Below are 56,533 nucleotides of genomic sequence, written 5' to 3'. Positions count from 1 at the left end.
CATAGCGCAAGCTCATGGCCAGGCCGTCGAATTTCAGTTCGGCCACGTATTCAACCGGCGGTTCGGACTCGGCCAGGCCGAGCTCCTTGCGCACACGGGTGTCAAAATTTTGCGCGCCGGTGGCTTCGGTGTCGGTTTCGGTGCGAATGCTGAGCATGGGCACCTTGTGACGCACGCTCGCGAACTGGTCGAGCGGCTTGCCGCCCACGCGCTGGGTTGGTGAATCCGCTGTCTGCAGTTCGGGATGAGCGACCTCAAGCGCCTGCAACTCTTTGAACAGCTTGTCGTATTCACTGTCGGGAATCGTCGGCTCATCAAGCACGTAGTAGCGGTGCGCGTGCAGATGCAGCTCGGCGCGTAACGCCGCGACACGCGCTGCAACGGAGGTCGGTTGCAGCGAGGGGTCGGACTGCGCAAACAGGTCTTTGGTGGCCATGGAAAAAATCAGAAGCGGGCGGCAGGCCCCGGGGAATTCAGGAAAAAAGGCGCCGGCCCAGCACAGACCCCGCCGACAAATCACGGCTGTCCAGCGTGTCGTAAAGCTGTTCCAGATCGGCGTGGATGACTTCCATCGCCTCGGGTCGGATCAGGTTGCCGTTGTCGTCGATGATCACGCCGTCCATGTTGGCGGCCAGGGACAGCGCGGCTTCGCACATGCGTGCGAACGGCTTTTCGGTACGCGAAACCTGCGGCACGTCGAGTGACAGGGTCAGTTCGCGTAGCGCCGTTTGCTCCGGGTCTTCCGCCATGGCGGCCTGCGTGTCGAAGGCCAGGCCAAGAATGGGCGCCTGACCCGATTGGCTGGCTGGCAACACCATGCGCCCGGGGATGGAGCCGGCGACAAACCCCAGCCGCGCCGCACTTTGCTGCACGTAGCCAGGGCTCCACGCGGTATTGACGGCGCGCAGGGTAAAGCTGAGCTGCGCATCGTGGCCGCTGGCAAACTGGTCGAGTTCACGGGCTCGCGCCACTTCATCCAGCATTTCCGGAAACTCCGGCTCGCCACCCACCGCGTCGGCAAACGCCTGCGCTTTCATCACGAATTCAGAGTATTCGATCTGGTTGAGCGCACCGGTGCGGTTGGCCAGCTGCACGCCGCACTGAAAAGCGCTGTAGCGATGCCCGGCTGTAGGAAATTCCCATTCACCGGTAATGCCGCTCAAGCCTTCCACGCCAAACGGCTTGCTGCCAGCCCGGCGTGTGCTGGGCATGGCCGCCAGCGCAGCCTCGCCGGACACCATCGAGTCGACCGCTACGGGCGCCATAGCGTCAATCAAAATGTCAAGGCCCGGCTTCCTGTCGGGTGTGGTCATGGAGGTCAGCGACGCGAGCGACGCCAGGCCTGAATCGACATCGAAGCTGGGTTCCTGCCGCTCACCCGCGTTGTCACCGGCACCGAGGGGCGCGGGGACTTCCGCGACCGGAACGGCTTCTGGCGTGGCTTGCTTGGGCAGGCTTCTGCGTGAGGACCAGGTGCTGTGAGCTACAACGCCGGCCAATACCAGGCCGCCCACCACCGCCAAACTGATTTGCAAGGTACTCATCGGATAGTTTTGAATCACGCTGCTTCGGCGAAACCGATGGCGGCTTCCATGTCCACCGCCACGATGCGCGAAACGCCCTGCTCCTGCATGGTCACGCCGATCAGTTGTTCGGCCATCTCCATGGCGATCTTGTTGTGGCTGATGAACAGGAACTGCGTTTCCTTGCTCATGGAGCGCACCAGCTTGGCGTAGCGCTCGGTATTGGCGTCGTCCAGCGGCGCGTCGACCTCATCGAGCAGGCAGAACGGCGCGGGGTTGAGCTGGAAGATGGCAAACACCAGCGCGATGGCCGTAAGCGCTTTTTCCCCGCCGGACAGAAGGTGAATGGTCTGGTTCTTCTTGCCAGGCGGCTGGGCGATCACCTGCACGCCGGCGTCGAGGATTTCCTCGCCCGTCATCATCAGCTTGGCGTTACCGCCGCCGAAGAGCTCTGGGAACATGCGGCCGAAATGGCCGTTGACGGTTTCAAACGTGCTGGAGAGCAGGTCGCGCGTTTCGATGTCGATCTTCTTGATCGCATCTTCCAGCGTGGTCATGGCTTCGTTCAGGTCGGCCGATTGCGCATCCAGGAACTGCTTGCGTTCGCGCGCCGTGCTCAGCTCGTCCAGCGCGGCCAGATTGACAGCGCCCAGCGACTGGATTTCGCGGTTGATGCGGTCGATCTCGCCTTGCAGGCCGGTCAGGCGCACATTGCCGGACTGGATGGATTGCTCCACCGCGGCGAGATCGGCCTGCGCGTCGGCCAGCAATTGCGCATATTGCTCAAAGCCCAGGCGGGCTGCCTGCTCTTTCAGCTGGAACTCGGTGATGCGCTGGCGCAGTGGGTCAAGCTCGCGCTCAAGCTGCAGGCGCCGCTCGTCGCTGGCGCGCAGCTTGTTGGTCAGGTCATCGTACTGGCTGCGCTTGGCGCCCAGGTCGGCCTCGCGCTCCAGCTTCACGCTCAGCGCGCTTTGCAGGCCGGCCTGCGCGGCGGCGTCCGTCAGGCGCGTGAGTTCTTCGCGGGCTTGCGCTTCTTCGCTGGCGATGGAGCTGGCTTGCTGGGCGGCAATGTCGATGGAGCGGGTCAGCTCTTCGCGGCGGGACGCCAGGCTGCGCAATGCAAACGTGGCTTCCTGCGCTTGCCGTTCGAGTGTGCGTTGCTGCTCACGTGATTCGCCCAGCTTGCGTTCGGTTTCAATCACGCGGTCATCCAGCTGGGCATGGCGCTCCTGGCTGTCAGCCAGCTGCATGTCGAGCTCTTCAAATCGGCCTTCGGCCGTGATCTTGCGCTCCTGCAGCTCGCCGAGCTGGGCTTCAATTTCGCCCATGTCGGCCTGAATCTGCTCGCTACGCGCGCGCGTCTGCTCGGCCAGCTGCGTGAGCCGCAGCACTTCGACCTGCAACTCATGGGTGCGACTCTGGCCTTCGGCGGTCTCGCGGCGCGCTGTGGCCAGGCGCTGGGCGGCATCGGCGTAAGCGGCTTCGGCGCGTATCAGCGCGGAGCGGGCCTCTTCACTGATCAGGGCCTGGGCCTTGAGCTGCTTGTCGAGGTTTTCGATCTCCTGGGCGCGGGCCAGCAAGCCGGCCTGCTCGGAATCCTGGGCGTAAAAACTCACGCTGTGGTGCGTGACGGCATGGCCGCTTTGCACGTAAATCACTTCGCCGGCCTGCAGCTTGTCGCGTGCGGCCAGGGCGTCGTCCAGGTCCTGGGCCGTGTAGCAGCCCTGCAGCCAGTCGCCCAGCAACGCGGATTGGCCGGCGTCGTTCAGGCGCAGCAGCTCAGTCAAGGGCTTGAGGCTGATCGCGACATTGGTGCGCGCGGGGGCAGCCGCGCTCGGCGGTGAATAGAACGAGAGCTTGGCCGGCGGCGTATCGCGCCCGTCGGTGCCTGCAAAGCCGCGCACCATGTCCAGCCGGCTGACTTCGAGCGCCCCCAGGCGCTCGCGCAGCGCGGCTTCGAGCGCGTTTTCCCAGCCCTGCTCGATGTGGATACGGCTCCACAGGCCTTGCAGGCCGTCCAGGCCGTGCTTGGCCAGCCAGGGCTTGAGCTTGCCGTCGGTCTTGACCTTTTCCTGCAGGGCCTTGAGCGCTTCCATGCGCGCCGACAAATCGGCCCGTTTGGCGGATTCGGTGTTGACGGTGTGCTGCAGCGTGCGGCGCTCTTCATCGAGCTGCGGCACGCTGTCGGTTAATTCGTGCAGGCGGGCTTCAGCGAGTTCCTGCGCTTCCTGCGCGCTGGTGAATTGCGTTGTGAGGTTGGCAAGGCGTGCTTCGTCGGGCGCATTCAGTGCGTTACGGTCTGCCGTGAGTTTTTCAAGGCGCAGATTCAGCGTGCGCGACTGCTCTTCGATGTTGCGCTGGTCGGCGGCCAGCACCTGGATTTGCTGCTGCACCTGGCCCACGCTGGCGCGTTGCTCGTTGGCCTTGGCCTGGGCCTGGCGCAGTGCGTCTTCCAGCGCCGGCAACTGCGTCTGGTGCTCTTCCGTCTGCGCAGCCAGCAGCTCGGCTTTTTCTTCGGCTTCGATGGCTTGTGCGGCCAGGTTTTCCGTCTCAACAGCGGCGTCTTCCTTGCGGTTGGCCCATTGAGCGGTTTGTTCCTTGAGCTGGGCCAGGCGTTGCTCGACACGCTGACGGCCGTCGACCACAAAGCGGATCTCGGCTTCGAGGCGGCCAACTTCGGCGCTGGCCTCATAAAGCTTGCCCTGCGCTTGGTTGACCTGGTCGCCGGCTGAGTAATGCGCCTGGCGAATGGTTTCAAGGTCGGCCTCGATATGGCGTAAGTCGGCTACGCGGCTTTCCAGGTCGTTCACGGCTTTTTCAGCGTCGGCCTTGACCTTGGACTGGTCGGCTTCGCTTTCGGCACGCTTCAAGAACCACAGCTGGTGCTGCTTCAGGCTGGCGTCGGCATGCAGCGCGTTGTAGCGCGTGGCCACCTCGGCCTGCTTTTCAAGCCGGTCCAGGTTGGCATTGAGTTCGCGAAGGATGTCTTCGACACGGGTCAGGTTTTCGCGCGTGTCCGACAGGCGGTTGGCCGTCTCGCGGCGGCGCTCTTTGTACTTGGAAACACCGGCGGCTTCTTCGAGAAAGAGACGCAGCTCTTCGGGCTTGGATTCGATGATGCGGCTGATGGTGCCCTGGCCGATGATGGCGTAGGCGCGCGGGCCCAGGCCCGTGCCCAGGAACACGTCCTGCACGTCGCGGCGGCGCACCGGCTGGTTATTGATGTAGTAGCTGGAGGTGCCGTCACGCGTCAGCACGCGCTTGACGGCGATTTCAACAAACTGGCCCCATTGGCCGCCCGCGCGGTGGTCGGCGTTGTCAAACACCAGCTCGACGCTGGAGCGGCTGGCGGGCTTGCGCGTGGTGGTGCCGTTGAAGATGACGTCCTGCATGGACTCGCCGCGCAGTTCGGAGGCCTTGCTTTCGCCCAGTACCCAGCGCACTGCGTCCATGATGTTGGACTTGCCGCAACCGTTGGGGCCCACCACCCCCACCAGTTGGCCGGGCAAGACGAAATTGGTGGGTTCCGCGAAAGACTTGAAACCTGATAGCTTGATCGAATTGAGACGCACGGCTGTCCCTGTTTTTTTGAGCCTAACTCGTTGATTTTTATAGCGTTACGGCAAAACGCTGGCACACACCGCGTACCACTTTCGTTAGCGCACGGCCCGTCATGTTACCCGAGCAGGACATCGTTTTTGCAGGGAAAAAGCCCCTTTAGCGCTTGGCGGTGAAACACTTTGCTTCGCGCCGCAGCGGCCTGACCGGAGATTTCTGCCCCGCGCTGCTCAAAAATGGCTCTGGGACAAGCGAAATTCAGATGAAATCAGCGCCCAGCCCAATAAGGACGTGCGCGACCAGCTATAAATTTCATAGCATTCGGGGTCAGCCTCCGCAAGTGCCGACCCAAGCCAGCGGAGGGGCCGCAGGGCAAGGCTGGATAATCCCCGCTATGAATCCCCTGCTTTCACGCCTTCAGCCCTACCCTTTTGAGCGGCTGCGCCAACTGCACGCCGATGTCAGACCCAACCCCGCCTGCAAACCCATCAGCCTGGGCATTGGCGAACCTCGCCACGCCACGCCGCAACTGGTCAAAGACGCCCTGACGGCCAGCCTGGGAGGTTTGGCCAGTTATCCCGGTACCCTGGGTGAGCCCACATTGCGCCAGGCCATGGCCGACTGGCTGGCCCGGCGTTATGGCCTGAAGCTCGACCCGGCCACGCAGATCCTGCCGGTGAACGGCTCGCGCGAGGCCTTGTTTTCATTGGCGCAAACCGTCCTGAATGCCAGCAAGCCGGGTGCCACTGTGGTCTGCCCGAACCCGTTTTATCAAATCTACGAGGGTGCGGCCCTGCTGGCCGGCGCCCAGACCTGGTTTGCCCCGAGCGACCCGGCGCGCAACTTTGGCGTCGACTGGGCCGGTGTGCCCGAGGCCGTCTGGGCCAAAACCCAGCTGGTGTTTGTCTGCTCGCCCGGCAACCCGACCGGAGCCGTGATGTCCTTGCCCGAATGGAAACTGTTGTTCGAGCTCAGCGACCGTTACGGCTTTGTGATTGCTTCGGACGAGTGCTATAGCGAGATTTACTTCCGCGACGAAGCGCCTCTGGGCGGCTTGCAGGCGGCCGCACAGCTGGGCCGGCATGATTTCAAGAACCTGATTTCACTCACCAGCCTCTCAAAACGCAGCAATGTACCTGGCCTGCGCAGCGGCTTCGTGGCCGGTGATGCGGCGCTGATCAAGCCCTTTTTGCTCTACCGCACCTACCATGGCAGCGCCATGAGCCCCATCGTGCAGGCAGCCAGCGTGGCCGCCTGGAATGATGAGCAGCACGTGATGGACAACCGCGCCATGTACCGCGAGAAATTCGCCAAAGTCACCCCCATGCTGTCGGCTGTGATGGACGTTGCTTTGCCTGACGCCGGCTTCTATCTATGGGCCGCAATTCCCGAAGTCTTCAAGGGCTCGGACACCGCGTTTTCACGCGAGCTGCTCGCTCTTTACAATGTCGTGGTGTTGCCGGGCAGTTACCTGGCACGCGATGCGCAGGGGCACAACCCCGGCGCCGGCAGAATCCGCATGGCGCTGGTGGCAGAAACTGCCGAATGCGTAGAGGCCGCAGAGCGCATCGTCCAGTTCATCCAATCCAAAGTTCACTGAAAAACCATTCTCATGACTCAAGACAACCTGCAAGCACTTCAGCAAACCATTGACGCCGCCTGGGAAGACCGCGCCAAGCTGTCGCCCAAGGCGGCGCCCAAGGACATCCTGGAGGCGGTGGAGCAAACGATTTCGCAGCTGAACAATGGCTCCCTGCGCGTGGCCACCCGTGAAAGCGTGGGCGTGTGGACGACGCACCAGTGGATCAAAAAAGCTGTGCTGCTGAGCTTTCGCCTGAAGGACAACGAACTCATGCGCGCTGGCGACCTGGGCTTTTTCGACAAGGTTAAAACCAAGTTTGCACACCTGAGCGAAGCCGAAATGCGTGAAACCGGCGTGCGCGTGGTACCGCCGGCCGTGGCGCGCCGCGGCAGCTTCATTGCCAAGGGCGCGATCCTGATGCCCAGCTACGTCAACATCGGCGCCTGGGTTGGCGAAGGCACCATGGTCGACACCTGGGCTACCGTGGGCAGCTGTGCGCAGGTCGGCAACAACGTGCACCTTTCAGGTGGCGTGGGCCTGGGCGGCGTGCTGGAGCCTTTGCAGGCCAACCCCACCATCATTGAAGACAACTGCTTTATCGGCGCACGCTCCGAAGTAGTCGAAGGCGTGATCGTCGAGGAAAACTCGGTGATCTCGATGGGCGTCTACATCGGCCAGAGCACGCCGATTTACGACCGTGAAGCCGACACCGTGTCCTATGGCCGCATCCCTGCGGGTTCCGTTGTGGTGTCGGGCAACTTGCCTAAAGCCGGCGGCAAGTACAGCATGTACTGCGCGGTGATCGTCAAGCGGGTGGATGCGAAAACACGCTCCACCACCAGCCTGAACGACCTGCTCCGCGATTGAATATATGGCCCCCACGCTCCTCGCTTCGCGTAGTACGCTGCCCCCCGAGGGGGCTGGCCTTGCTTGGGGCGGCCCGGCGCTGCGGCCGTGGTCACCAGTGGTGAGGGTTTTGTGCAATTTCTATAAAGAGGGTGGTGGACTATGAGCACGATGGAAAGAATCCTGCGTTTGATGGTGGAAAAAAAAGCGTCGGACGTTTACCTGTCGGCCCACTCCCCTGCCCTGATCAAAATCAATGGCCAGGCCATTCCCATCAATGCGCAGATCCTGCCGCCTGATGCACCGCGCAACCTGCTGGCTGAGGTGCTGCCGCCCGAGCGTATCGAAGAGATGGAGGAAATTGGCGAGCTCAACATGGCGCTTCCCATTGCCGGGCTCGGCAACTTTCGTATCAGCGGCTTCAAGCAGCGCAGCACCTATGCCGCGGTGATCCGCTACATCCCCAGTGAAATCCCTCCACTGGCCAGCCTGAATGTGCCGCCCATCCTGGCCGACCTGATCATGGAAAAACGCGGCTTGCTGCTGATGGTGGGCTCCACCGGCGCCGGCAAAAGCACCACGCTGGCCTCCATGATCGACCACCGCAATGAGTCGACGCTGGGCCACATCCTCACGATTGAAGACCCGGTCGAATTTTTGTTTACCAACAAGAAATCGGTGGTCAACCAGCGCGAAGTCGGTAGCGACACGCAGTCGCTGCAAGTGGCACTGAAGAATGCACTGCGCCAGGCGCCCGACGTCATCCTGATCGGTGAAATCCGCGACCGTGAAACCATGTCAGCCGCCATTGCCTATGCGCAGTCGGGCCATTTGTGCCTGGCCACCATGCACGCCAACAACAGCTACCAGGCGCTGAACCGGATTTTGAGCTTCTACCCGGTCGAAGTACGCAGCACCATGCTGGGCGACCTCGGTGCCGCGCTCAGGGCCATCGTGTCGCAGCGCCTGCTGCGCACGCAAGATGGCGGCCGGACCCCTGCGGTCGAGGTCATGCTCAACACCAAGCTGATTTCCGAGCTGATTGAAAAAGGCGACTTCTCGGGCGTCAAGGAAGCGATGGAAAAATCCATGGCCGAAGGCTCGCAGACGTTTGAGCAGGACATCGCCAAACTGATCGTGGACGGCACCGTCACGCGCAAGGAAGGCGTTCTGTACGCCGACTCGCCCACCAACCTGATGTGGCGGCTGGAAAACGACTTTGCCGTCAAGGCCAAGGCGTTGGAACCGGAAGAGGATCCGGATGACGAACCGTCCTTCACCGAAATCACGCTGGACGTGAAACACTAAACACGGCCGCGCTCGTTTTCGGGCCGACTTGAACCCGATTGAACGACATGTCCCGAACCCTGCTTCTCGCCGAACAGCTCATTTCCCGCCCTTCCGTCACGCCTGACGACGCCGACTGCCAGGCCATGCTGATCGCGCGGCTGGCGCCTTTGGGATTTCAGTGCGAGACCATCGTCAGCGGCCCTGAAGACTTCCGGGTCACCAATCTATGGGCCAAGCGAGAGGGGAAATTCAAGGGTTTTAGGCCTGCAGCCCAGGCAGAACAAGCGCAAGCAGCTCCTGAATTAATAGCAGATGGCGGTGACGCCTCAGCGGCTCCAGTACAGGCCAAGACGCTGGTCTTCGCCGGCCATACCGATGTGGTGCCCACCGGCCCGCTCGACCAGTGGCACAGCCACCCCTTCACCCCCAGCCACCGCGACGGAAAAATGTACGGGCGCGGCACCGCCGACATGAAAACGTCGATCGCGGCCATGGTGGTGGCGGTAGAAGAATTCCTGGCAGTCCACCCCGATCCGGCCTTGTCGATTGCCTTTCTGGTCACCAGCGACGAGGAGGGACCGGCTGTGGACGGTACGGTCCTTGTCTGCGAGCAACTCAAGGCGCGCGGCGAGGTTCTGGACTACTGCATCGTGGGCGAACCGACCTCGGTCGACAAGCTCGGCGACATGATCAAGAACGGCCGCCGCGGCACCATGAGCGGCAAGCTCACCGTCAAGGGCGTGCAGGGTCATATCGCCTATCCGCACCTGGCCAAAAACCCGATTCACCTGTTTGCACCGGCACTGGCTGAACTGGTGGCCACCCAATGGGACAAAGGCAATGACTTCTTCCCGGCCACCAGCTGGCAGGTCTCCAACATCCACGGCGGTACCGGCGCTTCCAATGTCATTCCCGGTGAGCTGATGGTGGACTTCAATTTCCGCTTCTGTACCGAATCGACCCCCGAAAGTCTGCAGCAGCGGCTACAGGCGGTGCTTAGCCGGCACCAGCTCGAATACGACCTGAAGTGGACCTTGGGCGGCCTTCCCTTTCTGACCACCCCGGGCACACTGGTCGATGCGGTGCGCGGTGCCATCCAGGCCGAAACCGGTCTCAAAACCGAGCTGTCCACCACCGGCGGCACCAGTGACGGCCGTTTCATCGCCAAGATCTGCCCGCAAGTCATTGAGTTCGGCCCCATCAACGCCACCATTCACAAGATCAACGAGCACGTCCTGGTGAACTCGCTCGATCCGCTCAAAAACATCTACAAAGGTGTTCTGGAACGGCTGGCGGCCGCATGACGAACCCGGCCCCTCCCGAAATCCCTGCCGCACCCCTGACGGTGCTAGCGCTGGTCGAGCAGATGGCGGCCCGGCTGGAAGCTGCGGGCCTGAGTTTTTCCGACGGCTTCGGGCAAGGCACCACCAATGCGTTTGATGAGGCCGCCTGGCTTGTGCTCTGGAAGCTCGGTTTGCGGCTGGACGACCTCGATTCAGTAGAGAATCGGCCTGTAACCCAAGAGGAACGGGCGCAAGCAGCTATGCTTTTGGAAGCACGCATCAGCACCCGAAAGCCGGCTGCCTACCTCACCAATGAAGCCTGGCTGATGGGTGTGCCCTTTTATGTGGACGAGCGCGTGATTATCCCCCGCTCCCTGATTGCCGAGCTGCTGGCCGACGCGAGCATAGACCCGTGGCTGGGCGAGCACACCCACCGCGTGCTCGACCTCTGCACCGGCAATGGCAGCCTGGCCGTGCTGGCAGCCATGACCTACCCGGACGTGACCGTCGAGGCCGTCGACATCAGTCTGGATGCACTGGAAGTGGCCCGGATCAATGTGGACCGCCACCAGCTGGACGGCCGGATCACGCTGGTGGAGTCTGACGGTCTGGCTGCTTGTGCCGGCCTTTATGACCTGATTTTGTGCAATCCGCCCTATGTCAATGCCGCCAGCATGGCGGCCCTTCCCGCCGAGTTCAGGGCGGAGCCGGCAATGGCACTGGACGGTAATCACCTGGGCGGCACAGATGGCATGGACTTCATTCGAGTCCTTTTTAAGCGAGTGGCCAGCCATATGAGCGAAAATGCTGTGCTGGTGCTGGAAATCGGCAATGAACGCGAGAATTTTGAGCGTGCCTTCCCGACGCTTAAACCCTTGTGGTTCGAAACCAGCTCCGGCGCTGACCAGGTCTTGCTGCTGACGCGCGAACAACTGGCCTGAGCCGACGCGTTGTCCGCGTCCTGAATGGCCGGCGCGATGCTTGCATGGCAAGCGGTGCGTCGCCCTCGCCGCCTCCCGAATATCTTTCTTAAGTTTGATTCAATGATTACCCTCAAAAACGTCGTGCTGCGCCGCGGCGCCAAAGTGATTCTGGACAGTGCGTCCGTCACCCTCAACCCCGGTGAGAACGTCGGCCTGGTGGGGCGCAACGGCGCGGGCAAGTCCTCGCTGTTCGCGATGCTCAATGGCACGCTGCATGAAGACGGGGGCGAGTTTTACATCCCCGCGCAGTGGCGCATGGCGCAAGTGGCGCAGGACATGCCCGAAACCGAGCAAAGCGCCACCGACTACGTCATCGAAGGCGATGTGGTGCTGATGGCCGCGCAGGCCGAGGTGGCCGCTGCTGAAGCCAGTGGCGACGGCGACCGCATGGCGCACGCCTACATGGAGCTGTATGACTCCGGCGCGCATGACTCGCAGGCGCGCGCACAGGCTTTGATCCTGGGCTTGGGCTTCAAGGTCAGCGAACTCGACAACCCGGTCAACAGCTTTTCCGGCGGCTGGCGCATGCGGCTGCAGCTGGCGCGCGCGCTGATGTGCCCTTCTGATCTGCTGCTGCTTGACGAACCCACCAATCACCTGGACCTGGACGCGCTGGTCTGGCTGGAAGCCTGGCTCAAGCGCTACCAGGGCACCATGCTGGTCATCAGCCATGACCGCGAATTTTTGGATGCGGTGACCGACGTGACGGTGCACATCGAAAGCGCCAAGCTGACCCGCTACGGCGGCAACTACAGCAAGTTCGAGGACTTGCGCTCCGAGCAGATGGCGCTGCAGCAAACCGCTTTCAGCAAGCAGCAAGACAAGATTGCCCACCTGCAGAAGTTCATTGCCCGCTTCAAGGCAAAGGCCAGCAAGGCCAAACAGGCGCAAAGCCGTGTCAAGGCCCTGGACCGCATGGAGAAGATCGCGCCGTTGCTGGCCGAAGCCGATTTCACCTTCGAGTTCAAGGAACCGGCCAACCTGCCCAATCCCATGCTGTCGATGCAGAACGCCTACTTTGGCTACCCGCCACTAGAAGGCTCTCCCGACGGCACGCCGCCCACAGTGATCGTGCGAAACGTCAGTAAATCAGTACTGGCCGGTCAGCGCATCGGCATCCTGGGAGCCAATGGCCAGGGCAAATCCACGCTGGTGAAAACCGTGGCACGCGCGCTCACACCTATCGAAGGAGAAATGATTGAGGGTAAAGGGCTGAACATCGGTTACTTCGCCCAACAGGAGCTCGACGTGCTGCGCCCGGCCGACAACCCGCTGGAGCACATGATCCGCCTGGTCAAGGAAGTGACCGCCGCCGGCAAGATGGGCAGCCAGCCCACGCGCGAGCAGGACCTGCGCAGCTTTCTGGGCAACTTCAACTTCGGCGGCGACATGGTCAAGCAGGCCGTGGGCAGCATGAGCGGCGGCGAAAAAGCCCGCCTGGTGCTGTGCATGATCGTCTGGCAGCGTCCCAATCTGCTGCTTCTTGACGAGCCAACCAATCACCTGGACCTGGCCACGCGTGAAGCCTTGTCGATGGCGCTCAATGAGTTTGAAGGCACCGTCATGCTGGTGAGCCATGACCGTGCGCTGCTGCGCGCTGTCTGCGACGAATTCTGGATGGTGTCGCAAGGCGGCGTCGCGCCCTTTGACGGCGATCTGGACGATTACCAGAAATACCTGCTGGACCACGCCAAGCGCCAGCGAGAAGAAGCCAAAAAAGCCGGCGGCGCGGCGCCAGCCCCTGCCGTCAAGACCGCTGCGGTTGAAGAGAAAAAAACCGTACCGCGCGACACTCCCGAGCAACGCAAGCTTGACGCGCAGCGCCGCCAGCAACAGTCCGAAGCCACCAAACCGTTGCGCAAGGAAATCGAGAAAATCGACCTGCGCATGAAGGCGCTCACCGCCGAGCGCGACAGCCTTCAGGCCCTGCTGACCACCACCACCACAGCATCGACGGAAATTGCACAGACCGGCAAGCGCCTCAAGGCCATTGAAGGCGAAATAGACATGCTGGAAGAACGGTGGCTTGAGCTGACCGAGCAAATCGACACCGCCGCGGTGTAGAGTGACGTGAAACCCTGCCTGCACCTGCCCGCGGGGCTACCATCTTGAAAGGGCTTGACCGATGCCTACCGCTTTGCACATGGCCGCAGACAACGCGGCACTTGAAGCCGCCGTCAAACGCAGCCGAAAACTGCTGAACAAGCGTGCCATGGTGGCGGCCGCAGCCAGCGCCGTGCCGGTGCCCGGCCTGGACTGGATGGTGGACGCAGCCATGCTGTCAAAACTGATTCCCGAGATCAACAAGGAATTCGGCCTCACGCCTCAGCAGCTGGACCGGCTTGAACCCAAGAAGCGCGACCAGGTTCAGAAGGCCGTCACGATGGTGGGCTCAGTGCTCATCGGCAAGTTCATCAGCCGCGATCTGGTCATCAAGGCGGCAACCAAGATCGGCGTGCGCCTTACCACCAAGCAGGTGGCCAAGTATGTGCCTTTGGCAGGCCAAATCGTCTCGGCCGCTGTCGGCTATGCGGCCATCCGCTACTTCGGCGAGGAGCACATGAAGGATTGCATCCGGGTGGCGAAGCAGGCAGAACTCGATGTCCCGAGGCTGGATTACGCGGCCTGATTCAGAACAGCCACAACGCCTGCGTCGGAAATGCGGGGCTCTGCATTTTGGCGTCCACAAAAACAAAAGGACTTGACCTTTCGGCCAAGTCCTTTTGAAGCTTGGTGGGTTCTGACAGATTCGAACTGTCGACCTACGGATTAAGAGTCCGCTGCTCTACCAACTGAGCTAAGAACCCGGAAATTCTGGTGGGACCAGCGGGGGTCGAACCCACGACAAACGGATTAAAAGTCCGCTGCTCTACCAACTGAGCTATGGTCCCAGGTTGTATTTCTCAATACATCCCTGTTTTACTGCTTTGAGGGCAGCAAAGCCTTGAATTATAGCGTGGTTTTTTACCTCGCCACAAACCTCAAGCAGCAATTTTGTCGAGGGCCCAGCCAGCTGCACACAAACCGAATGTCGAGGTTACGCTCACAACCGATCCATAACCGTGGCAGTTCAGGCTGCCGTCACCCTGTGCATCCCCACCGGGCTGCAACACAGGTTCTCGGCTGAAAACGCAGGCGACGCCAATCCTGCCCTTGCGTGCCGCACCGTGCTCTTTACGCAACCGGTAACGCAGCTGTGCCAGCAAGGGATCATGCGTGACCAGCGCAAGGTCGTCGATGTCAACCCGATGCGCGAGTCGCTTGCCGCCGGCAGCGCCCACGCTAACCAGATTCACTTTATTGGCGACGGCCCACGCGGCCATGGTTGTTTTGGCTTTTACCTGGTCACACGCATCGATTACCGTGACCTGCCTGAAGTTGAAATCGTTCTCGAAGCCAAGAACGCCAGGCCAGTTGGTTGCATCGACAAATTCCTCGATACAGTCCACGCGGCACTCCGGATGTATTTGTGCGATGCGTTCCTTCATGGCTTGCACCTTGGCTTGTCCCACGGTGCTGTCGAGCGCATGAACTTGCCGGTTGATGTTGGACTCGGCAATGTGGTCAAGATCCACCAGCGTCAATCGGGCCACACCACTGCGCGCGGCGGCCTCGGCGGCCCACGAACCCACGCCGCCCAAACCGACCACCACAATGTGCGCCCGGCGAATCCGCTGTGCACCCGCAGCACCATACAGCCGCACAAGGCCGCCAAAACGGCGATCCAGATCAGCCGGAAGGTCTTTTGCAATGAAGGTCATGATCAACGAAAGCCGTCTGCTTCAGGCCGCACGCTCAAGTCGCCAGATCTGGTACTTCAGCCCGGCCACGCAGCCCGCCAGAATGGCTGCCACGGCAACAAAGCTGGTGGCACTCAAAGTCGAGATGCCGGAAAGTCCCTGCCCAATGGTGCAGCCCATCGCACATACGCCGCCTATGCCCATCAGCGTGGCCCCCACCAGGTGATTGGCAGTGTCCTCAGCGTCACGAAAACCTTCCCAGCGGAAGTTGCGTGAGAGCACCGCATAGACGGCCGAGCCGGCCACCACACCAAACACTGACACGATGCCGAGCGTGAGGACCTTGCTCTTGTCACTGAAAAACATGAGCCAGTCCACGGTATAGGCCACGGGTGAGACAAAACTCAATGCCTCGGCCCTGCCTGAGTTGGTGGCGAGAAAAGCTTCCTGCAAGGTTTCAGGGTGCTCGGCCACATAGCCCAGCCTTCCACTGACCCACCACATGGCCGCTACAACAGCGCCTATGCCCAGGCCGGCAAGCAGGTTGTCAAAGCGCCGAAAATCCTCTCCAAACAATGCCCAGACAATAAGGCCCAGACCGATCAATACAGCCAGGCCAATTCCGGCGGCTGCAGGTGAAATACCGACAGCACCGGCAACCCAGTTCGGCAAAGTAGCGTTGACTGCGAAGTCCACAGCCACCTTGTCCACTGTCGCCACGCGAACCACGGCGGTGATGCCTTTGAGCGTTGCAAATGCAGCGATACCCATCACGGCGAACACCACCACCGATTTGAGGCTGCCCCCCCCGATGCGGACCAGTGTTTTGCTGCCGCAGCCAGAAGCCAGCACCATTCCAAAGCCGAACATTGCCCCTCCGACCAGCGCGGAGAGCCAGATAAACCGGTTGGAGGCGTACAAGGTTTTGCCGGGATCAATGACTCCGGCTGCGGCCATGGTGAAAAAACCGATCATGGCGACGCCGATCGCCATGCCCCACATGCGCATGCGGGTCCAGTCGCCCATGTTCACGATGTCGCTGACGGCGCCCATGGTGCAGAAATGCGTACGCTGGGCAATTGCCCCAAAAATCATGGCAAGAATAAAACCGGCCCAGAGAACCTGGGCCGTGAGACTGTTGAGTGCGGAGATGTCCATTGCCCAATTTTAGTTGGGAATAGAGGCTTGGCTTCGACGGGTATGGGTCGCAGACCCATACCCGTCGAAACCTTTACTTCAGCTTGGCAAGCCGTTCCTTGGCCACCGAGGCCGCCTCAGCCTGGGGATAGGCTTTGACAAGATCCTCCAGCGTCTTGCGGGCTGATTTGGGGTCCTTGAGTTCAACCTGGCAATTGGCCAATGACAAAAGCGCTTCCGGTGCGCGTAAATGGTCGGGCTCGGCTGCCACCAGCGAGCGGAAATTCGTCACTGCGTCCCGGTAATTGCGAAGCGCGTACTGCGCGTTGCCCAACCAGAAGAGGGCCGAGGTCCTGTAGCCGGTTTGCGGGTAGCGCTTCAGGAACGTGACAAAGCTGGTCTGCGCGGCCGCGAAGTCACCTTTGCGCAGCGTCGCCAGCGCGGATTCGAACTCCTGCTTTTCAGCGGGGTCGGCCACAAACTCCTTGCCGTCTACCGATACCTTGCCGGGTTCGAATTTGCGCAGGCGTTCATCGACGCCCTGGGTCAGATCTTTCTGGGTGCGCTGCATTTCGGTGACGCTGCGCGTAAGGTTTTCGTTTTGCCCCCGCAGATTGGCGAGTTCGTTGCGCAATGCCTCGATCTGGTTGGACAGATCAAGCACACTGCGGCGCAACTGCGCATTGTCTTCAGTGCTTTTTCGCACGTCGTCGCCCATCTTCAGCTGCGACGCATCCACCTTCTGTCGCAAATCGAGTATGGCCCTGCGCGCCTCATCGTCTTCAAACAGGCCCGCGTTTGCCTGAAGCGCCACCATGCAGACCGCGGCCACTGCGGCATACCGAAACATATTCACGGTTCGAGCCTGCTCAGCGGTAGTTGAGTTCAGCGCGGCGATTCTTCGCCATGGACTCTTCGTCAGAGCCCGCAGCCGCCGGTTTTTCCTTGCCGAAACTCACAGCTTCCACCTGCGCGTCGGCAACACCCAGCAACCCCAACGCGCGGCGAACGGCTTCAGCGCGTTTTTGGCCCAATGCCAGGTTGTATTCACGGCCGCCGCGCTCGTCGGTATGCCCTTCAATGGCCATTTTGCGGCTTTTGTTGGCGGTCAGGTATTTGGCGTGGGACTCGATGGCGCCCTGGAACTCCGGCTTGACCACATAGCTGTCAAAGTCGAAATAAATAACCTTGGTTGTGTTGGCTGGACCCGCAAGGGATGCATCATTTCCCTGAATTTCCACTGGAGCCACGCCCCTGCCGGTCGCCCCCGTCGTGTCATTTTTTGAGGTCGATGCGGTGCGGTCTTCGACCGGCACATCGTTAAGCTTGACATTGGAGCCACACGCAGCCAACGTGGCGGCGAGTATCACGGACGAAAGAAGGGATGAAAGAACACGCTTCATGAGGTACCTCTACAAAGAAAAAATATGATCTGAATTAAAAAAATCGCTATCGTTGGAACGGGCCCCAGTCCGGTTCACGGATATCGCCACTCGCACCGGAGAGCCTGGCTTTGATCTTGCCGTCCAGCGTCGTTGTCATCAGGGCTTCCCTGCCCTGCTGCTGCGTCGCGTACACAATCAATCGGCTGTTGGGCGCAAAACTCGGACTCTCGTCGGCCGAAGTATCGGTGATCGAGGTGACCGTTCCGCTGGCGAGTTCCATGAGGTGCAGCTTGAACGCACCACCCACGCGGGAAATGTAGGCGAGCCAGCGCCCATCCGGACTGACCGCCGGGGATATGTTGTAGCTACCAGTGAATGTCACCCGGTCGGGGTTGCCACCGCCAGGACTCATCCGGTAAATCTGCGGCGCACCTCCGCGGTCACTGACGAAGTAGATGAATCGACCATCTGGCGAATATGCCGGCTCGGTATCAATACTGGAAGACTGGGTCAGTCTTCGGGGCTCCCCTCCATTCAAGCCCACGGCATACAACTGCGAACCGCCGTCACGGCTGAGTGTTGCGACTAGCTGCTTGCCATCCGGAGACCACGCGGGTGCACTGTTCGAGCCCCGGAAATTGGCGAGCAGGCGCCGCTTGCCGGTTGCTACATCATGCGAATAAATGACGGGCTTGCGTGACTCAAACGACACATAAGCCAGTTGAGAGCCATTCGGCGACCAGGACGGCGAAATAATGGGCTCGGGACTGGTCAGCGCGGATTGGGCGCCTTCGCCATCCGAATCCGCGACCCAGAGGTTGTACTTTTGCGCGGCCTTGGTGACGTAGGCAATCCGCGTAGAAAAAACGCCTTTTTCGCCGGTGAGCTTTTCATACACAAAATCTGAAATGCGATGCGCGGACAGCCGCAGGTCGGCTGCCCCTACCGTGTAGCTCTGGCCACCGAGATCCTGGCCCCGCACGATGTCCCACAGGCGAAGACGAACGTCGAAACGGCCGTCCGCCAGCGGAGAAACGCTGCCAGTGACCATCGAATCAGCGCCTTTTTGCCGCCAGGCCACCAGATCCGGGCGCGTATTTTCATCCGCAATGATCCCGGTGGTATCGACTGAACGAAACATTCCGCTGCGCTCAAGATCAGCCCGAACTATGGCGCCAATTTTTTGGGGTGCCTGGGCCTCTCCGCGAAACGCCGCGATGGCGATGGGTAGCTGGGTCAAGCCAACGCCTGAAACCTCAACGCGAAATTGCGCCAGCACTGGCAATGTGGATGCGGCCAGCAGCGCAGCAACGGCCGTACGACGGCGAATAAAAGGTGTGATGCTCATTTTTTTAGGGTCAGTACAAATGCGTTATTTTGAGGGACGTTTCGGCTGTCATTTGATTCAGGCCTATTTCCGCCTGAGTGACCGCCGTTTTCATGCGTTCGAACACGCGCTTCTTGTTGATGGACTCCTGGTCGCGCTTGTTCTCCCGGTGCCAAAGATGAAAAACCTCCGTGCCCATAAAACCATTTTTGCGCCGGATCCCTTTATGACTAAGCCGCAACACCAGGTCAGCGTCTTCATGACCCCATCCTTGAAAAGTCTCGTCAAAGCCGTTGACGCTGGCAAAGTCGCTTCGCCAGACCCCGAGGTTGCAACTGCGGATACCGTGCCACTGAAACCCTTGTTTTACCCTTAATAGACGCCGCGGCCAGCGAAGGAGGTGCAATAATTTGTTGCTGTCTCCAACCAACCGGGCACGAATCCAGAACCATACCGGACGGCTGGGTAAATCAATAGCGCCGTTGACTACACGTTCTGTAAGACGTTGGCTGATAAGTACCCTGCTTCCATTGACAAAACAACCCGGCTCAGCCAGTCGGGCGTGCTGTACCACGAAATGCGGGCCGGGAACGCAGTCACCATCCAGAAACACAAGATAGTCAGCCGTGGCGAGGCTGGCACCGAGGTTGCGCGCCCGTGCGGCGGTGAAACCCACATCCGGATGCCACACATGACGCACGGAGCATTTGAACGCAGGACAGGCATTGAGCAGCATGGCCACCTGCTCCGGCTGGGAGCCATCGTCGGCAATCACCACCTCGTCATCCTCCCCGCATTGGCTTGAGAGCGAACGCAACACGGGCAACAGTGCATCCGTCCGGTTATAGGTCAGGACAATGAAGCTGATTTTCATGGCGTGCCACCCGCGTTGCGCCCCTCGGGACTTTGGCGCTGCAACAACCACAATTTCAGGTAGCGGTAGTACGTGCCTTCCGCATTCGAAACGGCCAGCACAAAACCCATTCGACCATCGAGAAAACCAAGCCGCAGGAAATAGGTGCGAAGAAAGGCCCATACCCCATGCCCCACCGCCTTGCTGATGGAGGCAGACTTGCCTTTGTCACGCAGGACCTGCGCGCCGGCTGAAGAGTAGCGATTGACTTTTTCGAGCACAGCTTCGAAATTGCGGAAGCTTTCATGCATCAGCGGCGACTGCAGTTGCCCTACCGGCAGGGACGTTACCAATCTTTCGTGCACCAGGTCTTCGCTAAAGCGGGCCGCGCTACGCCGAAACAGGCGCGTCACCCGGTCCGGATACCAGCCCGAATGGCGCATGTACTGACCGCAATAGCCCGAAAGCCTCGGAAACGAGTACACATCAAAAGCCGGAGCGGCGAGGCATTGCAGAATCTCGGCCTGCAACTGGGGAGTAATACGTTCGTCGGCATCCAGCGAAAGCACCCACTCGGAGGTCGCCATGGCAAGCGCCCGATTTTTCTGGATGCCGAACCCACGCCACTCCGAAGCAATGGTGACCTCGGCACCCAGCGAGACAGCGATTTTCAGCGTCTCGTCCGTACTGCCAGAATCCAGTACCGCGAGTTGATCTGCAAAACTCACCGAGCGAAGGCAGGCTTCAATATTGCGGGCTTCGTTGTGGGTGATGACGATGACGGACAAGCTGGCCAAAGAATGCCTTTTTTGCGAATGCGAAGAGGATTTCGCCAGTGAAACGAGCGCTGCGCGTTGCGCGGACAGCATAGCAGACAACCCATGCCGCCTTCGTACTTGAAGGGGCGGGAATCGCCGATAATGCAGGCTTTCCACAAGTGAGCGCACCAACATTTTGCCCCACAAGAACATCAATTTCCGGCTGGTTGTGGTCTGCACGATGGCGGCGTCGGTCGGGCTGTCCATGGCAATTATCAGCCTGTCCAAGCTGTTGATTTTTCTCTTTGCTTTGACGGTCGGCCTGATTGCCTTGGCAAGAACCCAAGAAGCCGTTGAACTTAAAGGCCGCTACACCGTCATCGCGATATTCTCAGCGCTAGCGGCATTCACCCTGAGTCTGGCCTGGACGGTCGCACCTGCGGCCGATGCGTTCGGATCCCTTGCCAAATACGGCAAATTGCTCTTGCCTATCCTGATCATGATGCTCATTCGTGACCGTCGTGAAGCCCTCTATGCCCTAGGCGCATTTGCCGCCGCGCAGCTATTTCTTCTGGTCAGTTCCTGGGCGCTTTTTTTCGGCGTGCCCGTCCCTTGGGCAACCTCCAACATGGCGTTAACGGAGCGCGCGGTCTTCTCCAGCTACCTCGATCAGGGCATCATGACTGGCGTGTTTGCGGCCCTTTGCTGGCATCTGCGAGAACTGGTGCCTGGCAGGTTCGGCAAACAGGTCGCAATCGCTGCCGCAGTGGTCGCGTTAGGCAATGTCTTTTTTGTGCTCAGTGGACGTAGCGGGCATGTGGTCGCGATTGCACTTCTTTCGCTGGCGATCATGTGGGAGCTGCCCAAGAAATACCGCGCCTCCGTGGTGGTATTGCCCTTCCTTATTGCCCTGGGCTTGTTTGCCAGCTCGACAAAGGTCCGTGACCGACTGACGCAGGTCGGCCACGAAGTCCAATCTTATTCGGCAAAGGGCGTGTCGACAACTTCGTCTGGGGTACGCCTTGCTTTTTGGCACCGCGCGCTTGAAATGATGAAGGAAAAGCCAGTATTGGGTGCTGGCGTCGGCAGCTGGAGCACCGAATACAACCGCCTGGAAAGATCGCAAAATCCGGCTCACCTCGATATTGGCGGCAATGGGAATCCGCACCAGGAATATCTCCTGTGGGGCCTCCAGCTCGGGGTTCCTGGTGTGGCCTTTCTGTTCGCCTTGATGGGGGCAGTGCTATGGGATGCCCGGCGAATGGAAAAAATCTATGCACGTGCCACGCTGTCCGTGCTAGCCGGGTTGGCCGTCGCGTGTCTTTTCAACTCGTCGCTGTATGACGCACTCATCGGCGACTTCTTCTGTGTCTGCCTGGGCTTGCTGCTTGCTGCCGGCCTGAGCAAGCCCGCCGATGCGGCCGTACCAAATACCTCGCGAGGGAGCCCGGCTTGAGCGCGCCCTCTGTCGCGGCTGCAACAACGGCTCCCAGGCTTTCGCTGACGCGCAGAATCGCGCGCGTATGGCCTTATTTCAAGGATTCAAAGGCGGGCTGGGCTCTGGCTGTCGGGGCGACCATCGTCGCATCGGCGACCGAGCCGCTGGTACCTGCATTGCTCAAACCACTGTTGGACCGGGGCTTTCAGCGTGAGGGCTTCAACCTGTGGTTGGTACCGCTTGCCCTCATTATTCTGTTTACGCTGCGCGGGCTTTCAGGCTTTCTGGCTCAGTTTGCGCTCGCAAAAGTCACCAATGATGGCTTAACGCGATTGCGCGGAGCCATGTTCGGCAAACTGCTGAGCGCAAGGCTCAACCTGTTCGCGGACCAGAGTTCGAGTGCGATAGCAAACACCGTGGTGTACGAGGTCTTTAACGGTTCATCCATGCTGATCAACGCCGTGATGAAGCTCGCGCGGGACGTTCTGACGCTCGTTGCGTTGATCGGCTACCTGGTTTTCCTGAACTGGAAGCTGATGCTAATCGTTGCCCTGCTTTTTCCAGCGGTCGCTTTCGTGATCCAGATTCTTTCGAAACGGCTCTACAGGTTGACGAAGGAAAGCCAGGCCGCAACCGACGATCTGGCTTATGTTGTTGAAGAAAATGTGCTGGCGCATCGCGACGTCCGCCTGCATGGCGCCCAGAAAAGCCAGGCGGGCCGATTTGAAATCCTCAGCCACACCCTTCGGCGACTGTCCATGAAGTCGACGGCAGCGTATGCTGGAATGAGTGCCATCACGCAGGTACTGGCGGCCATGGCGCTCTCGGCCGTCATTTCCGTGGCCTTGCTTCAAAGTGCAGAAAACACTACGAGCGTCGGTGGCTTTGTAGCCTTTGTGACCGCCATGCTGTTGCTGATTGCGCCAGTCAAAAGTCTCTCCGATGCAGCCACGCCGGTCACGCGGGGACTCGCCGCACTGGAGCGGGGACTGGACCTGATGAATTTGACCGAGGATGAAAGCGGTGGCGATTTTGTCCTGGCGCGTGTACGAGGTGATATCGAATTTGTCGGGGTGAGCGTAACCTATAAGACCGATGGGCCACCGGCCATCAACATGCTGAACCTTTCGGTGAAAGCCGGCGAAACGCTGGCAGTCGTAGGCGCATCCGGCTCCGGGAAAACCACGCTCGTTAATTTGCTGCCGCGATTTGTCGATGCAACGGCAGGAGACATCTACCTGGACGGGCAGGAAATCCGGAACTGGAACCTGCAATCGCTCAGAACCCAGTTTTCCCTTGTCAGCCAGCATGTGGTCATGCTCAACAGCAGCATTGCAGAAAACGTCGCACTGGGCCAAGCCGTTGATCGTGACAAGGCCATGGCATGCCTTGTGGCCGCCAACTTGTCGACACTGCTGGCGGAGCTGCCTGATGGGCTGGACACCGTGCTGGGTCACAATGCCATGCAATTGTCAGGCGGGCAGCGTCAGCGGCTGGCCATTGCGCGAGCCCTGTATAAAGACGCCCCTATTTTGATACTGGACGAGGCCACTTCCGCGCTGGATACCGAGTCAGAGCTGGCAGTTCAGGAAGCCGTCCGCCGCCTGACGTCGAACCGCACCTCACTGGTCATCGCACACCGTCTGTCCACCATTCAGCATGCGGACCGCATCATCATGATGGAGGCTGGCCAAATCATTGAGTCAGGTACCCATGTTGAATTGCTGGCGAAAAATGGGGCCTACGCGCACCTCTACCGCCTCGGTTTTCAACCCGCTGCATGAAATGAGGTTGGCCCAGGTTTTGAATTTCCTGACCTTCCATTGCGGTGCCAAGCCGCCCCGTTATTTACCCGAAAGTTCGTTGCGATGAGTGTTTCAATCAGCGGTTTTACGTTTATACGCAATGGCGTCAGCCTCGGCTTTCCGTTCGAAGCGTCTATCCGTTCCCTCCTGCCGCTTGTGGATGAATTCGTTGTCGCGGTCGGACGAGGCGAAGACGAGACGTTGGCGCGTGTTGCCGCAATTGACGACCCCAAAATCCGGATTGTCGAAACGCTATGGAATGAGCGTATGGCAGACCGCGGCTTTGTGTACGCGCAGCAAAAGATGATTGCCCAGTACTCCTGCACCGGCGACTGGGCCTTTTATCTTGAGGGCGATGAGGTAGTGCATGAAGGTGAGCTTGCAGCGATACGCGCGAGCGTTGAACGCCACCATGCCAATCCCGCCGTTGAGGCATTGGTGTTTGACTATCACCACTTCTACGGATCGCCCGACTGGATATCCATCAGCCCGGGCTGGTACCGCCGGGAATGCCGTTTGATCCGCAACACCATTCGCAGTTACGCACCCGATGGCCAATACTGGCTGGTCACCACCCAACACAAAAGGGGACGTAACCCCCAGGCCGCCCTCGCCAAAGCGCACATTTACCATTACGGCTGGATACGGCGCAACGAGGAAATGCAGAAAAAACTGGACCAGGTCAGCAAATACTGGGGCGAAGCAGCAGCAGCGCAAATCACCTACAGCCAGTTTGACCGCCGCGCTCTGGCACCGTTCACGGGTACCCATCCGGAAGCGGTGCGGGGATGGCTTGCCACTGAAGCGGAGCCGGTGTTGAACATCGACCCCAACTACAAGCCAACCCCCAAAGAAAACAAATACCACTTTATGCGGCAGGTGGAAACGCTGACCGGACTGGACTTCAGCCGCAAGCATTTCAAGCTGGTGGCTTGAGTCACTCCTCTAGCATGGGTTACGTCGGCTATGCCGCCTTTTCCTTGGCTGTAATCGCCGAGAAATACACTGCCTCCTGCTGCAGCGCGATTTCACGCCATTGGTAGTTCATCGCAAAAGATGCGGCACCCTGCGACAGGGTATTTTGAAGCGATTTTTGTTCAAGCAGAACCTGCAGCACCTCTGCCAGACGATTTGCGTCCCGGGGGGCATCCAGAATCAACGCGTCGATGCCGTCTTGCAGCATTCCGGAAATTCCGCAATATCGCGGCCCGCTCACGACTACCGGCAGACCATGGGCCATGGCCTCCAGAACGACCATGGCAAAAGTATCCTCAAGTGTCGGGTGAATCAGGCAATTCGCCGCTTCGTAAGCAGGCCTCACGTCCTTGAGGGCCCCCAAAAAGAAGACCCGTCCATCCACCCCCAAAGTTACGGCCATCGCCCGAAATTCGGCGACATGGGCCGCATTGCCTACCACCGCCAGCACAACATCATCGGGTAGCTTCACCAGCGCATGCAGCAAAGCCTCCAGGCCCTTCTTGCGATAGTCATTGCCAACGAAAAGCAGGCAGGTGCCCTCCATCGGAAGACCCAGCCCGATCCTCGCAGCGCGTTTTTGCGCAACGCTCACCGGCAGATCGGGCATTGTGATTCCCGGCGTGATGACGGACACGGCCGCAGCACACCCAGGATAACTCTGGGCCATGATGGGTCGCAGGCTCTCAGAGGTCACCACCACTTGCCGTCCCGGTCGGGTCGCATAACGCGCGCGCTCCAGCCCCAGGTAGGCCAGGAGCCGCGGACTGGTCACGACCTTGATCCAGCGCAGAACGAGGCGCACGCCGCTGCGCGCATGGAACAGGTTGTATTTGACCGGCAGCACATGCACCGTCTGTACCTCGCCATGCCAGGTGTTTTCATGGGAATGCACTACATCAAATCCGCGGCGCGTTGCCCACCAGGTTACCGTGGCAAACCACAGTTGGTTGACCCAACGGGGTTTGCGCATGGGGGTTGAAACCCTGTGATAGGTCACTCCAGGCCAGTGGTGGTCTGCCTCCTGCGCGAACACGTGCATTTCGTGCCTGGCGGACAGTTGCTCTACCAAGGCGATGGAATAGCGCTCTGCGCCGCCGCCTGTCGGTGAGAAGGTACGGTTGAAGACGGCGATGCGGAGTTTTCTGGGCGGCGCCGCTGAGTGCCCTGCTAACGACTGCACGTTCATTTTTTTCGCCGATCTTCGTAAGCAGTGGCGACTTTGAGCCAAAAGACCGGCAGACTGGTGGAGCGCAGCACGGGCACCCGCGGCAACTGCAGCAGATCCATTTGGGCATGGCATCGGCTGCGCTCAGTGGTCGTAGCCGTAGCAAAGCCCAATTCGGCCGCCAATGCCACGTGCATGGCCTCATAGCGGCCATAAGGGTAGCAAAAATGGCTCACTGACTGTCCGATTACGGATTCCAGTTCGACCTTGCCCTGCAAAATTTCAGCGCGGCAACCGGCTTCATCGGTCTCCGGCAAATTAACATGCCCGCGCGTGTGCGAACCAATCTCCTGCCCGGCGGCAACCCATTGGCGAATCTCTGACTCGTCCATCAAAGGTGTCTGCGCAATGCCCAGGCTCTCGTCCCATACATTGGTTTTTCCGAGAAGCCCGCTCACGGCATAGCACGTAGATGAAAAGCCCTGCTTCACCAACGCCGGCAAGGCATGGGTGAGATTGTTCTGGTAGCCGTCATCAAAGGTGATGCCTACGACCTTGCCAGTACGCTCACCAGCCAGATAGGGCTGCAGGCCGCTCATCGACAGGCCCTTGTAACCCAGGCGTTTGAGCCACGCCATTTGCCTCGAGAAAGCCTCTGGCGCAACATGCAGGCTGCGAAACGGGCTGCCTTTGAGCGGCGCGGTGGCGATCTGGTGATACACCAGAATGGGAATGGGATGGCGGTTAAGCGTCAGTGTCGTCATGGGAATGCGCTAGCCTGCAGTCGTCGGCCCTGAAGATCACAACAAGACAATGTCATATTGCTCCTGCGCCATCGCGGCCTCCGCCTGCAGGGAAATAGGCTTCCCAATAAAGTCGCTCAGGCTGGCCAGATGCTGGCTTTCTTCGTCCAGGAAAAGCTCGATCACTTTGGGCGATGCCACCACCCTGAATTCACGCGGGTTGAACTGCCGGGCTTCGCGCAGGATTTCGCGCAGGATGTCGTAGGTCACGCTGCGCGCGGTTTTAACCACACCCTTGCCCATGCAGGCACTGCAAGGTTCACACAACTGATGGGCCAGTGACTCGCGCGTGCGCTTGCGTGTCATCTCCAGCAGGCCCAGCGCGGAAAATCCATTGACCGTGGTTTTGATGCGGTCGCGCGACAACTGTTTCTGGAATTCCGTCAGCACCGCGTCACGGTGGTTTTCCTTGATCATGTCGATGAAGTCGACAATCACGATGCCCCCAAGGTTGCGCAGGCGCAGCTGGCGTGCAATCGCCTGGGAGGCCTCCAGGTTGGTCTTGAAAATGGTGTCGTCGAAGTTACGGGCCCCGACAAATCCGCCCGTATTGACGTCGACGGTTGTGAGAGCTTCCGTTTGATCAATGATCAGGTAGCCACCCGATTTGAGGTCAACTCGCCGGCCCAGCGCTTTTGCAATTTCCTCGTCAATGTTGAACAGGTCAAAGATGGGCCGTTCGCCGCTGTAGTGCTGGAGCTTGGGCTCGGTTGCCGGCATAAACTCCACGGCGAAGGCTTTCAGGCTTTGAAACTGCTCCCGTGAATCGATGCGGATCGTTTGCGTGTCTTCAACCACCAGGTCACGCAGCACACGTTGAAGCAGATTGAGATCCTGGTGCAGCACTGAAGCGGGCGGCAAGCGCAAAGAAGCATCTTTGATTCGCGCCCAGGTCTTGCGCAGGTAGGTGATGTCCTCCGCCAGCTCTGCATCACTTGCGTCTTCACCATTGGTCCGCAGAATGAACCCGCCGCCCATGTCACTGGTGAGCGCCTGTACCCTTTGGCGAAGTTCTTCGCGCTGTTTGGGGGGTATTTTTTGCGACACGCCGATGTGGTTGTCCTGCGGCAGAAAGACCAGCAACCGGCCGGCAATACTGATTTGCGCCGTCAGCCGGGCTCCTTTGCTGCCTATGGGGTCTTTAAGGACCTGCACCATCACCGCTTGCCCTTCAAACAGCTGCTTTTCAATCGGCTGCGGTGAGGGCGCGGTCGTCGATCCACCTGCATTCGGCCCCTCCGCTTCCGCGTGGCGGCTATTGATGCTGCTCATCAAATCGGCCACATGCAGAAAGGCCGCACGGTCCAGGCCGATGTCGATAAAAGCCGACTGCATACCGGGCAGCACGCGGGCAACCTTGCCCAGGTACACATTGCCGACCAGACCGCGTTCCAGGGTGCGTTCGACGTGAAGCTCCTGCACCGCGCCGTGTTCGACCACCGCTACCCGGGTTTCCTGGGGCGACCAGTTGATCAGGATGTCTTGTTGCATGTTTTTTTCTGAAGATTCAATGGCTAGAAGCGAAGACCCGCGGCCCGCAGCAGCTGGGCGGCCTCCCTTAGCGGAAGCCCCATGATGCCACTGTAGGACCCGTCAATGCGGCTGATGTGCATCGCCACCCTGCCCTGCACGGCATAAGCGCCGGCCTTGCCCATGGGTTCGCCGCTGGCAATATAGGCCCGGATTTCGGCGCGTGTCAGCTCGTCAAAGCTCACACGCGAGGTGCTCAGCGCCTCGAAACGGCGGCGTCCGGCCTGCACGGCCACAGCGGTCAGCACCCGGTGCGTGGCACCCGACAACTCGCGCAGCATGCGAGCCGCGTCTTTCGCGTCGTCCGGCTTGCCGTAGATGAGACTACCCATCGCCACGGTAGTGTCCGAGCAAAGGATGGGGGCCGGAGGCAGTTTTCGCCGCTTCATGCGCGCGACTGCTGCGTCGAGCTTCAGGCCGGTGACACGTTGAACGTAGGCTGTTGGCGCTTCGTTCTTGAACACGGCCTCCAGCGACTCGGCGTCTTCATCCATGTCCGGCAACAACAGTTCGTGCCGCACACCAAGCTGCTCAAGCAGTTGCCGCCGCCGGGGGCTTTGGGACGCAAGATAAATAAATTCATGCATAAAAACGAGGCTTAACAGGCAGCCCTGCGAGTTCTAAACCAGCAGGGGCGCGGGACTGGCTTTGCCAGACTGCAGGCGCAGCGCCCCCTCGGGGGGCAGCGAACCACACGAAGTGGGGAGCGTGGGGGCTCATCACTCTCTGTGGTACGGGTGATTGATCGTGATGCTCCATGCACGGTACAGCTGCTCAATCAGCAGCACACGCACCATGGCGTGAGGCAAAGTCAGGTCGGAGAGACGCAATCGCTCGTGCGCGGCCTGCTTGAAACCGGGGTCCAGCCCGTCAGGTCCGCCGATCACGATGGCAACATCATCACCCGACAGTTGCCAGGCTTTGAGCCTTTCAGCCAGCGCCACAGTGGTGACGGCGGTGCCGCGTTCATCGAGCGCCACCACGCGGGTTCCGCGGGTAATGCTGCTTTCAATACGGCCGCGTTCAGCAGAAAGCAGGTTTTCAAGGGTTTTTGACGCGCGGGGCTCGGTCTTGACGGCCTTAAGCTCCACCTTCAGCTCAGGCGGAAAGCGCTTGGCGTAGTCGTCATAAGCGGTCTGCGCCCAGTCGGGCACTTTTTGGCCGACCGCCACGATCGTGAGCTTCATTTGCTCCGGGAGGGCGTCTTTTTCGCAGCAGGTTTGCGGCCCGCGGTCTTGGCGGCAGTCTTGGCGGCCGTCTTCTTGGCTGCGACTTTCTTGGCCACAGGCACTTTAATAATTGGCGTTTTGACAGCTGGCTTCGCCGCTGATCTGGCAGGAGCGCCCTTGGCAGCCGTCTTTGCCGATCGCGTGGCGGGCTCCGCAGCCGGCTCTGCCGCATTGCGCTTGGCAGTCCAGTCGTTGGTCTTGCCGACGCGGCCCACGTAGCTTGAGTCGGGAGCCGTCGGTGCCTTTGCCGGCGTTTTTGACGGCGTCTTGGCGGTCGGCTTCGTCGCAGACTTTGCGCCGGACCGAGGTGCCTTGGGCTTGGCCGCCGGTTTGGCTTCAATCTGCGCTTCAGGTTTGGCCGCTTTCACCAGCGGCGCAGGAGCTCCCAGCTTGAGCTTGATGGGTTTGTCACCCCAGAGCTCCTCGAGGTGGTAGTACTGGCGAATGGTCGGCTGCATGATGTGCGCCACTGCCGCGCCGCAGTCCACGATGATCCATTCGCCGTTCTCTTCGCCTTCAATACGCGGCTTGGCAAAGCCAGCATCCCGCACGGCGTCCCGCACGCTGGCGGCGAGTGCTTTGGTCTGGCGATTGGAGCTTCCGGAAGCGATGATCACGCGCTCGAACAAGGACGTGATGTGCTCCGTGTCAAACACCTGGATGTCCTGCGCCTTGACGTCTTCCAGACCGTCAATGATGGCACGCTGCAGCTTCTGCACGTCCTTTTTGTCGGCGGCGGCGGAGGGTTTGACGGTGGTGGATGTCATGCAGTGTCTTGCTTCGATAAGTGAGAAATTAATGGGAACCGTACAGCTGATGAAGCGAAATATAACGCGCAACGGCTTCAGGGACCAATTCGGCCATTCTGCCTGCCGTTGCAGCGCCAGAGGCCATTAACTGGCGGATTTCGGTGGCGCTGACGGGCATCAGGGGGAGCTTGAGCACAGCAAATCGGTTACCGCGGCTTCCGTAAGAGTCAAATTGGGCTCCAGCCAGCGTGGATTGTGCGCGATCAGCTATACAAATTATAGCAAGGTCAAGAATCTCCCGCCACCGGTGCCATTGCCTGAACACAGCAAACTGGTCCGCACCAATGAACAGGTACAACTGTGCGCCCGGATTCTCCTCCTGAAGCGCCAAAAGCGTGTCAATCGTGAAAGTCGGCCCGGCGCGCTGCACTTCGCGCTCATCGACCTGAACACCGGGAATATCGCCAAACGCCAACCTGGCCATTGCCAGCCGATGCGCGGGGGCGCTTAAAGCACGCGACTTATGCCAGGCGTGACCCGTCGGGACCACGCACAAGGTATCCAGCTCAAATTGCCGAATGGCTTCGTGCACCAGCGCGACGTGCGCGCTGTGGGGTGGGTCAAACGCACCGCCAAACATGCCGATGCGTTTTTTTACCGGCGGCAGCGTTTCCATCAAACCCAGTCCCGTCTTGGCAAAAAATCTGTGTACAGGCGCTCTTCGGGGCTGCCCACGTCGACGCCGCGCTGATATGACCAGCTTGCCAGTGGCGGCATGGACATCAAAATCGACTCGGTGCGCCCGCCCGACTGCAAGCCAAAGTGCGTGCCGCGGTCCCACACCAGGTTGAACTCCACATAGCGGCCGCGCCGGTAAAGCTGAAACTCGCGCTCGCGTTCACCATACGGTGTGTCTTTACGGCGTGCCACGATCGGCAGGTAAGCCGATACAAACGAATCCGCTACGCTTTTCATCATGGCAAAGCTCCGGTCGGGGCCGAGCTCCTGGAAGTCGTCAAAAAAGATACCCCCGATTCCACGTTGCTCCTGCCGGTGTTTTAGGTGAAAGTACTCGTCACACCATTTCTTGAAGCGCGGATATTTGTCGTCGCCAAACGGGTCCAGTGCTTCTTTGCAGGTCTGATGAAAATGCACCGCGTCTTCTTCAAAGCCGTAATAAGGCGTCAGGTCCATGCCGCCGCCAAACCAGCAGATCGGCTCGCCCGTACCCTGCACTGGCGTCGCAGCGAGCATGCGCACATTCAGGTGGACCGTCGGCACATAGGGGTTTCGTGGGTGAAACACCAGGGAAACACCCAGCGCTTCAAAGGGCGCGCCTGCCAGCTCGGGACGGTGCTGCGTGGCCGATGGAGGCAATTTCGGTCCCCGCACATGCGAAAAACCACAACCCGCGCGCTCAAACACCGTGCCCTGCTCGAGGATCATGGTGGTGCCGCTGCCCTGCAGCATCTCCCCGGGTTCCTTTTGCCAGTGATCTACCGTAAAAGCCTGGCCGTCGATTTCAGACACCGCATCCGTGATGCGCTTTTGCAGCGCCAGCAAAAAAGTTCTAACGGCAGAGATATCGGTCATGCTTGGTTATCCGGGTTTCACAATGGTATCGGCTCGGCGTGCGTCAGCATCCAGCAGCCTGATCGGCGCGGCACCAGTCGGGACACGCCCGCTACTGCAATGAAGCGCCGTGGCAATACACGCCATATCCAGCGCTTTGTCGCCTGTCAGCCGGATAAAGGTACGGAGCACCAAACGCTTTTTCGCGTAGTCCAGCGCGGCAATGCCCACCGGCACGTCCGCCCCCAGCGCCACCCGATAAAACCCGCTGCGCCACCCCGGCGTGTATTTGCGCGTCCCTTCGGGCGACAAAGCCAGCCAAAAATAGTCGCCGCTCAGTTTCTTCTGCCCGATCAGGCTCACCATCTGGTCAACGATGGCACCAGGCGCGCTGCGGCTGACAGGTACACCGCCCAACCAGCGCAGCCAGGCGCCAAAAACAGGGATGCGAAATAAGGTGTCTTTGCTCCAGAACTGCACCGGAACCCCCAACGCCCACTTGAGGAGTATTCCGATGACAAAGTCCCAGTTGGATGTGTGCGGATAAACCAGCAGAACGCCTTGCAACGCCGGCAATCCCGCAAAATCAGCCTGCCATCCGGCCCACCGGAGCAATGCCCGAGCCACCCTGCTTCCCCGGAACTGAACGGGGTGCGGGGGCGGGAAACCAGCGCTCATGGTGTGATCAGGACTTGACCGCGCGCCAGCCGATGTCCTTGCGGTACTGCGCACCGTCAAAAGCAATGCCCTGCGCGATTTCGTAAGCGCGTTGCTGCGCAGCCTTGACGGTGCTGCCCAGCGCCGTTACGCACAGCACACGGCCGCCCGAGGTCACTGTCCCGTCTGCTTCCTTGCGCGTGCCGGCATGAAACACCATGGCGTCTTCGGGCATTTCGGTGCCCTTAACAAGGCCCCTGATGGCATCCCCCTTGCGAGGGTTCAGCGGATAGCCATGTGCGGCCATCACCACGCCCAAAGCCGGCCTGCGATCCCATTCGAGCTCGATCTGGTCGAGCGTGCCTGAGGTGGCCGCCATCATCACGTCGTACAAATCAGTTTTCAGCCGCATCATGATCGGCTGGGTTTCAGGGTCGCCCATGCGGCAGTTGAATTCCAGCGTCTTGGGCTTGCCTTCGGCGTCGATCATCAGGCCCGCGTACAGAAAACCCGTGAAGGGAATGCCGTCTTTTTCCATGCCCTTGATGGTCGGCAGGATGATCTCGCGCATGGCGCGGCCGTGCACTTCCGGCGTGACCACCGGGGCCGGCGAATACGCGCCCATGCCGCCGGTGTTGGGACCTTCGTCGCCGTCGAGCAGGCGTTTGTGATCCTGGCTGGTAGCCATGACGGCCACGTTCTTACCGTCGCACATCACGATGAAGCTGGCTTCCTCGCCCTGCAAAAATTCTTCAATCACCACGCGCGCGCCGCCTTCGTTATGCGTGACGCCCAGCGGATTGAACTCCGGATTGGGTGCGAGCATGAATTCGATGGCCTCATGCGCTTCATGCAGCGTCATGGCCACCACCACACCCTTGCCGGCGGCCAGGCCATCGGCCTTGACGACGATAGGTGCGCCCTTTTCGTCCACATAGGCGTGGGCCGCGGCCGCATCGGTAAAGCTTTCGTACTCGGCCGTGGGAATCCCATGGCGCTTCATGAAGGCCTTGGAAAAGGCCTTGGAGCTTTCCAGCTGCGCCGCGGCTTTGGTTGGGCCGAAAACCCTTAAACCGTGGGCGCGAAATTCATCCACGATGCCGGCCGCCAGCGGTTGCTCGGGTCCCACCACGGTCAAGGCGATTTTTTCGGCCGTTGCCCATTCACGCAAGGCCTTTACGTCGGTGATAGCGATGTTTTCCAGGCGGGAGTCCAGCACGGTGCCGCCGTTGCCCGGCGCGACATACACGGCCTGAACTTTGGGAGACTGCGCCAGTTTCCACGCCAGAGCGTGTTCACGGCCACCACCGCCCACTACGAGAACTTTCATGCTGCTGCTTTCATTGTTGTTTGTTTACTCGGCTTCGGAGAGCGCGGCATTGTGAAAAACATCCTGGGTGTCATCCAGGTCTTCCAGTACATCCAGGAGCTTTTGCATCTTCCGGGCATCGTCACCCGTCAATTCAATCGTGTTCTCGGCACGCATGGTGACTTCAGCCAGCTCAGGCGTGATGCCTGCCGCCTCCAGCGCATTCTTGACGGTCTCGAAGCCCGTATAGGGTGTCAGCACCTCGATGGCGCCGTCTTCGTGCGTGATGACGTCGTCAGCGCCCGACTCCAGCGCCACTTCCATGATTTTGTCTTCGCTGGTACCGGGCGCAAAAATCAACTGGCCGCAGTGCTTGAACTGGAAGGCTACCGAGCCCTCGGTGCCCATATTTCCGCCGTGCTTTGAAAATGCATGGCGAACTTCCGCCACGGTGCGCACCTTGTTGTCAGTCATGCAGTCAACGATGATGGCCGCGCCGCCTACGCCGTAGCCCTCGTAGCGCACCTCTTCATACTGCACGCCCTCCAGGCTGCCGGTTGCCTTGGCAATGCCATATTTGACGTTTTCATTGGGCATGTTGGCCGCTTTGGCCTTGTCAACCGCCAGCCGCAGGCGCGGGTTGATGCCCAAGTCGCCGCCGCCCATACGGGCTGCGACCATGATTTCGCGCATCACACGCGTCCAGATACGCTGGCGTTTTTCGTCCTGTCGGCCCTTTCGGTGTTGAATATTCGCCCATTTACTATGACCAGCCACGACAGAAACCCCTTTTTTCGATGCTTTTCACTGATTAATTGATTTAATCTACAAAGCGCATTTTACTTTTTCACCCACTCACACCCCCATGGCCGAAACCACCGCCCTCCCCCTGCTCATCGCCCGTAACGCCAACACGCAGTGCGAACTGCTACCCGGCCTGGCAAATCGCCATGGTCTGATCACCGGCGCCACCGGCACCGGCAAGACGGTCACGCTGCAAACCATGGCAGAAAACTTTTCCAAAATCGGCGTTCCGGTCTTTATGGCCGACGTCAAGGGCGACCTGACCGGTATCAGCCAGGCCGGCCACATCGGCGACAAGATGGCCGGCATTCTCAAGGAACGCGGCATTGATATTCCCGAATCGCTGGCCTGCCCGGCCACGCTGTGGGACGTCTTCGGCGAACAAGGCCATCCGGTGCGCGCCACCGTGTCCGACATGGGGCCGCTGCTGCTGGGCCGCATGCTCAACCTCAACGAGACGCAGGCTGGCGTGCTCAACCTGGTGTTCAAGTTCGCCGATGACAACGGCATGCTGCTGCTCGACCTGAAAGACCTGCGCGCCATACTGCAGTACGTGGGCGACAACGCCAGCGAGTTCACCACCAAGTACGGCAACGTCAGTGCCGCCAGTGTGGGCGCCATCCAGCGCGGACTGCTGCAGGTCGAAAGCCAGGGCGGCGACAAGTTTTTCGGCGAGCCCATGCTCAATATCAACGACTTCATGCAGACGGTGGATGTTAATGTGAGCCCCCAGACGCCTTCGGCGTCGGCCCCCTCAGGGGGCGCATCTGCACCCAGGGGCGGCCCGTCGGTGCAGATGGGCGTGATCAACATCCTGGCCGCTGACAAGCTCATGAACGCGCCTCGCCTGTATGCCACCTTCCTGCTGTGGATGCTGTCCGAGCTGTTCGAACAGCTGCCCGAAATTGGCGACCCTGAAAAACCCAAGCTCGTCTTCTTCTTCGACGAAGCGCATTTACTCTTCAACGAAGCGCCCAAGGTGCTCGTCGAACGCATTGAGCTGGTGGTGCGCCTGGTGCGCTCCAAGGGCGTCGGTGTCTATTTCGTGACGCAAAACCCGCTCGACATTCCCGACTCGGTACTGGCGCAGCTGGGCAACCGTGTGCAGCACGCCCTGCGAGCCTTCACACCGCGCGATCAGAAGGCCGTCAAAGCCACGGCGCAGACCATGCGGCAAAAGCCGGGCCTGGACATCGAAGCCGCCATTACCGAGTTGGCCGTGGGTGAGGCGCTGGTCAGCCTGCTGGACGCGAAGGGCCGGCCCGGCATCACCGAGCGCGTGTACGTGCTACCGCCAGGCAGCCAGATCGGCCCCATTACGCCGCCGCAACGCCAGGCCTTGATTCAGGGCTCGCTGGTGGCGGGCGTCTATGAAAAAACCGTGGATCGCGAATCCGCCTACGAAAAGATCAACGGCCGCGCCGAGGCTGCAGCCGCTGAAGCCGCAAAGGCACCCCAAGGCGGTGCTGCTGGCACCACCGACTCGGGCGGCATCATGGGCGGCCTTAACGACGTGCTGTTCGGCACGACGGGCCCGCGCGGCGGCAAGCATGACGGCCTGGCGCAAAGCATGGCCAAGTCCGCCGTACGCACCATGGGCTCGGCCGTGGGCCGCGAGATCATTCGCGGCGTGCTGGGCAGCATCTTCGGCGGCAAAAAACGCTGAGCTTGCGCGCAGACCCGGTGCGTTCAGCCGGGCCTGTCGCAAATTAACGACCCGGCAAAACCGCCGGACTTGTCAATCCCGGCACGCGTCGGTACATTGGATTTTTTGAAGGATCCGCAATGCCTGCTGAAGTTGCCGCCAAGTCCCTTGATCCGAGGCCGGCTGTCCCTGCGCCCGTCTCCGCTCCGGTCCCCACTTCTGCCGCCTCCACGACCCCGGCCAGCCCTGCAACCTCCCACATCCGTTTGACCTCTCATGCAGGAGGTTACGGCGCCCTGCCCATACGCTGGGCTGCCGCCACGGCCGCCGAACGCGGCCCCGTGGTGGGCACAACCACCAAACGCAGCCATCGCAACGTCATCGGCACACACAGCGGCTCCTATAGTGTCTACCGCGCGCTCGCCGTGGCTTCCGGAGCGCTGAAAGCCAGCCACAAAGCCGACCTTACCAACACCTCACCAACTGATCTGATAGGGCCCTATCCCCAATGGAGCGAGCCGGGCCGCATCGTGGCCATGGACCCTTGGGGTGCCATGGTGGCTGACGTTTTTTCCAATGAGCTGGCAGCGGGCTACGACATCCGGCCCACCATCGCGGTTACCCAGGCCCACGTGATCCTGCCCGAGGTGATCGAAGCCCTGCAGTCCGGCCGCCTCAAGGCCGACGGCAAGTATTTGACAGCTGGCGGCGCGGCCATGGTGACCAAGGTCGCCGTCGAGCCGGTGTGGTACCTGCCCGAAATTGCCCGCCGCTTTGGCTGCAGCGAAACCGATTTGCGCCGCGTGCTGTTTGAAGAAACCGGCGGCATGTACCCCGAGCTCGTGACCCGAAGCGACCTGGAGGTGTTCCTGCCACCCATCGGCGGCCTCACGGCTTATATCTTCGGCAAGCCGCGCGACCTAGCCAACCCCGACGTTGAACTCACGGCCCGGGTGCACGACGAATGCAACGGTTCCGACGTCTTCGGCTCCGACATCTGTACATGCCGCCCTTACCTCACGCACGCCATTGAAGAATGCATCCAGGGTGCGCAGCGCGGCGGTGTGGGGCTGGTGTCATATTTCCGCAAGGAAGGCCGGGCGCTGGGCGAAGTCACCAAGTTCCTGGTCTACAACGCCCGCAAGCGCCAAGTGGGCGGCGACACCGCCGACCAGTACTTCAACCGCACGGAATGCGTGGCCGGTGTGCAGGACATGCGCTTTCAGGAACTCATGCCCGACGTGCTCAACTGGCTGGGCATCCGCAAAATCCACCGCCTCGTCTCCATGAGCAACATGAAGTACGACGCCATCACCCGCGCGGGCATCGAGGTGGTCGAGCGCATCAACATTCCCCAACACATGATCCCGGCCGACGCCCAGGTTGAAATGGACGCCAAGATGGCCGCAGGCTATTTCACCCCCGGCGCGGTGCCCGACGCCGAAGAACTGAAAAAAGCCAAGGGCCGGGGGCTGGATGTCTAAAACCAAGCCGCCTCCTGACAGTTCCAACAGTCCCAGTAACCCCGCCAACGCCGCCTACACCATCGCCGGAAATCTGCGCGGCATCAGCGCCGCCGCAGAATTGCGCTCCACCAGAACCATACGCACACGCGCCAACGCGCTTCTGGCCCGTGCCCGCCGCGGCGAATCGGCCTGGTTTACCGTCAACGACGGCGCCATGGCCACCGCCGCCGCGCTGGTTGCTGAAATCACCCGAGCCCGCTACCCGGACCTGGACATCCCATACCACAGCCGCTGGCGGCATTTTGAAGCGGGCGGCATTGACCGCCCGGGTCTGCTCAACGCAGCGCTGGCATCCGCCACGCCTGCCGGGCGTGCACGCGCCCAGATTGACCTTGCACTTATCAGCGTGCTGCTGGACGCCGGCGCCGGCGCCCGGTGGCACTACCTCGAAGCCGCCCAGGGAGAGCATCCCTGCAGTGAATACAGCCGTTCCGAAGGCCTGGGCGTGGCAAGTTTTCACGCCTTTATGGCCGGACTCTTTTCCAGCGATCCACAGCAGCCGCTGCAAGCCGATGCCCTCGGGCTCAAAGCCATCACCGCGGACCAGCTGGCCAAGGCCTTCCAGGTCACACCCGATAACCCGTTGATCGGCCTCGAAGGCCGCGCCGCGCTGTTGCGGCGCCTCGGCCAGGCGCTGCAGGACCAGCCTGCGCTCTTTGGGCAACGCGGCCGCCCCGGCCATTTGTTTGAGGCCCTGGTCCAACCCGGGCAAAGCGCCATTGAAGCGCATGAGCTGTTGTCGGTGCTGCTGACCAGCCTCTCCGCCATCTGGCCGGCCCAAAATATCCTGGGCACGATTCCCCTGGGCGACTGCTGGCAACACAGCGCGGCAGGCGACGGTGAGTCGGAAAAAGCCGGGCCCAGCCAGGGCTGGATGCCGTTTCACAAGCTGTCGCAGTGGCTCACCTATTCGCTGCTGGAACCGTTTGAATGGGCTGGCGTGCAGGTCAACGGGCTTGATGCCCTGACCGGGTTACCTGAATACCGCAACGGCGGCTTGTTTCTCGATGCCGGTGTGTTGATGCTGAAGGACCCGGCTCAAGCCGACAAGCTGCATGCCGCAGGCGACGAGCTGATCGTGGAGTGGCGCGCGCTCACCGTGGCCCTTCTCGACGAGCTCGCGCCACTGGTGCGCGAGCAGTTAGGATTGACCGCCGAGCAGATGCCGCTGGCCTGCGTACTTGAAGGCGGCACCTGGGCCGCTGGGCGCGCACTGGCACAGCAATTGCATCAAGGCTTGCCGCCTCTGAACATCGAAAGCGACGGCACTGTTTTCTGAGAATCCGGCAAAACACAAAAACAAAGAGGCACACAAGCACATGACCATCCCAAGCAGCAAAGTCCACCTGATCGACCACCCCCTGGTGCAGCACAAGCTCACCCTGATGCGCCGCAAGGACGCCTCTACCAATACCTTTCGCACCCTGCTCAACGAACTCAGCATGCTGATGGCCTATGAGGTCACGCGCGACATGCCCATGCAGGACATCGAAATCGAGACGCCGCTCGAAACCACCACCTCCAAAGTCATTGACGGCAAGAAGCTGGTGTTTGTTTCCATCCTGCGTGCCGGCAACGGCATTCTTGAAGGCATGCTCAGCGTGGTGCCGGGCGCCCGCGTCGGTCACGTGGGCCTGTACCGTGACCCCAAAACGCTGACGGCGGTCGAGTACTACTTCAAGATGCCGCACGACATGGAGGAGCGCGACATCGTCGTGGTTGACCCGATGCTTGCCACCGGCAACTCGGCTATCGCGGCAGTCGAGCGGCTCAAAGAGCTCAACCCCAAGTCCATCAAGTTCGTCTGCCTGCTGACCTGCCCCGAAGGCATCAAGGCCCTGCAAACCGCGCACCCGGACGTGCCCATCTACACCGCCGCGATCGACCGCGAACTCAACAGCCATGGCTATATCCTGCCGGGCCTGGGCGACGCCGGTGACCGTATTTTTGGAACCAAATAAGCCTCCAGCCCTTTATGGACGAGCGCAAGAAGCTCCCGAATTGATAGCAGTTTCCAGACACCGCCAACCCACCTGAAAACCCAACCGGAGAGTCACATGCCCCAGACCTTCAAGCGCCGCCAGCTCGTTCTATTGGCTGCTGCCCTCGCCGTCGCCCTGCCCGGCTTTGCCCTTGCCCAGGCCAAACCCAAGGTAGCAGCCATCTACACCGTGCCGTTTGAGCAGCAATGGGTCAGCCGGCTGCACAAGGCGCTCAAAGCCGCCGAAGCGCGCGGCGAAATCGAATACAAGGCAACTGAAAATGTCGCCAATGCCGACTACGAACGCGTCATGCGCGAATACGCCACGGCCGGCAACGCGCTCATCGTCGGCGAGGCTTTTGCGGTGGAAGCCGCGGCCCGCAAGGTCGCCAAGGACTTCCCAAAAGTGTCTTTCCTTATGGGTTCGTCGGGCAAGGTTCAGGCGCCCAACTTTTCGGTGTTCGACAACTACATCCAGGAGCCCGCCTACCTGAGCGGGATGATCGCCGGCGGCGTGACCAAGTCCAACAAGATCGGCATGGTGGGCGGCTTCCCGATTCCTGAGGTCAATCGCCTGATGAACGCCTTCATGGCCGGCGCCAAGGAAACCAACCCCAAGGTCGAGTTCAGCGTGAGCTTCATCAACAGCTGGTTTGACCCGCCCAAAGCCAAGGAAGCAGCTTTTGCCATGATCGACAAGGGCGCCGACGTGATGTACGCCGAGCGTTTCGGCGTGAGCGACGCCGCCAAGGAAAAAGGCAAGCTGGCCATCGGGAACGTGATCAATACGCAAGACAAATATCCCGACACCGTGGTGGCGTCAGCCCTTTGGAACATGGAGCCCAGCATCGACCGCGCCATCAAGGCCGTCAAGGAAGGCAAATTCAAGGCCGAAGACTACGGCCCCTATTCGATGATGAAGTACAAGGGTTCCGAGCTCGCCCCGCTGGGCACCTTCGAGAAAAAGGTGCCTGCCGACGTCGTCGCCAAGGTCAAGGCCAAAGAGGCCGACATCCTGGCCGGCAAGTTCACCGTCAAGGTCGACGACGGCCAGCCCAAGTCCACCGCCAAATAAGCCGGCGTTCCACCGCCCCACCTGAAAGCGCCGTATGCATTCCCTGTTTTGCCTGCGGCGTTTTTCTTTCCGCTCACGCTTTGGCTGGCGGGCCGCGGCGTCGTTGGCCTTCTCGGCATTCGGCCTCCTGGGGTGTGCGGGCCCGGCGCCTGCCCCGTCCCATCCGCCTGGCGCAGTTGCCGGCGTCTCCGTCCGGCTTGACGCCACGCCCCGCATCGCGGTGATGTCGGCTTTTGAGCCCGAGTTGACCCTGCTGCTCAACCGGTTGCAAGGGCCTGCCAGACACCGCATCAACGGGGTTGACTTCACCACCGGCACCCTGCAGGGCAAGCCGGTCGTGCTGTTTCTTTCCGGCATCAGCATGGTCAACGCGTCCATGAACACGCAACTGGTGCTCGACCGTTTCAACATCACCCACATCGTCTTCAGCGGCATCGCCGGGGGCGTCAACCCGGCCCTGCATATCGGCGACGTCAGCGTACCAGCCCAGTGGAGCCAGTACCTGGAGGTGTTGATGGCGCGGGAAACCGCGCCGGGCCGGTTCACCGTTCCGCCGCGCATGGCGGGCCAGACCCTGCCGCCTTTCGGCATGCTGTACCCGCGCCCGGTCGAAACACGCACGGCCGCCAGCCCGGCGCCCGTACGCAAGTTCTGGTTTGAAGTCGACCCCAGGATGCTCGAGGTTGCCAGGGGCATGGGTAACATCGACCTCGGCGCCTGCAACGCGGGTGTGTGCCTCACGCACAAACCGCAGCTGATGGTGGGCGGCAACGGTGTTTCGGGCCAGGCCTTTGTCGACAACGCCGCCTTCCGCGAATACGCCTTCAAAACATTCCAGGCCAACGTGCTCGACATGGAAACCGCCGCTGTGGGCATGGTGGCCTACAGCAACAGCGTGCCTTATATCGCCTTCCGCTCACTCAGCGACCTGGCCGGCGGCGGTGAAGCCGCCAATGAAATGGTCACCTTCATGAACATCGCCGCCGACAACTCGGCCAAGGTGCTATTGGCATTCCTATCTGCGTGGAAATAACATGCCTGAACTCACCGGCATTGACCACATCTACATTGCCGTGAGCAACATGGCGCAATCGGAAGCTTTCTACGACAAGCTCATGCTCAAGGCACTCAGCTGCCGCAAAAACACCTTCGAAATCGGCGGCGACCCACATATCCAGTACTACAACCGCCACTTCGGTTATGTCCTGCGGCCGGCCCGTTCGCAAACCGGGCACGAGGCCTATTCGCCCGGCCTTCACCACTTCTGCCTGCGCGTAGATACTGTGAAAGACGTAGCCGAATGCGCGCGGCTGTTGCAGGCCTCCGGCATCAACGCCAGCGAGCCGCACAACCACGGCGAATACGCCCCCGACTACTGGGCCACCTTCTTCTCCGACCCCGACGGCCTTCGTCTGGAGATCACCAACTACCGCCAGGAGCGGCGCGACCGGCATGACCACTGGGCATCCCTCGGCTGAACATTCGCAGCCGCCGATGCTGCGGCTCCGCGGCATCACCAAACGCTTCGGCCCGCTGGTCGCCAATGACGCGATTTCGCTCGAACTGCACAGCGGCGAAATCCTTGCGTTGTTGGGCGAAAACGGCGCAGGCAAGTCAACGCTGGTGTCCATCCTCTTCGGCCACTACACGGCCGACGAAGGCCACATCGAAATTCATGGCCAGCCGCTTGCGCCCGGCAACCCCAGGGCCGCGCTGGCCGCGGGCGTGGGCATGGTGCACCAGCATTTCACGCTGGCAGATAACCTGAGCGTGCTCGACAACATCATGCTGGGCGGCGAGCCGCTATGGCAGCTTTTCTCACGCCGCAGCGCCGCCCGGGCCAGGCTGCTGGAGGTTGCCCAGCGCTTTGGCCTGCCTGTGGCGCCCGATGCCAAGGTGGGCAGCCTTTCGGTCGGCGAGCGCCAGCGGGTCGAGATCCTGAAAGCGCTGTACCGTGGCGCCCGCATCCTGATCCTGGACGAACCCACTGCCGTGCTGACACCGCAGGAAAGCGAAGCGCTCTTTGACACTCTGGGCCAGATGGTGGCGCAGGGTTTGTCCATCATTTTCATCAGCCACAAGCTCGGTGAGGTGCTGCGTGTGTCGCACCGCGTGGCTGTGCTGCGCGGCGGCAAGCTGGTGGCCGAAGCGCCTGCCGCCGGCACCAGCCAGGCGCAGCTGGCGCAGTGGATGGTGGGCCATGCCGTCACCGCCACGCAGCGCCACCCCGCGCCGTCAATCGGCCTGCCGGTCTGCACACTGGACGGTGTCAGCACCGCCGATGCAGGACAAGACCGCCTGGACGGCGTTTCACTCGAACTCAAGGCCGGTGAAATCGTCTCGATTGCAGGCGTATCGGGCAACGGCCAGCTGGCCCTGGCCGAGCTGCTGTGCGGCACCCGCGCCGCCAGCCGGGGCTCCGTGACATTTCTGGGCCAGCCCATGAAGGCCTCCCCGGCCTGGCTGGTCACAAAAGGCGTGGCCCGTATCCCCGAAGACCGGCATGCCGTCGGCGTAGTGGGCGACCTCAGCGTCTGGGAAAACGCGGTGTCAGAGCGCCTGCGCAGCCCAGCGTTTTCCAAAGCGCTGTGGGTCAAACGCAAGGCCGCGCAGGCCCATGCGGCCCGCATCATGCGCGAGTTTGACGTGCGCGGCGGCGGAGCCCATGCAGTGGCGCGGTCGCTGTCGGGCGGCAACATGCAAAAGCTCATCCTCGGCCGGGCCCTGCTGGTGCCAGAGCAGGCCGAGGGCAAGATCACGGCACCTCGCCTCGCCGCCGGGCCGCCCCAAGGCGAGGCAGCCCCCTCGGGGGGCAGCGAATCACGCGAAGCGGAGAGCGTGGGGGCCATATCCCTCATCATTGCCCACCAACCCACCTGGGGCCTGGACATCGGCGCCGTCGCCTATGTACAGCAGCAGCTCATTGCCGCGCGAGACGCTGGCGCGGCTGTGCTGGTCATCTCTGACGACCTGGACGAAGTGATGGCGCTCGGCGACCGCGTGGCGGTGATGCACGCGGGCCAGCTGACGAAGGCCCTGCCCGCCGAGGCCTGGACGCGGGAAGCGATCGGTCTAGCCATGGCCGGGATCAACGCCGAGTCGGCGCCGGGAGTGGCGGCGTGAGGCTCGAAAAGCGCACTGAAATCTCGCGCTGGGCCCTGGTGTTGGCCCCCATAGGCGCCATAGCGTTCACCCTGCTGGTCAGCGCACTGCTGGTGCTGTGGGCCGGCGCACCGCTGGGCCAAACCTACGCACTGCTGTTCAAGGGCGGCTTTGGCTCGGTCTTTGCCCTCAGCGAAACCTTCACCCGTGCGGTGCCGCTCGTCCTGACCGGCCTGGCCGCTACCGTGGCCTTCAAGGCCCGGCTATTCAACATCGGCGCCGAAGGCCAGCTTTATGCCGGCGCGTTGGCCGCCGTGGCTGTCGGCGGAATGCACGGCGGTACGGGTTTTGAGCTGCCCTTCTGGCTGCTCTTCGGCCTGATGATGCTGGCCGCAGCCATTGCCGGTGCGCTGCTGCTGCTGGGCCCGGCGCTGCTGAAGGCCCAGCTGGGTGTGGATGAAGTCGTCACCACCCTGCTGCTCAATTTCATCATGCTGCTGTTCGTGTCCATGATGCTCGACGGCCCGATGAAAGACCCGACCGCCATGGGCTGGCCGCAAAGCGTGGCACTGCAAAGTGAACTGGAACTTTCCAAGCTCGTCGCCCAGACCCGCATCCACACCGGCCTGCTATGGGCTGCCGCCCTGGCTGTGGCGCTGTGGGCCTTGCTGAAATACACCGTGCTGGGCTTTGACATACGCGCCGTTGGCGCCAACGCCAAAGCCGCAGCATTCGCCGGCGTGCCCGTTACCCGCACCGTCGTACTGGTTGCCCTGTTGTCAGGCGCGCTGGCGGGCCTGGCCGGCGCCATTGAGGTGGCAGGACGCACCAGCTATGTCACGCTCGACATGTCGCCCGGCTACGGCTACACCGGCATCGTGATCGCCATGCTGGCCGCGCTCAATCCCATGGGCGTTCTGGCGGCAGGGGTATTTGTCGCCGGCGTGCTGGTCGGCGCCGACACCATGAGCCGGGCGGTGGGCGTGCCTACCTATATTGCCGACGTGATCGTGGCGGCTTCGCTGATTTCGGTGCTGGTGGCCACGTTGATGACGCAATACCGGGTGGTAGTAAAAGAAAAAGGCCGGGCCGCATGAATTTCTTCAGCGCCAGCGCCTTGCCAACCCATGCAGCCACTGCCGACAGGGCTGAAGCTGCGCGCACAGTTCTTAAGAAACTAATAGCCACAAGCCAATACAGACGAGCGCAAGCAGCTATTAAATTAATAGCGCCAACAGTCTGCATACCAACGCGAGAAGGCGTCCTGCATGGCTGAAATGCTCGATATCCTCGCCGCGGCGCCCTTCTGGATCGCCGTGCTGCGCATCGCCACACCGCTGATCCTCGGCACGCTGGGCGTGCTGCTGTGTGAGCGTGCCGGCGTGCTCAACCTGGGCATCGAAGGCATCATGGTCGCCGGCGCCTTCAGCGGCTGGCTGGCCGTGTACGGCGGCGCGCCGCTGTGGGTAGGCGTCGGCGTGGCGGCGCTTACCGGTACGGTGTTTGGCCTGCTGCACGCCTTTCTCACAGTCGGCCTGGCGCTGTCGCAGCACGTGTCCGGGCTCGGCATTACCCTGCTGGCCACCTCGCTCAGCTACTACGGCTACCGTGTGAACTTCCCGAAGGTCGATGCGCCACCCACCATCACACCTTTCGCCCCCATGCATTGGCTCGACGGTTTTCCCGGCGGCGGGCTCAACGTGCTGGCCGCGCAAACCTCGCTTACGCTGCTGGCGCTGTTGCTGGTGCCGCTGATCGCCTGGCTGCTGTACCGCACACCGGCAGGCCTGGCCATCCGCATGGTCGGCGAGAACCCCCAAGCCGCGGAAGGCCAGGGCGTCTCCGTCGCGGCCACCCGCAGCGCTGCCATCGTGGCCGGCTCGGCGCTCATGGGCATGGCGGGCTCTTTCCTCACGCTGTCGGCGTTTAACGCCTTTTTCTTCAACATGGTCAACGGCCGCGGCTGGGTGTGTGTGGCACTGGTGGTGTTTGCATCGTGGCGGCCCGGCAAGGCGCTGCTGGGGGCCTTGCTGTTTGCCTTTTTCGACGCGCTGCAGCTGCGTCTGCAAACCTCGGGCATCGTCAATGTGCCTTACCAGGTGTATTTGATGCTGCCGTACGCCCTCTCCATCCTCGCGCTGGTGCTGGTGGCGCGCAAGGCGGCGTATCCTCAGGCCTTGATGAAGCCATACCGCAAGGGAGAACGCTGATGATTGCGCCGCTTGAGCCGAACCCCGCGGTCAAATATATCCAGCCCAAAGTTCAGCGGAGGATGGGCCGGTTGCTGATTCAGATCCAGCAGTATGAGAAATTACTCAAAACACTTTTGGTCGAGTCTGAAATCGCGGGCACCATTGATTCCGTACCCGCTTCAAGAAACGCCCGCGTGGAAAAATATAGGGCCATGACCTTGGGTACCCTGGTCAAGGAAACAAAAACGACATTCCTGCGGACCGGACCTCTTCCAGACGATGACGACCTTTGCCCTCACCCCAGCAAGGTTGTTTTTCGTGCGCGCTGGACCATACAGTTGACTGAAAACAACGCTGCCACTCTGGAAGAAGACTTGAGAAAGTTGGTCACCCTGAGAAACGACCTGGTCCATCACCTCATAGAGCAGTTTGATATTTTCAGCGTGGAGGGATGCCGGGCAGCGCTGTCTCATCTGGAGGAATGCCGTCAAACTTTGGATGCGGCCTACACCACACTGAGGGAATGGGCGCACGATTTGATGACAGCAAGAGAGGCCATGGCGGCGCCGGCTTTTCGAGCGATGTTGATCGACCATCTGAGCAATGGCGCACCAAAACAAGTGGAGCAATCCGATGCCAAGTCCTGATCTAATCCTTCGCCATACCAATTTGCCCGACGGACGAACCAATCAGGACGTCGCCGTGACAGACGGTCGCATCATCGCGGTCGAGTCGCATCTGCAGGGGACTGGCGCGCAAGAGGTGGACTGTCAGGGCTACCTGCTGAGCCCGCACTTTGTGGACCCACACTTCCACATGGACGCCACGCTCAGCTACGGCCTGCCGCGTATCAATGAAAGTGGCACCCTGCTCGAAGGCATTGCCGTGTGGGGCGAACTCAAGCCCACGCTGAAAGCCGACGCCATCATCGAACGCGCCCTCACCTACTGCGACTGGGCCGTGGCCAAAGGCCTGCTGGCCATTCGCAGCCACGTGGACACCAGTGACCCCAGCCTGCTGGCAGTCAACGCATTGCTTGAAGTCAAAAAAAAGGTCGCGCCGTACATCGACCTGCAACTGGTGGCCTTTCCGCAAGACGGCGTGTTGCGAACCAAAGGCGGCATCAGCAACCTGGAGCGTGCACTCGACAAGGGCGTGGACGTGGTCGGCGGAATTCCCCACTTTGAGCGCACCATGGCCGACGGCGCCGCCAGCGTGAAGCTGCTGTGCGAAATTGCGGCCGAACGCGGCCTGCTGGTCGACATGCACTGCGACGAGTCCGACGATCCGCTCTCACGCCACATCGAAACCCTGGCCGATGAAACCCAGCGACTGGGCCTGCAGGGCCGTGTCAACGGAAGCCACTGCACCTCCATGCACAGCATGGACAACTATTACGTCAGCAAGCTGCTGCCCCTGATCGCCGAGAGCGGCGTCAGCGTGATCGCTAACCCGCTCATCAACATCACCCTGCAAGGCCGCCACGACACCTACCCGAAGCGCCGCGGCATGACGCGCGTGCCCGAACTGATGGCCGCCGGTGTGAACGTCGCCTTCGGCCACGACTGCGTGATGGACCCCTGGTACGGCATGGGCAGCGCCGACATGCTCGAAGTCGCCCACATGGGCCTGCACGTGGCGCAAATGACCAGCCAGAAAGGCATACGCGACTGCTTTGACGCCGTGACGGTCAACGCCGCCAAAGTGATGCACCTCAAGGGCTATGGGCTGGACGTGGGCTGCGACGCCAGCTTTGTGCTGCTGCAGGCGCGGGACAAGATTGAGGCGATCAGGTTGCGGGCGAATCGGTTGAAGGTGTGGAAGAAGGGGGTGCTGCTGGCTGAGACGCCCGAAGTTGTGGCGGCCTTGCAGTTGCCGAATCGCCCGCCCGCCACCCGCTTCATGAATTGAGATCGAATCCTGTGAATTCACCCATCGCCAATGCCGACCTCATCGCCACTTTTAAAAGGGCCGAGGCAGAGGCTGCCCACAAGTCTGGCCTGATCAAGGCGGCTGCAGCCAAAGGCCCCAGGGCGATCCAGATGGCCATCGAGACCGCAGACAAAGCCGCAAAACGCAGGGATGCGTACGCCAAAAATCTGGCGGCTCTTGGGGTGGAACTCAAGGACTGAGCTGTACCCATCGCACCTCCAGCGAAGCAAGGCGGGTTGCGGATAATCGGGATTTGGAAAGAAACCCGATGGAAACAGACGCACCAGACGAAGCACCAGAAGACGAAACGGAGCCGATTGAGGAATACGTCCCTGGCGTCGCCAACGGCCGGCATTACATGGCCAGGCTGTGCCATCTCCCTGACGGTCCCTGGTACATCGATGTCATACACGTTGAATCGCTGCCGCCCCTGCACGACAGCGACAGGAGCTGGCTCACACGCGAAGAAGCCGTTCAGGCGGCAGACAAGCTGGTGGCCAACCTCAGTCACTGACCGAAAGCGCCGGGAAGAGCCGGTACCGGCGAAGAATGTAACGTCCCGCGCAAGCTCTTGTACCCCAGCCAAGCAGCACCATGTTCCTCCAGTCAGCCCGCCGGGTTGCCCACTTCACGCAAGGAGCTTTCATGTTCAAACGCCTCACGATGCTTTGGGTACTGGTACGCGGCGATGCGAGGCGGCTGTGGAAAGCCTTGCGCCATCCTGATGCGCCGGGCTGGCTGAAATGGGGCACTGCATTGGTTGCGCTTTACCTGGTGTCACCCATTGACCTTATCCCCGATGTCATTCCCTTCTTTGGCGTGATGGATGACCTGGTGCTGGTGCCCCTGGCGATCCGCTGGTTGCTGAATCGCCTGCCGCCCGGGATCGCCGATCCCGAGGAAAAGCCCGCCGCGCAGCGATAGGCGATCGCTGTCATGGGCCGATAAATTCAGCACGGGCTTTTATTGATGTCGACACGGCCCCTGTCACTACTCATACCGCTCCTCGCCGGCGGCACCGTTCCCGGCCTGCTGCAGGCGCCAGCCAACGCCAAAGCCTGTTATGTGTTTGCCCACGGCGCAGGTGCGGGCATGGAGCATGTCTTTATGGTCGCGATGGCACAGGGGCTCGTAGAGCGCGGCATCGCCAGCTTGCGCTTCAACTTTCCATTCATGGCGCAGGGCTCAAAACGCCCCGACCCACCCGCCGTTGCGCATGCAGCGATTCGGGCGGCGGTTGCCGAGGCGGCGCGGCGCATGCCTGGTGTGCCGCTGTTTGCCGGTGGCAAGTCCTATGGCGGGCGTATGACCACGCAGGCGCAGGCGGGCGAGGCCTTGCCTGGCGTCGACGGCATCGTGCTGGTGGGCTTTCCTCTGCACCCGACCGGCAAGCCTTCCACCGAACGCGCTGCGCACCTGGATGGCGTCAAACTGCCCCTGCTTTTTCTGCAAGGTACACGCGACGCCCTCGCCGACCTGGGCCTGATCACGCAGACCGTAGCAAGCCTCGGAAAAAGGGCAACCCTGCACGTCGTGGACGGCGCCGACCACGCTTTTCACGTGTTGGTGCGCTCAGGCCGCACCGATGTGCAGGTGGGTGAGGAACTGCTGGACACAATGGCCGCATGGATGAAGAAGCGCTAGTTTCCTCGCAAGCACGGCCAGCCGCTTCGTACAGGCCAGATCGTGACCACGCCGGCTCGGGCACAGGATTGCTGAATCCCATGGGCGTTCCAGTGCTTGCTGAGGGCATGGGCGTCGGCGCGGCGGAGCTTCGACTCCTGAAGCGGGGGCGCGAGCCAAATGAGCTGGCTTGAATATAAGATCGGCACGATCACCAAAAACAAGCTTGCTACGCAAGCCGCCTTTCATCGGAGGGAGACCGATACGTGAAAACAGCGAATACCCACGCAAGAGAGCCGGGCCCTAAAAATCACGCGGGCGGGTTCTGTTTTTTTTGCCTTGGCCTTGCCGCCGACGAGGAACACGCTGACTCGTACTGCCCGGCAGCGAGAAAACCATGACACGAATCCTGCGCGTCATTCTCTGCAGCATGTTGCTGCTTCAGGGCTGGGCTTTTGCGGCCAACCCTTCGTCTGTGCCGACCCCTTTCACCACTGCGCTGTACGAAACACCGGTGGGCAATAATGCCGCGCAGGCCTACTTCCTCGTGAATGTCTTGCGCAGCGCCGAAGCGCCCAAGGCGGACATTGACGCCTTGCGCGGCGAACTGCTGCATAGCTATGTGGCACAGATCACCGGTGCGGCGCCACCGCCGGCCGTACCTGTACCCGAGCCCAAGACCAGCGCATGGAAATCATTCCTGCGCCGGTTGCCGGGCGGTGCGAAGGCGCGGGAAGACGATGTGGCCACGGCCATCGCGCGCGGCCGGCAGCGCGAGGACGTGATGGGCTCCGCTTTCCGCGCTACCTGGCAGGCGGCCTTCAACCAGGCGTTGACCCCTCGCTGGGAATCCGGCGCCGCGCGCGTGCCGCTCTTCACCCTGGAGATGCGCGACATGCAGCCCATCGCGCCCGGCATCTGGGCCGCGCCTTCTGCTGGAGGCCAGGTACGCCTGATGCTGTCAATGCGCCTGGCCAACACCAGTTCCGTTCCCCTGCCCCTCTACCAGCCTGATATCGTTCTGCAAGGCACGCTGCGCTTTACCTGCAGCTGGGACCGGGTGCGGGCACCGCAAAGCGTCATGCGAGCCAACGAAGTCACCTTGCTGCAGCCCGGTGCCGAGTCCGAGCCGCTGGCGTGCGAGGCCCCTCCGGTGGCCGGATACTGGCGCGACCAATTGGTTGCGCTGCAGGCTGCCAACGGCAAGGCAGGCCTGCAGACCGTACTGGTACCGCATGACCTCGACAGTGCCCAGCGCCTGTACCACACCGAGCTGGCGTTCGCGAATGCATCACCACGGACAGCCAGCTGGAGCCAACGTCTGCTGAAGGCCCGGCATGAGCCGTACCGCCAGTGGTCTCCCGCCAAAAACACACTGGACCCACCTGAGTCGGGCAGCTTGACGGCTGCGCCGCATCACGGATGGGAGGCTACTGTCTCACTGCTGGCTACCTTCCTCGGCGCCACCGTGATAGCGCTCGGCCTGTTTGCCGGGGGCCGCATGGCGCGCAGCGCGGGCGTTCCGCAAGGCGCCATTGCCGTGGTGACAGTACTGGCGGTGGGTGGCATGTGGGTGCTGGCCACCATCAAACTAGGCGGCGGCGGCACGGGCTACAGCCATCCCTTTTATGTGGGCCTTGCCCTATGGGCGGGCTACGTCGGGCCGGTGGTACTGGGCGTGGTGGCCCTGCACGGCCTGCACAGGGTGCTGGACAACGAAGAGATGGAATGGTGGCAGACGGTCGCCACTGGCTGGCGCCACACGCTGAACGTCACCGCAAAAACAAGCCGGGCCGAGTTTTGGGGCTTCCTGGCGCATTGCGCCTGGCTGTGGGCGCTGGCGCGCGTTTGCCTTATGCCGCTGGACCGCTGGATAGGCCTCGCCCTGCTGGTCCCGGTGGTAACGCTGACTGCCCGCCGCATGCTCAGCCTGACCTCCCAGGAATGGCTCGAGATGGGGATGATCCTGATATGCCTGCTGTTGCTTGTGCTGGCGTAAAGCGCTGTGTCTGAAGCTCCCCGGTCGGTGCAACTAGAAGCACGGCGTGGCCGCCAGCCCACCGTCCCATAAACCTGACCATAGTCAGGCGTATCTGCTGACAGCCTGAGGGCGAAAACAGCCGCACACTGGCGCGACAACACCGAAAGCGCGCCCATGTCCTTCAACTCCTCGCCCTCCACCGCCCGTTTTTCCCGCCGCAGGCTTGTCCTCGCGCTATGTTTTACCGGGGCGGGCTTTGCAAGCCACAGCGCCTGGGCGGCCAAGAAAAAAAACAAAACCACGGGCAACCAGGCCGTTGACATGGAAACCTTCAACAACGCGACCGATGCGCCCTTGCTGCGCAACGGTAGCCAGGGCGCGGCCGTGGCGCGCGCGCAGATCATGCTGGACCGGGCGTGGTTCTCCTGCGGCGAAATCGACGGGCGCTTTGCCACCAATATGCAGCGCATGGTCAAGGCCTACCAGACCGCGCACGACCTGAAAGTGACCGGTACGGTCACGGCCGAAACCTGGACTTCGCTGCGCAAAGACGGCGCGCCACTGCTGACGGGCTATACCGTGACCGACAAAGACGCCGCCGGCCCCTTTGAGAAAACGCCCGTCGCCATGGACGAACGCGCCAGGATGAAGGCGCTGGTCTATGAGTCGCTCGATGAAGCGCTGGCGGAAAAATTTCATACCAGCACCGGCTACCTCAAGCAGCTCAACGGCGGCAGCACCATGGAAGCCGGTAAACAGATCACCGTGCCCAATGTCGCGGCCAGCGCCACGCCCGTCAATGCAGCCTCCATAGAGATCGACAAGTCCGAGCGCGTGCTTTATGTGCTGGACACCGCGCAGCGCCTGGTGGCGGGCTTTCCCATCAGCATCGGCAATGAAAAGAACGACCCGCTGCCGCTGGGCACGATGGCCATCAAAAACGAGGTGAAGAACCCGGGCTTTACCTACAACCCCGTCCTGCTCAAGAATGCGCCCAAGGATGCGCAAAAAGTCGACATCGCGGCCGGCCCCAACAACCCCGTGGGCAGCATCTGGCTGGGTCTGAGCAAACCGCATTGGGGCATTCACGGCACACCCAACCCCTCCAACGTGGGCCACTCCGAAACCAATGGCTGCATCCACATGACGAATTGGGATGCCGAACGCCTCTCGACCCTGGCGAAGGCCGGGTTCAAGGTCAACGTCAAAGCCTGATGACTTCTGCATCTGCATCAATGAAGCGGGCCGCACTCGCCGTGGGCGCGCTGCTTTTGGTAGCGCTTGGCGTGATGTATGGCAGCCGCCTGCAGACTTCCACGCAAGTGGTTTCCCCAACGCCCGCGGTCCAGGCCCCGGCTACGCCGACGGCCCAATCTGCGCTGGTTGCCGCATCTGCACCGCCAGCAACGCAAAGCGACCCGGGCGATCCCCTGCAGGCGCTGATTGAAAAAGTCGCTCCGTCTACCACCGCCTCCGCGCCTGAAGCCGCGCCCACCGGACCGGTGGCAGGCGACGCCGACATCTCCCTGCTGCGACCGCGCGCCCTCACCCTTCCCGTGCAAGGCGTCAGCGCCAGCCAGCTGACCGACACCTACACCCAGGCGCGTGCAGCAGGCACGCCGCATGAGGCCATCGACATCATGGCCGCGCGCGGCACGCCCGTGTTTGCTGTTGAAGATGGCAAGGTGGCCAAGCTGTTTTTGAGCAAGCCGGGCGGCATCACGATTTACCAGTTCGACCCCGCAAGCAACTACGCCTATTACTACGCCCATCTTGACCGCTACGCCGACGGCCTCGTCGAAGGCGCCAGCCTGCGCAAAGGCCAGGTCATCGGCTATGTGGGCAGTACCGGCAATGCGTCGCCCGATGCGCCGCACCTGCACTTCGCGATCTTCAAGCTGGGGCCGGAGCGGCAGTGGTGGCGTGGCACGCCGCTGAACCCCTATCTGGTCTGGCGCGATCCAAAGTCGTGACCGGTTGGCCGGCCGTGCGATCACTACAATTTCGCAGCTACTGAAAATGTTCAGCCTCGCTAATCGCGACATCGCCCGCAACCCGAAGAAAATCCCATGACAAACTACTGGCTCATGAAATCCGAACCCGAAGAATGCTCGGTCGACGACGCGCTGGCAGCAAAGCATTCCACGGTTCCCTGGGTCGGGGTGCGCAACTACCAGGCGCGCAACTTCATGCGTGACGGAATGCAGCTCGGAGACGGGGTGCTGTTCTATCACTCCAGTTGTGCCGAGCCAGGCATCGTCGGCATCGCGGAAGTGGCGTCTACGCCCTACCCTGACCCTACGCAGTTTGATCCGAAGTCGCCCTACTACGACGCCAAGTCCAAACGCGAAGAACCTCGCTGGCAGCTGGTGGATGTGAAGGTGCTGCGCAAGATACCTAACATTACCTTGCCCGCCCTGCGTGCACGGCCAGAACTGGCAGACCTGCAGGTGCTGCGCAAGGGCAATCGCCTGTCAATCACGCCCGTCGAGCCGCACCATTGGAAAATCATCACCGGAGAAAAGTGAGAAAACTGTCAGACGCCGGATTCCGGCGGACTTTGCAGCCTGCGCAGCCCGAACAGGTCCTTGATGATGATCTGGCCGCGCTGGCTTTTCAGGTAGCCTTCGGCGACCAGGCCCTGCACCAGCCGCGCTACCACTTCACGCGACGTACCCAGATGCCCGGCCAGTTGTTGCTGCGTCGTTTTCAATACCCCGTCGGACGAGGAATGCAACAACACAAAATGCACGAGGCGTTGCCGGTGGTTGAAGGAATGAACGGCATCCAGTTCTGCCATCAACCTGAAAACGAGTGTCGAGAGCGCATGCAGCGTCAGGTCCTGTATGCACGCTTCCTGCTTGAAAAGCTGCCGGTACAAGGGGCCGGGGATGACGGCGACACGTGTCGCCTTGTCGGCCTGAACCCAGGCAGGATACAGAAGATCGTTGAACAGGCAGTTGAGCGAGAGCACGCAGGTCTCGCCGGGCTCCACCAGATAGAGCGTCGCCTCGTTACCCGCAGGTGTGATGGTGTACACGCGCAGCCGACCCGACAGCACGACATAGGCGCCGGAGGCTGGCTGACCTTTGTGAATGATGCCGGTCCCTGCCAGCGCACTCATCGGAACCGCGCCCCGCGTCAAGAGGGTCTGGCCGCTGGCGCTCAGTCGGCTGAAAGGGTCGAAAAGGGTAAGTTCACGTAAGACCTGCATGTTGCTCCATTCAGCGCGGCGACCTGACGCTCCGTCAAACCATCGTTGCCACGTGGCCACGCTTGATCCACAACAGGGCGCCTTCAGGACTTCCCAGCCCGGCCTGCCAGGCGCGTGGACTGCGCAGCCAACACATAGGGCCGAGGTGCTGCGCATCTGCAGCTCGCACGTCCGCGTCGTCGCCAGCTACCACACGGACCGATCCCCCGACGACAAGCATTTCCTGGCCACCCCACGCGTACTGCGCGGCCATGGTACACCCCGGCTCCAGCCGTTCGAGGAATACGGTCTCCCTGCGATCCGCGTACAACAATGCACGCCGATGCCGGGCGATCCCCACATCCACCCAGGGCCTGTCGGCTGCACTGATGACAACGCGGCGCTGTTCGAGGGGGTCCATCTGCCGCAGTTTGACGAAGATGGTGCAGCCCTCGTCGCTGAACGGCCTGTGACTGGAGCCCGGTGGATTGCGCACATAGGTGCCAGGGCCGTACCGGCCGTGCTCGTCGGCAAACACGCCGGAAAGCACAAGGAATTCTTCACCCAGCGCATGCGAGTGCGCGCCGAACCGGCTGCCGGCCGCATAGCGGACAAGCGTGGTCGCCACGGCCACCTCTGCACCGATACGTTCGAGCATGCGCCGCTCGACTCCGGGTTGCGGCGACGGCAGCCATGGCAACGACCCGGCCCGTACCAGAACCGGCGCCGTGCGGTCGGCGTTCAGATGCATTGGCTCCATCAGAACTTCTCCCACGCGGTCCGCAGGTCCAGCTCCTGCGTCCACGCGAAAGGCGCCTGCTGTGCAAGCCACAGGAAATTGGCAGCCACGCCGTCGGGGGTCATAACCGGGGCTTCTCCTGCCACGTAACGGGATGCGGCAACAGAGCCGCGCAGCATGCCGTCCAGCACGACGTGGGCCACGTGGATGCCCTGCGGGTGAAACTCTCTTGCCAGTGACTGTACAAGCCCGCGAAGGGCAAATTTGCCCGTGGCCATGGCCGCAAAGCGGGCCGACCCGCGCAGCGAAGCCGTGGCGCCGGTGAAGAGCAGGTTGCCGCGCCCCACAGCCAGCATGCCCGGCAGCACGGCCCGGGCACAATGCGCCGCCCCGACAGGACCGGCTTCGAGGCACTCGCGCAGCGCACTTGCCTCCAGTTCAAGAAAAGGAGCAACTGCCAGATGACCAGCGTTGTACAGCAGCGTGTCAACGGGCCCGTGGCGCTCGATCAAGGCCGCGATGGCCTGCGCCACTGCGTCACCGTCCGCCAGATCGCAATCTGCTCGCCGCAAGCCCACCACCTCGTACCCCGACCCGCTGAACTGCCGCGCGAGCGATCCGCCGAGTACGCCTCCGGCACCCGCGACAAGAGCGAGAGGTCGGCTCACAGCATCCCCAGCAGGCGCCCAATCAACACCAGCGTGGCCCCCCAGCCCGCTGCCCAGGCAAGCGTGCGTGCGACGGGGACACCGAGCGTGTAAACCACGTAGTGAATGAGCCGCGCAAAAAAGTAGATGGCGCAGGCGGCGGCCGTCACCGAATCAGCTCGCCCGCTGACCTGCACCGCCAGTACGGCCGGCGCAAAGACAACGAGGTTTTCGGTCACATTGGCTTGGGCCCGTTGAGCACGCTGGGCCCACTCGGCCAGGGGTTTTTCTGCGGCGGAAGGGTTGGCCAGCGTACCGCCCAAGCCCCGCACGGCGATGCGGTTCAAAACATAAGGCAAGGCGAACAACGCCGCAGCGGCCAGGGTCAACGCCAGCCAGTAGATTTCCTTGGACATGATAAGTTTCCTTCTTCGTTGCATGCCGCAATGCGGGCACGAACACGAAGATAGCCGCGCCCCGAAAAGAGTTCTGTAGCTTTTGCTACAGAGTCACAAAGATGACAAGGCAACCGGCGGCGTGGAGTGAACCCCTCGAGCTGGACCACGGGGTGCATCAGAACTAAGCCGCCTCCT

At 61.4% G+C, this 56,533-nt stretch carries 55 protein-coding genes and 2 tRNA genes (1 of these 57 cut by a window edge); 30 read left to right on the top strand and 27 right to left on the bottom strand.

From position 1 onward, the window contains the following. The 3 genes in view from ligA to smc are tightly spaced (at most 37 nt apart) and all read right to left on the bottom strand, a layout consistent with a single transcriptional unit that may run on beyond the window. Positions 1–436, bottom strand: the start of a protein-coding gene (gene ligA, locus ABI546_RS03950) for an NAD-dependent DNA ligase LigA (RefSeq protein ID WP_348044326.1). 1,664 nt of this gene lie to the left of the window's left edge; 436 of the gene's 2,100 nt are visible here — the first part of the coding sequence; it begins with the start codon at positions 434–436; the stop codon falls past the left edge of the window. A 37-nt stretch (positions 437–473) separates the two neighbouring features. Continuing rightward, entirely contained in the window at positions 474–1,544 is a 1,071-nt protein-coding gene (locus ABI546_RS03945) for a cell division protein ZipA C-terminal FtsZ-binding domain-containing protein (protein ID WP_348044324.1), read from the bottom strand. A gap of 14 nt (positions 1,545–1,558) precedes the next feature. Further along, positions 1,559–5,095 carry a chromosome segregation protein SMC gene (gene smc / locus ABI546_RS03940; RefSeq protein ID WP_348044322.1) on the bottom strand — a complete coding sequence of 1,179 codons (3,537 nt, stop codon included), beginning with the start codon at positions 5,093–5,095 and terminating at the stop codon, positions 1,559–1,561. Between the two features lie 380 nt (positions 5,096–5,475). Between smc and dapC the strand changes: the two genes are divergently transcribed. The 7 genes from dapC to ABI546_RS03905 all read left to right on the top strand — a co-directional run bounded on the left by dapC (position 5,476) and on the right by ABI546_RS03905 (position 13,694). Continuing rightward, entirely contained in the window at positions 5,476–6,681 is a 1,206-nt protein-coding gene (gene dapC / locus ABI546_RS03935; protein ID WP_348044320.1) for a succinyldiaminopimelate transaminase, read from the top strand. 12 nt (positions 6,682–6,693) lie between these two features. After that, a complete protein-coding gene (dapD, locus tag ABI546_RS03930) occupies positions 6,694–7,530 on the top strand; it encodes a 2,3,4,5-tetrahydropyridine-2,6-dicarboxylate N-succinyltransferase (protein ID WP_348044318.1) in 837 nt (278 codons plus the stop codon). 141 nt (positions 7,531–7,671) lie between these two features. Continuing rightward, positions 7,672–8,817 (top strand): PilT/PilU family type 4a pilus ATPase, encoded by a 1,146-nt coding sequence (locus ABI546_RS03925; RefSeq protein WP_348044316.1) that lies wholly within the window; start codon positions 7,672–7,674, stop codon positions 8,815–8,817. Positions 8,818–8,864: 47 nt separating this feature from the next. Beyond that, complete coding sequence (dapE, locus tag ABI546_RS03920; RefSeq protein WP_348044314.1) at positions 8,865–10,103, top strand: succinyl-diaminopimelate desuccinylase; 1,239 nt, start codon at positions 8,865–8,867, stop codon at positions 10,101–10,103. Continuing rightward, complete coding sequence (prmB, locus tag ABI546_RS03915) at positions 10,100–11,023, top strand: 50S ribosomal protein L3 N(5)-glutamine methyltransferase (RefSeq protein WP_348044312.1); 924 nt, start codon at positions 10,100–10,102, stop codon at positions 11,021–11,023. Before dapE ends, prmB begins: the two co-directional genes overlap by 4 nt. Positions 11,024–11,125: 102 nt before the next feature. Beyond that, on the top strand, positions 11,126–13,129 hold the full coding sequence (locus ABI546_RS03910) for an ATP-binding cassette domain-containing protein (protein ID WP_348044310.1): 2,004 nt from the start codon (positions 11,126–11,128) through the stop codon (positions 13,127–13,129). Positions 13,130–13,190: 61 nt separating this feature from the next. Next, a complete protein-coding gene (locus tag ABI546_RS03905) occupies positions 13,191–13,694 on the top strand; it encodes a hypothetical protein (RefSeq protein ID WP_348044308.1) in 504 nt (167 codons plus the stop codon). Positions 13,695–13,796: 102 nt separating this feature from the next. Here the strand turns inward: ABI546_RS03905 and ABI546_RS03900 are convergent. The 9 genes from ABI546_RS03900 to ABI546_RS03860 all read right to left on the bottom strand — a co-directional run bounded on the left by ABI546_RS03900 (position 13,797) and on the right by ABI546_RS03860 (position 20,532). Then, positions 13,797–13,872: transfer RNA gene (locus ABI546_RS03900), tRNA-Lys, on the bottom strand. Between the two features lie 8 nt (positions 13,873–13,880). Next, positions 13,881–13,956: transfer RNA gene (locus tag ABI546_RS03895), tRNA-Lys, on the bottom strand. Between the two features lie 90 nt (positions 13,957–14,046). Then, positions 14,047–14,826 carry a tRNA threonylcarbamoyladenosine dehydratase gene (locus tag ABI546_RS03890; protein ID WP_348044306.1) on the bottom strand — a complete coding sequence of 260 codons (780 nt, stop codon included), beginning with the start codon at positions 14,824–14,826 and terminating at the stop codon, positions 14,047–14,049. Between the two features lie 21 nt (positions 14,827–14,847). Then, a complete protein-coding gene (locus ABI546_RS03885) occupies positions 14,848–15,963 on the bottom strand; it encodes a YeeE/YedE family protein (RefSeq protein WP_348044304.1) in 1,116 nt (371 codons plus the stop codon). A 73-nt stretch (positions 15,964–16,036) separates the two neighbouring features. After that, the gene (ybgF, locus tag ABI546_RS03880) at positions 16,037–16,792 is read right to left on the bottom strand and encodes a tol-pal system protein YbgF (protein ID WP_348044453.1); all 756 of its coding nucleotides are present in this window, start codon (positions 16,790–16,792) and stop codon (positions 16,037–16,039) included. Between the two features lie 19 nt (positions 16,793–16,811). Further along, the gene (pal, locus tag ABI546_RS03875; protein ID WP_348044302.1) at positions 16,812–17,345 is read right to left on the bottom strand and encodes a peptidoglycan-associated lipoprotein Pal; all 534 of its coding nucleotides are present in this window, start codon (positions 17,343–17,345) and stop codon (positions 16,812–16,814) included. A 46-nt stretch (positions 17,346–17,391) separates the two neighbouring features. Further along, a complete protein-coding gene (gene tolB / locus ABI546_RS03870; RefSeq protein WP_348044300.1) occupies positions 17,392–18,675 on the bottom strand; it encodes a Tol-Pal system beta propeller repeat protein TolB in 1,284 nt (427 codons plus the stop codon). A 10-nt stretch (positions 18,676–18,685) separates the two neighbouring features. Beyond that, the gene (locus tag ABI546_RS03865) at positions 18,686–19,528 is read right to left on the bottom strand and encodes a glycosyltransferase family 2 protein (RefSeq protein ID WP_348044298.1); all 843 of its coding nucleotides are present in this window, start codon (positions 19,526–19,528) and stop codon (positions 18,686–18,688) included. After that, positions 19,525–20,532, bottom strand: a complete 1,008-nt coding sequence (locus tag ABI546_RS03860; RefSeq protein WP_348044296.1) for a glycosyltransferase family 2 protein — start codon at positions 20,530–20,532, stop codon at positions 19,525–19,527. The genes ABI546_RS03865 and ABI546_RS03860 overlap by 4 nt, the downstream gene beginning before the upstream one ends. On the opposite strand from ABI546_RS03860, the gene ABI546_RS03855 reads away from it, so the two are divergent. The 3 genes from ABI546_RS03855 to ABI546_RS03845 all read left to right on the top strand — a co-directional run bounded on the left by ABI546_RS03855 (position 20,531) and on the right by ABI546_RS03845 (position 24,444). Then, positions 20,531–21,721 (top strand): O-antigen ligase family protein, encoded by a 1,191-nt coding sequence (locus ABI546_RS03855; RefSeq protein WP_348044294.1) that lies wholly within the window; start codon positions 20,531–20,533, stop codon positions 21,719–21,721. The genes ABI546_RS03860 and ABI546_RS03855 overlap by 2 nt on opposite strands. Next, on the top strand, positions 21,718–23,487 hold the full coding sequence (gene msbA / locus ABI546_RS03850; protein WP_348044292.1) for a lipid A export permease/ATP-binding protein MsbA: 1,770 nt from the start codon (positions 21,718–21,720) through the stop codon (positions 23,485–23,487). The genes ABI546_RS03855 and msbA overlap by 4 nt, the downstream gene beginning before the upstream one ends. 84 nt (positions 23,488–23,571) lie before the next feature. After that, the gene (locus ABI546_RS03845; RefSeq protein ID WP_348044290.1) at positions 23,572–24,444 is read left to right on the top strand and encodes a glycosyltransferase; all 873 of its coding nucleotides are present in this window, start codon (positions 23,572–23,574) and stop codon (positions 24,442–24,444) included. A 28-nt stretch (positions 24,445–24,472) separates the two neighbouring features. Here the strand turns inward: ABI546_RS03845 and ABI546_RS03840 are convergent, their stop codons facing one another. The 11 genes from ABI546_RS03840 to ABI546_RS03790 all read right to left on the bottom strand — a co-directional run bounded on the left by ABI546_RS03840 (position 24,473) and on the right by ABI546_RS03790 (position 34,277). Then, positions 24,473–25,672 (bottom strand): glycosyltransferase family 4 protein, encoded by a 1,200-nt coding sequence (locus tag ABI546_RS03840; protein ID WP_348044288.1) that lies wholly within the window; start codon positions 25,670–25,672, stop codon positions 24,473–24,475. Then, entirely contained in the window at positions 25,669–26,415 is a 747-nt protein-coding gene (locus tag ABI546_RS03835; protein ID WP_348044286.1) for a polysaccharide deacetylase family protein, read from the bottom strand. Before ABI546_RS03835 ends, ABI546_RS03840 begins: the two co-directional genes overlap by 4 nt. Positions 26,416–26,451: 36 nt before the next feature. Further along, entirely contained in the window at positions 26,452–27,945 is a 1,494-nt protein-coding gene (gene rng / locus ABI546_RS03830) for a ribonuclease G (protein ID WP_348044284.1), read from the bottom strand. 23 nt (positions 27,946–27,968) lie between these two features. Continuing rightward, a complete protein-coding gene (locus ABI546_RS03825; RefSeq protein WP_348044282.1) occupies positions 27,969–28,571 on the bottom strand; it encodes a Maf family protein in 603 nt (200 codons plus the stop codon). A 132-nt stretch (positions 28,572–28,703) separates the two neighbouring features. Then, entirely contained in the window at positions 28,704–29,171 is a 468-nt protein-coding gene (gene rlmH / locus ABI546_RS03820) for a 23S rRNA (pseudouridine(1915)-N(3))-methyltransferase RlmH (protein WP_348044280.1), read from the bottom strand. Beyond that, positions 29,168–29,980, bottom strand: coding sequence for a ribosome silencing factor (rsfS, locus tag ABI546_RS03815; RefSeq protein ID WP_348044278.1), 813 nt, complete (start codon positions 29,978–29,980; stop codon positions 29,168–29,170). The genes rlmH and rsfS overlap by 4 nt, the downstream gene beginning before the upstream one ends. A gap of 28 nt (positions 29,981–30,008) precedes the next feature. Continuing rightward, a complete protein-coding gene (gene nadD, locus ABI546_RS03810) occupies positions 30,009–30,638 on the bottom strand; it encodes a nicotinate (nicotinamide) nucleotide adenylyltransferase (protein ID WP_348044276.1) in 630 nt (209 codons plus the stop codon). Beyond that, complete coding sequence (hemF, locus tag ABI546_RS03805) at positions 30,638–31,555, bottom strand: oxygen-dependent coproporphyrinogen oxidase (RefSeq protein WP_348044274.1); 918 nt, start codon at positions 31,553–31,555, stop codon at positions 30,638–30,640. Before hemF ends, nadD begins: the two co-directional genes overlap by 1 nt. Positions 31,556–31,561: 6 nt before the next feature. Beyond that, positions 31,562–32,212, bottom strand: a complete 651-nt coding sequence (locus ABI546_RS03800) for a 1-acyl-sn-glycerol-3-phosphate acyltransferase (protein WP_348044272.1) — start codon at positions 32,210–32,212, stop codon at positions 31,562–31,564. A gap of 7 nt (positions 32,213–32,219) precedes the next feature. After that, positions 32,220–33,521 (bottom strand): phosphoribosylamine--glycine ligase, encoded by a 1,302-nt coding sequence (purD, locus tag ABI546_RS03795; protein ID WP_348044270.1) that lies wholly within the window; start codon positions 33,519–33,521, stop codon positions 32,220–32,222. A 24-nt stretch (positions 33,522–33,545) separates the two neighbouring features. Then, positions 33,546–34,277, bottom strand: coding sequence for a YebC/PmpR family DNA-binding transcriptional regulator (locus ABI546_RS03790; RefSeq protein WP_348044268.1), 732 nt, complete (start codon positions 34,275–34,277; stop codon positions 33,546–33,548). 88 nt (positions 34,278–34,365) lie between these two features. Between ABI546_RS03790 and ABI546_RS03785 the strand changes: the two genes are divergently transcribed. From ABI546_RS03785 to ABI546_RS03690, 20 genes are all read left to right on the top strand, one after another. Continuing rightward, positions 34,366–35,970 carry a helicase HerA-like C-terminal domain-containing protein gene (locus tag ABI546_RS03785; RefSeq protein ID WP_348044266.1) on the top strand — a complete coding sequence of 535 codons (1,605 nt, stop codon included), beginning with the start codon at positions 34,366–34,368 and terminating at the stop codon, positions 35,968–35,970. Between the two features lie 119 nt (positions 35,971–36,089). Continuing rightward, on the top strand, positions 36,090–37,433 hold the full coding sequence (locus tag ABI546_RS03780; RefSeq protein WP_348044264.1) for a GTP cyclohydrolase II: 1,344 nt from the start codon (positions 36,090–36,092) through the stop codon (positions 37,431–37,433). Then, positions 37,426–38,754: a URC4/urg3 family protein gene (locus tag ABI546_RS03775; RefSeq protein ID WP_348044262.1), complete on the top strand. Its 1,329-nt coding sequence runs from the start codon at positions 37,426–37,428 to the stop codon at positions 38,752–38,754. Before ABI546_RS03780 ends, ABI546_RS03775 begins: the two co-directional genes overlap by 8 nt. A 40-nt stretch (positions 38,755–38,794) precedes the next feature. Then, positions 38,795–39,436, top strand: coding sequence for a uracil phosphoribosyltransferase (gene upp, locus ABI546_RS03770; protein WP_348044260.1), 642 nt, complete (start codon positions 38,795–38,797; stop codon positions 39,434–39,436). Between the two features lie 96 nt (positions 39,437–39,532). Next, positions 39,533–40,531 (top strand): BMP family protein, encoded by a 999-nt coding sequence (locus ABI546_RS03765; protein ID WP_348044258.1) that lies wholly within the window; start codon positions 39,533–39,535, stop codon positions 40,529–40,531. Positions 40,532–40,565: 34 nt separating this feature from the next. After that, positions 40,566–41,564: a 5'-methylthioadenosine/S-adenosylhomocysteine nucleosidase gene (locus tag ABI546_RS03760; RefSeq protein ID WP_348044256.1), complete on the top strand. Its 999-nt coding sequence runs from the start codon at positions 40,566–40,568 to the stop codon at positions 41,562–41,564. A gap of 1 nt (position 41,565) precedes the next feature. Beyond that, the gene (locus tag ABI546_RS03755; protein WP_348044254.1) at positions 41,566–42,009 is read left to right on the top strand and encodes a VOC family protein; all 444 of its coding nucleotides are present in this window, start codon (positions 41,566–41,568) and stop codon (positions 42,007–42,009) included. Then, positions 41,984–43,654 carry an ABC transporter ATP-binding protein gene (locus ABI546_RS03750; protein WP_348044252.1) on the top strand — a complete coding sequence of 557 codons (1,671 nt, stop codon included), beginning with the start codon at positions 41,984–41,986 and terminating at the stop codon, positions 43,652–43,654. Before ABI546_RS03755 ends, ABI546_RS03750 begins: the two co-directional genes overlap by 26 nt. Beyond that, entirely contained in the window at positions 43,651–44,730 is a 1,080-nt protein-coding gene (locus tag ABI546_RS03745; RefSeq protein WP_348044250.1) for an ABC transporter permease, read from the top strand. The genes ABI546_RS03750 and ABI546_RS03745 overlap by 4 nt, the downstream gene beginning before the upstream one ends. Positions 44,731–44,901: 171 nt before the next feature. Continuing rightward, positions 44,902–45,843 carry an ABC transporter permease gene (locus tag ABI546_RS03740; RefSeq protein ID WP_348044248.1) on the top strand — a complete coding sequence of 314 codons (942 nt, stop codon included), beginning with the start codon at positions 44,902–44,904 and terminating at the stop codon, positions 45,841–45,843. Beyond that, the gene (locus ABI546_RS03735; protein ID WP_348044246.1) at positions 45,843–46,472 is read left to right on the top strand and encodes a hypothetical protein; all 630 of its coding nucleotides are present in this window, start codon (positions 45,843–45,845) and stop codon (positions 46,470–46,472) included. Before ABI546_RS03740 ends, ABI546_RS03735 begins: the two co-directional genes overlap by 1 nt. Beyond that, positions 46,459–47,736, top strand: a complete 1,278-nt coding sequence (locus ABI546_RS03730; protein ID WP_348044244.1) for an amidohydrolase family protein — start codon at positions 46,459–46,461, stop codon at positions 47,734–47,736. Before ABI546_RS03735 ends, ABI546_RS03730 begins: the two co-directional genes overlap by 14 nt. Before the next feature lie 11 nt (positions 47,737–47,747). Beyond that, positions 47,748–47,957 carry a hypothetical protein gene (locus ABI546_RS03725; RefSeq protein ID WP_348044242.1) on the top strand — a complete coding sequence of 70 codons (210 nt, stop codon included), beginning with the start codon at positions 47,748–47,750 and terminating at the stop codon, positions 47,955–47,957. Positions 47,958–48,025: 68 nt separating this feature from the next. Then, complete coding sequence (locus tag ABI546_RS03720) at positions 48,026–48,271, top strand: hypothetical protein (RefSeq protein WP_348044240.1); 246 nt, start codon at positions 48,026–48,028, stop codon at positions 48,269–48,271. 131 nt (positions 48,272–48,402) lie between these two features. Next, positions 48,403–48,681, top strand: coding sequence for a YkvA family protein (locus ABI546_RS03715; RefSeq protein ID WP_348044238.1), 279 nt, complete (start codon positions 48,403–48,405; stop codon positions 48,679–48,681). 45 nt (positions 48,682–48,726) lie between these two features. Next, entirely contained in the window at positions 48,727–49,401 is a 675-nt protein-coding gene (locus ABI546_RS03710; protein WP_348044236.1) for an alpha/beta family hydrolase, read from the top strand. A gap of 376 nt (positions 49,402–49,777) precedes the next feature. After that, positions 49,778–51,379 (top strand): hypothetical protein, encoded by a 1,602-nt coding sequence (locus ABI546_RS03705; protein WP_348044234.1) that lies wholly within the window; start codon positions 49,778–49,780, stop codon positions 51,377–51,379. Between the two features lie 156 nt (positions 51,380–51,535). Further along, the gene (locus ABI546_RS03700) at positions 51,536–52,576 is read left to right on the top strand and encodes a L,D-transpeptidase (RefSeq protein WP_348044232.1); all 1,041 of its coding nucleotides are present in this window, start codon (positions 51,536–51,538) and stop codon (positions 52,574–52,576) included. Continuing rightward, positions 52,576–53,334, top strand: coding sequence for a peptidoglycan DD-metalloendopeptidase family protein (locus ABI546_RS03695; protein ID WP_348044231.1), 759 nt, complete (start codon positions 52,576–52,578; stop codon positions 53,332–53,334). Before ABI546_RS03700 ends, ABI546_RS03695 begins: the two co-directional genes overlap by 1 nt. Positions 53,335–53,430: 96 nt before the next feature. Next, positions 53,431–53,889 (top strand): EVE domain-containing protein, encoded by a 459-nt coding sequence (locus ABI546_RS03690; protein ID WP_348044230.1) that lies wholly within the window; start codon positions 53,431–53,433, stop codon positions 53,887–53,889. An 8-nt stretch (positions 53,890–53,897) separates the two neighbouring features. On the opposite strand, the gene ABI546_RS03685 is transcribed toward ABI546_RS03690, so the two are convergent. From ABI546_RS03685 to ABI546_RS03670, 4 genes are read right to left on the bottom strand one after another with little or no spacing between them, the layout of a single operon-like run. After that, positions 53,898–54,575: a Crp/Fnr family transcriptional regulator gene (locus tag ABI546_RS03685; protein WP_348044229.1), complete on the bottom strand. Its 678-nt coding sequence runs from the start codon at positions 54,573–54,575 to the stop codon at positions 53,898–53,900. A 34-nt stretch (positions 54,576–54,609) separates the two neighbouring features. Further along, on the bottom strand, positions 54,610–55,314 hold the full coding sequence (locus ABI546_RS03680; protein ID WP_348044227.1) for a cupin domain-containing protein: 705 nt from the start codon (positions 55,312–55,314) through the stop codon (positions 54,610–54,612). Then, positions 55,314–55,961: an SDR family NAD(P)-dependent oxidoreductase gene (locus tag ABI546_RS03675; RefSeq protein WP_348044225.1), complete on the bottom strand. Its 648-nt coding sequence runs from the start codon at positions 55,959–55,961 to the stop codon at positions 55,314–55,316. Before ABI546_RS03675 ends, ABI546_RS03680 begins: the two co-directional genes overlap by 1 nt. Next, positions 55,958–56,356 carry an MAPEG family protein gene (locus ABI546_RS03670; RefSeq protein WP_348044223.1) on the bottom strand — a complete coding sequence of 133 codons (399 nt, stop codon included), beginning with the start codon at positions 56,354–56,356 and terminating at the stop codon, positions 55,958–55,960. The genes ABI546_RS03675 and ABI546_RS03670 overlap by 4 nt, the downstream gene beginning before the upstream one ends. Positions 56,357–56,533: the final 177 nt, after the last annotated feature.

Origin of the sequence: Polaromonas sp. (genome assembly GCF_039932935.1) — a bacterium.
Lineage (GTDB): Bacteria > Pseudomonadota > Gammaproteobacteria > Burkholderiales > Burkholderiaceae_C > Polaromonas.
This window is presented reverse-complemented; position numbering and strand designations above follow the sequence as displayed.

Excerpts from the sequence above, each read along its gene's own strand:
- ABI546_RS03710 (WP_348044236.1), top strand. The coding sequence starts at position 48,727 with ATGTCGACACGGCCCCTGTCACTACTCATACCGCTCCTCGCCGGCGGC.
- ABI546_RS03740 (WP_348044248.1), top strand. The coding sequence starts at position 44,902 with ATGGCTGAAATGCTCGATATCCTCGCCGCGGCGCCCTTCTGGATCGCC.
- ABI546_RS03730 (WP_348044244.1), top strand. The coding sequence starts at position 46,459 with ATGCCAAGTCCTGATCTAATCCTTCGCCATACCAATTTGCCCGACGGA.
- ABI546_RS03890 (WP_348044306.1), bottom strand. The coding sequence starts at position 14,826 with ATGACCTTCATTGCAAAAGACCTTCCGGCTGATCTGGATCGCCGTTTT.
- hemF (WP_348044274.1), bottom strand. The coding sequence starts at position 31,555 with ATGACCGATATCTCTGCCGTTAGAACTTTTTTGCTGGCGCTGCAAAAG.
- ABI546_RS03785 (WP_348044266.1), top strand. The coding sequence starts at position 34,366 with ATGGCCGAAACCACCGCCCTCCCCCTGCTCATCGCCCGTAACGCCAAC.
- ABI546_RS03700 (WP_348044232.1), top strand. The coding sequence starts at position 51,536 with ATGTCCTTCAACTCCTCGCCCTCCACCGCCCGTTTTTCCCGCCGCAGG.
- ABI546_RS03865 (WP_348044298.1), bottom strand. The coding sequence starts at position 19,528 with ATGAAAATCAGCTTCATTGTCCTGACCTATAACCGGACGGATGCACTG.
- dapC (WP_348044320.1), top strand. The coding sequence starts at position 5,476 with ATGAATCCCCTGCTTTCACGCCTTCAGCCCTACCCTTTTGAGCGGCTG.
- ABI546_RS03800 (WP_348044272.1), bottom strand. The coding sequence starts at position 32,212 with ATGAGCGCTGGTTTCCCGCCCCCGCACCCCGTTCAGTTCCGGGGAAGC.
- ABI546_RS03780 (WP_348044264.1), top strand. The coding sequence starts at position 36,090 with ATGCCTGCTGAAGTTGCCGCCAAGTCCCTTGATCCGAGGCCGGCTGTC.
- dapE (WP_348044314.1), top strand. The coding sequence starts at position 8,865 with ATGTCCCGAACCCTGCTTCTCGCCGAACAGCTCATTTCCCGCCCTTCC.
- ABI546_RS03825 (WP_348044282.1), bottom strand. The coding sequence starts at position 28,571 with ATGCATGAATTTATTTATCTTGCGTCCCAAAGCCCCCGGCGGCGGCAA.
- nadD (WP_348044276.1), bottom strand. The coding sequence starts at position 30,638 with ATGGAAACGCTGCCGCCGGTAAAAAAACGCATCGGCATGTTTGGCGGT.
- ABI546_RS03835 (WP_348044286.1), bottom strand. The coding sequence starts at position 26,415 with ATGACGACACTGACGCTTAACCGCCATCCCATTCCCATTCTGGTGTAT.
- rng (WP_348044284.1), bottom strand. The coding sequence starts at position 27,945 with ATGCAACAAGACATCCTGATCAACTGGTCGCCCCAGGAAACCCGGGTA.
- ABI546_RS03750 (WP_348044252.1), top strand. The coding sequence starts at position 41,984 with ATGACCACTGGGCATCCCTCGGCTGAACATTCGCAGCCGCCGATGCTG.
- ABI546_RS03855 (WP_348044294.1), top strand. The coding sequence starts at position 20,531 with ATGGCAATTATCAGCCTGTCCAAGCTGTTGATTTTTCTCTTTGCTTTG.
- ABI546_RS03735 (WP_348044246.1), top strand. The coding sequence starts at position 45,843 with ATGATTGCGCCGCTTGAGCCGAACCCCGCGGTCAAATATATCCAGCCC.
- ABI546_RS03755 (WP_348044254.1), top strand. The coding sequence starts at position 41,566 with ATGCCTGAACTCACCGGCATTGACCACATCTACATTGCCGTGAGCAAC.
- rsfS (WP_348044278.1), bottom strand. The coding sequence starts at position 29,980 with ATGACATCCACCACCGTCAAACCCTCCGCCGCCGCCGACAAAAAGGAC.
- rlmH (WP_348044280.1), bottom strand. The coding sequence starts at position 29,171 with ATGAAGCTCACGATCGTGGCGGTCGGCCAAAAAGTGCCCGACTGGGCG.
- ABI546_RS03945 (WP_348044324.1), bottom strand. The coding sequence starts at position 1,544 with ATGAGTACCTTGCAAATCAGTTTGGCGGTGGTGGGCGGCCTGGTATTG.
- ABI546_RS03760 (WP_348044256.1), top strand. The coding sequence starts at position 40,566 with ATGCATTCCCTGTTTTGCCTGCGGCGTTTTTCTTTCCGCTCACGCTTT.
- ABI546_RS03720 (WP_348044240.1), top strand. The coding sequence starts at position 48,026 with ATGGAAACAGACGCACCAGACGAAGCACCAGAAGACGAAACGGAGCCG.
- ABI546_RS03910 (WP_348044310.1), top strand. The coding sequence starts at position 11,126 with ATGATTACCCTCAAAAACGTCGTGCTGCGCCGCGGCGCCAAAGTGATT.
- ABI546_RS03670 (WP_348044223.1), bottom strand. The coding sequence starts at position 56,356 with ATGTCCAAGGAAATCTACTGGCTGGCGTTGACCCTGGCCGCTGCGGCG.
- ABI546_RS03715 (WP_348044238.1), top strand. The coding sequence starts at position 48,403 with ATGTTCAAACGCCTCACGATGCTTTGGGTACTGGTACGCGGCGATGCG.
- purD (WP_348044270.1), bottom strand. The coding sequence starts at position 33,521 with ATGAAAGTTCTCGTAGTGGGCGGTGGTGGCCGTGAACACGCTCTGGCG.
- ABI546_RS03765 (WP_348044258.1), top strand. The coding sequence starts at position 39,533 with ATGCCCCAGACCTTCAAGCGCCGCCAGCTCGTTCTATTGGCTGCTGCC.
- ABI546_RS03925 (WP_348044316.1), top strand. The coding sequence starts at position 7,672 with ATGAGCACGATGGAAAGAATCCTGCGTTTGATGGTGGAAAAAAAAGCG.
- ABI546_RS03860 (WP_348044296.1), bottom strand. The coding sequence starts at position 20,532 with ATGGACAGCCCGACCGACGCCGCCATCGTGCAGACCACAACCAGCCGG.
- ABI546_RS03680 (WP_348044227.1), bottom strand. The coding sequence starts at position 55,314 with ATGGAGCCAATGCATCTGAACGCCGACCGCACGGCGCCGGTTCTGGTA.
- ABI546_RS03695 (WP_348044231.1), top strand. The coding sequence starts at position 52,576 with ATGACTTCTGCATCTGCATCAATGAAGCGGGCCGCACTCGCCGTGGGC.
- pal (WP_348044302.1), bottom strand. The coding sequence starts at position 17,345 with ATGAAGCGTGTTCTTTCATCCCTTCTTTCGTCCGTGATACTCGCCGCC.
- ABI546_RS03905 (WP_348044308.1), top strand. The coding sequence starts at position 13,191 with ATGCCTACCGCTTTGCACATGGCCGCAGACAACGCGGCACTTGAAGCC.
- ABI546_RS03845 (WP_348044290.1), top strand. The coding sequence starts at position 23,572 with ATGAGTGTTTCAATCAGCGGTTTTACGTTTATACGCAATGGCGTCAGC.
- dapD (WP_348044318.1), top strand. The coding sequence starts at position 6,694 with ATGACTCAAGACAACCTGCAAGCACTTCAGCAAACCATTGACGCCGCC.
- ABI546_RS03690 (WP_348044230.1), top strand. The coding sequence starts at position 53,431 with ATGACAAACTACTGGCTCATGAAATCCGAACCCGAAGAATGCTCGGTC.
- ABI546_RS03885 (WP_348044304.1), bottom strand. The coding sequence starts at position 15,963 with ATGGACATCTCCGCACTCAACAGTCTCACGGCCCAGGTTCTCTGGGCC.
- tolB (WP_348044300.1), bottom strand. The coding sequence starts at position 18,675 with ATGAGCATCACACCTTTTATTCGCCGTCGTACGGCCGTTGCTGCGCTG.
- prmB (WP_348044312.1), top strand. The coding sequence starts at position 10,100 with ATGACGAACCCGGCCCCTCCCGAAATCCCTGCCGCACCCCTGACGGTG.
- ABI546_RS03775 (WP_348044262.1), top strand. The coding sequence starts at position 37,426 with ATGTCTAAAACCAAGCCGCCTCCTGACAGTTCCAACAGTCCCAGTAAC.
- ABI546_RS03840 (WP_348044288.1), bottom strand. The coding sequence starts at position 25,672 with ATGAACGTGCAGTCGTTAGCAGGGCACTCAGCGGCGCCGCCCAGAAAA.
- ybgF (WP_348044453.1), bottom strand. The coding sequence starts at position 16,792 with ATGTTTCGGTATGCCGCAGTGGCCGCGGTCTGCATGGTGGCGCTTCAG.
- ABI546_RS03685 (WP_348044229.1), bottom strand. The coding sequence starts at position 54,575 with ATGCAGGTCTTACGTGAACTTACCCTTTTCGACCCTTTCAGCCGACTG.
- ABI546_RS03705 (WP_348044234.1), top strand. The coding sequence starts at position 49,778 with ATGACACGAATCCTGCGCGTCATTCTCTGCAGCATGTTGCTGCTTCAG.
- upp (WP_348044260.1), top strand. The coding sequence starts at position 38,795 with ATGACCATCCCAAGCAGCAAAGTCCACCTGATCGACCACCCCCTGGTG.